Source organism: Corynebacterium tuberculostearicum, from assembly GCF_022347235.1.
GTDB classification, from domain to species: domain Bacteria; phylum Actinomycetota; class Actinomycetes; order Mycobacteriales; family Mycobacteriaceae; genus Corynebacterium; species Corynebacterium tuberculostearicum_F.
Genome location: NZ_JAKRDX010000005.1, coordinates 1 through 57,671, shown reverse-complemented (window position 1 = coordinate 57,671; position 57,671 = coordinate 1). Strand labels below are relative to the sequence as shown.

The window sequence follows — 57,671 nt, the reverse complement described above, 5'->3', positions numbered from 1 at the left end:
GCATCGGCACGGTACCGACGCCATGTTCTTTGCGGCGCTTCGCCGCGCAGCCGACTAATCGCGATAGACTGGTGGGCATGTCCGCACCGATCATTTCCCCTTCCATCCTGGCTGCCGATTTTTCTCGCTTGGGCGAGGAACTAGCGGCGATTGATACCGCAGACTGGGTCCATGTGGACATTATGGATGGGCACTTTGTGCCCAACCTGTCCTTCGGCCCAGATATCACGGCCACGGTCCATCGCAGCACCGATAAGCCACTAGATGTCCACCTCATGATCGAGGAACCCGAAAAGTGGGTGGAGACCTATGCCAAGGCGGGCGCACATACGATTATCTTCCACGTGGAGGCCGTCGCCGATGACCAGGCGGCAGTGGACTTGGCCCAGCGCATCCGCGATTTGGGCGTGCGTGCGGCCTTTTCCATCAAGCCAGGCACCGCCATCGAACCGTGGTTAGATAAGCTGCACCATTTCGATGAGGTGCTCGTGATGTCTGTGGAGCCTGGCTTCGGTGGGCAAAAGTTCATGCCGGAGATGCTGGAGAAGGTCCGTAAGTTGCGCCGCAGCATTGATGATCAGGGCCTTGATACCGTCATCGAGATCGATGGCGGTATTTCACCCGAGACCATCGGGGCAGCCGCCGAGGCGGGCTGCGACGCTTTCGTGGCAGGCTCAGCCGTATTCAAGTCGGACGATCCCGCCGGCGTCGTGAAGCAGCTGCGTGATCTGGCGGCTGGTGCCTAATGGGCGCGGGGCTACAAGACAGCAACATCTCCGCAGCGCTATTGCGCGCAATGGCCGCGGGTGCTGAGGTCCGCGGAACCACGAGCCCTAATCCACCGGTAGGCGCGGTCATCGTGTCCCCAGCCGGGGAAATTGTGGGCGTCGGCGCCACCCAGCCCGTAGGAGGTGCGCATGCCGAGGTCATGGCGTTGCGTGAGGCCGGAGATAAGGCGCGCGGGGCCACGGCCGTGGTCACCTTGGAACCCTGCGCGCACACCGGTCGCACGGGTCCCTGCGTGCAGGCGCTTATCGATGCCGGCGTGGCTCGCGTGTACTACCTCCACGCCGATCCCACCCCGCAGGCTGCGGGTGGAGCAGAAGTACTGGCGGGGGCTGAAGTGGACGTCGCCAAGCTAGAAAAGCCCCCGCACGCCGAGGATGCCTTGGTACCATGGTTATTTGCCGTGCGCACCCAACGACCCCACGTCACCTTGAAGTTCGCACAAACGCTGGACGGTTTTACGGCCGCGGCCGATGGAACCAGCCAATGGATTACGGGCGAGGAGGCGCGCGACTGGGTGCATGCCGATAGGGCGCACCGCGATGCCATCGTGGTAGGCACCGGCACGGCGCTGGCTGATAATCCCTCGCTCACCGCGCGCTTTAGCGACGGCAGCTTGCGCGCGCACCAACCACGCCGGGTGGTCATTGGCAAGCGTGATTTGGAATCGGCGGGCGATGCAGCAAGCCACCTGCGCGAGCTAGGGTACGAGCAGTACGACAGCATCGAAGAAGCTCTCTACGAGCTCTACGCCACCGGTGCCCGCGACGTCCTCGTGGAAGGAGGAGCAGGCCTAGCCAGTAGCTTCCTGAAGGCCGATTTGGTGGATGCCATCTCTGCCTATATCGCGCCACTTTTGCTGGGCGAGGGCCGCGGCGTGCTCGCGCACCCCGTGACCCAGACGCTGGCAGAAGCCACCCGTTTCCGCCGGGTGGGAATGAAGGCGCTGGGTGATGACGTTCTTATTGAATACGTGCGCTAGGCGCTGGACAAAGCAGTGAGCGAGAAAGGTTGGACGTGTTTACTGGGCTAGTACAAGAGTTGGGCACCGTGGAGGCAATGGAACCGCATGCAGACGCGCTGCGTTTGAGCATTCGTGCCCCGCGTACCGTTGCGGAGGCCGCACTGGGTGATTCCATTGCCATTAACGGCGTATGCCTTACCGTGGCGGATCTGTCGGCCGATACTTTTTGTGCGGATGTGATGCAGGAGTCCCTTGACCGCACCGCCCTGGGGCGCCTTGCCGAGGGCGATCCGGTCAATGTAGAGCCGGCGCTGCTTCCCACCACCCGGCTGGGTGGGCACATCATGCAAGGCCACGTGGACGGCACCGCTACGCTGCAGAGCCGAACTAGCTCCGAGAACTGGGATGTGCTGCGGTTTAGCTTGCCGTCCGAGCTTGCCCGGTACGTCGTGGAAAAGGGGTCCATTGCCGTGAGCGGCACCTCGCTGACCGTGAGCGCCGTGGGCCCAGACTGGTTCGAGGTATCCCTTATCCCCACCACACTGCGCGATACCATCCACGGCGCCTTGCCGGTGGGAGGAGAGGTAAACCTCGAGGTGGATGTGCTGGCCAAGTATGTAGAAAAGATGCTTCACCCCGAAGCTTAACCCCCTGAGGCTAAGGACTAGACTGCTACCTTATGAGCGCGAGTGATAATTCCATCCGTCTAGATTCCATCGACCAGGCCATCGCGGATATCGCCGCTGGTAAGCCGGTTGTTGTCATCGATGATGAGGATCGCGAAAATGAAGGCGATCTGATTTTCGCCGCGGAGCTAGCCACCCCGGAACTCGTAGCCTTCATGGTGCGCTATTCCTCTGGATATATCTGCGCACCCTTATTGCCAGACGATTGCAACCGGTTGAACCTACCACCGATGCTGGCGGTCAACCAAGATGTACGCGGCACCGCCTACACGGTGACCGTGGATGCAGCAACGGGCAGCACCGGTATTTCTGCCACCTCGCGCGCAGAAACCATCCGCCGCCTGGCAGACCCCAGCACCACTCCAGGAGAGTTCACCCGTCCAGGCCACGTGGTGCCGCTGTGTGCTCGGCCGGGCGGCGTTTTGGAGCGGGACGGTCATACGGAGGCATCCATTGATCTCGCCCGATTGGCGGGCCTGCGCCCGGCCGGTGTGCTGTGCGAGATCGTCTCCGAGGATGACCCCACGGATATGGCACGCTCGCCAGAGTTGCGCCGCTTTGCCGATACACATGGGCTCTCCATGATCTCTATCGCGCAGCTCATCGAGTGGCGCCGCCATAATGAAACCCAAGTCACCCGCCAGGTAACCACTGAGCTGCCTACCGAATACGGTCACTTCACCGCCATTGGTTACCGCCACGAGGTAGACGGGCAGGAGCACGTTGCGTTGGTCGCAGGGGATCCCGCCCACCTGCGCGGCGCGCGCGACGTCATGGTGCGCGTCCATTCCGAATGCCTAACCGGTGATGCCTTTGGCTCACGACGCTGCGATTGCGGGCCCCAACTGCATGAGTCCATGCGCCTTATCAGCCAGGAAGGCCGCGGCGTGGTCATCTACCTGCGTGGTCAGGAAGGACGCGGCATCGGGCTTTTGCATAAGTTGGAGGCCTACCGCCTGCAGGATTCGGGCATGGATACCGTCGATGCCAACTTGGAGCAGGGCCTGCCCGAGGACGCCCGCGAGTATTCCGTGGCCGGGCAGATCCTTCGCGATCTCGGCATCGAATCCGCAAACCTTTTGACCAATAACCCCCATAAGGGCGAAGGCCTAAGCGGCTTCGGCGTAGATGCAAGCCACCACACGCCGCTGGCCACCCCAGCACACGCGGATAATATTGAATACTTGCGTACTAAGCGCGACCGCATGGGACACGACCTTCCGCAGGTTGCCCAGTGGGACGCCGAACATAAATAAATCTTTGACGTGCGATTGAAAGGATAGCGATGAGTAAAGAAGGCCTGCCTGATATTGCCCAGGTAGATGGCAGTGGACTGCGCGTTGCTGTGGTTACCGCTACATGGAACGCAGAAATCTGCGATCAGCTCCATGCCCAGGCGGTGCAGACCGCCACCGATAATGGTGCCGAGGTCGACGAATACCGAGTGGTAGGTGCCTTGGAACTTGGCGTTGTGGTCCAAGCAGCAGCCCGTGCCTACGATGCCGTGGTGGCGCTAGGCTGCGTTATCCGTGGCGGCACCCCGCACTTTGATTACGTATGCGACTCTGTCACCCAGGCGCTGACTCGCATCTCGCTCGATGAATCCACCCCGGTTGCTAACGGTGTGCTGACAGTCAACGACCAGCAGCAAGCCATCGACCGTGCCGGTTTTGCAGATTCGGTAGAAAACAAGGGCGCCGAAGCTATGATTGCAGCTTTAGATACCGCGCTGCAGTTGCGTACACTAAACGCAGCACAGAAGTAACCGCTAGCAATGCGTCAGCGCCCGATGCTTGACCACTAAGGTGGCCGGCGGGGCGCGCCCCAAAGGAGTATGCACATGAACGAGGCGCAGGCCCCAAAGAATCCGCAGCACAGCCGCCAGCTTAGCGACGCCGAAGTATTGGCCTATACCAGTGCCGATCCCTTCGCCCAGACCACGTCTAAGCCATGGGAGTTTACGGCAACCTCGCCTTTCCTCCGCAAGGTGGCTATCGCCTGGGTGATCCTCGTTATGGCCATCCATATCTTCATGGGAATCACCTTGGATGTGTCCTTTACCGGTGCGCACGTGACTACCATCGACAAATTCGCCTTCCCTGGCGTTGGTGTTCTGATTTCCGTTCTGTCCTGGATCGCTCTTAACCGTCCACGCTTGCGCGCCAATGAGGATGGGGTAGAGGTCCGCAATATCGTGGGCACGCGCTTTTATCCGTGGCAGGTGGTCTACGGACTTTCCTTCCCGGTAGGCCAGCGTATGGCACGCCTTGAGCTGCCCGAATTCGAATTCGTCCCCGTCTGGGCGTTGCAATCTGGCGATAAGGACACCGTCATCGACAACGTCCGCCGCTTCCGCGACGTGGAAGCCAAGTACATGCCTCAGGATTAACCATTGGCTGACCCCACTACCTACCGCCCGGCTCCTGGAACCATTCCCACCGACCCGGGCGTCTATAAGTTCCGCGATGAAAACCGCCGCGTTATCTACGTGGGTAAAGCCAAGAACCTGCGCGCTCGGCTGTCCAACTATTTTCAGGACATCACGCAACTGCACCCGCGTACTCGCCAAATGGTGCTCACCGCCAACTCGGTGGAGTGGACGGTAGTTGCCAGCGAGGTGGAAGCCCTGCAGTTGGAGTACACGTGGATCAAGCGCTTTGATCCGCACTTCAACGTCATGTACCGCGACGATAAAACCTATCCAATGCTCGCGGTTTCGGTCGGGGAGACGGTCCCTCGCGCCTTTTTCTACCGTGGCCCGCGGCGTAAAGGAGTGCGCTATTTCGGACCCTATTCCCATGCCTGGGCCGTGCGCGAAAGCTTGGACTTGCTTACCCGCGTCTTTCCCATGCGTACCTGCTCGAAGGGCGTGTATAACCGGCATGAGCGGCTCGGACGTCCGTGCCTTTTGGGATACATCGGCAAATGCGATGCACCCTGCATTGGCAGAGTAAGCAAAGAAGACCACCGCGAGACGGTCAACGATCTCGTGTCCTTCATGAATGGCAACACCGGTTCAGTGCGCCGCAAACTCACCCAGGACATGGAGCAGGCCGCCGAGAACCTAGAGTTCGAACGCGCTGCGCGCCTGCGCGATGACTTGGGCGCGATTGACAAGATCATGGAACAGCAGGCCGTGGTCTTCACAGACGGCACGGATGCTGATCTCATTGCTTTTAACTCCGATGAGCTTGAGGCAGCGGTACAGATTTTCCACGTTCGCGATGGGCGCATTCGCGGGCAACGCGGTTGGGTAGTCGAACGCGCCGGCGATCAGGCGAGTTCAGAGCCCTTGGAAGAAGGACAACCTGATCCCGCGCTGCCCGCGTTAGTGCAGAACTTCCTTATCCAGTTCTATTCCGATGCGGTCGAGCGTGAAAAGCAAGAGGCGCGCGAAGACGCTGCGCTCGCCGCGGATGTGAAGCGGCGCGGCGTGGACCAAGAATCGCACATGAAATCCCGCCGCGTGCAGGTTATTCCCCGCCAGATATTGGTTCAGGCCCTGCCGGATGAACCCGAGCAGGTCGTCGCATTGTTGGAGGAGCTGCGCGGCGCCCAAATAGACCTGCGCGTTCCTCAGCGCGGCGATAAAAAACAGCTTATGGCCACGGTGGAGAAAAACGCCAAGGAGCAATTGCGCCAACATAAGCTCAAGCGGGTAGGAGACCTCACCGCACGCTCTGCGGCTTTGCAGGATATTCAAGAAGCCCTGGGCATGGAGCAAGCCCCATTGCGCATCGAATGTACCGATATTTCGCACATTCAAGGCACAGATGTGGTTGCTTCTCTAGTGGTCTTTGAAGATGGTTTGCCCAAGAAGTCGGACTATAGGCGCTACCGCATTAAGGAGGCGGCTGGCGATGGCCGGTCGGATGACGTCGGTTCTATCGCAGAGATCACGCGCCGTCGGTTTAAGCGCCATAAGCAAGATAAGCTCGCCCATCCCGATGAGGAAGTAGAAGAGTCTTCCTTTGCAGAGGAGAAGGTGGCGGAAGAATCTGCCGAAGCGGGTCGTCGCTTTGCGTACCCGCCGCAGCTTTTCATCGTGGATGGCGGCGCGCCCCAGGTGGCCGCGGCTCAAGAGGTATTTGATGAGTTGGGCATCGTGGATGTGACCCTGGTGGGCCTGGCCAAGCGCCTCGAGGAAATTTGGGTTCCAGGCGATGATGAGCCGGTGATTTTGCCGCGTAACTCGCAAGCGCTCTTCCTCCTGCAGCAAATTCGTGATGAAGCCCACCGCTTCGCTATTACTTACCATCGGCAGCAGCGCTCAAAGCGGATGCGTTCCTCGGTACTCGATTCCGTGCCGGGATTGGGACCGCAACGGCGCACCGATCTGGTCAAGCATTTCGGTTCGGTGAAAAAGCTCAAGGCCGCCACTGTGGATGAGATCTGTGAGGTCAACGGTTTTGGTCCAAAACTGGCCCAGACCGTGTACGAGAGTTTGCATGATTCTGCGGGCAGTTAAGTGGCATTCTCCTAGAGGCAGCGAATCTTGAAGCGCTAGACTGAAGAGCATGACGCATTTCGAAACTCCACCCATTTTGATAACCGGCATGTCCGGCGGCGGGTTGAGTTCCGCTGCCAAAGTGTTTGAGGACAAGGGCTACTACGTGGCCCACAATATTCCGCCTCGCGCCATTGTTGACCTTCTCAAGCTGTGCAACCAAGAAGAAACTCCGGTGGGCAAGGTAGCAGCCGTCACGGATGTGCGCTCGCGCATGTTCCCAGGGTCTCTGTTGGAGATTATGGATGAGCTTACGGAACTTAATATGAAGCCCACCGTGCTCTTTTTGGATGCTCGCGATGATGTACTCATCCGCCGGTTCGATTCGGTGCGGCGCACCCACCCCTTGCAGGAGGGGGACACGCTCAAAGTAGGAATCCAACGCGAGCGCCAGGCAGTGGCAGAAGTGCGTTCCCATGCGGATATCATTATCGATACGACCAACCTATCCATTCATGATCTCCGCCGTGCCATTGAGGCCGCCTTTGGTGAGATGCAAAATGCAAAGCAGCATGTCACCGTGGAATCCTTTGGATTTAAGAATGGCTCGCCCCGCGATGCTGACTTAGTAGTAGACGTGCGGTTCCTGCCCAACCCCTATTGGGTTCCAGAACTGCGCGGATACCGCGGTACGGATGAACCAGTTGCCCACTATGTGCTCTCGCAGCCAGCGGCGCAGGAATTCGTAGACAATTTCTTGCAGATGTTTTCCACCATGCTGGATGGCTACCGCCATGAGGGTAAGAACTTCATCACGCTTGGCGTCGGTTGCACGGGCGGTCACCACCGGTCCGTTGCCGTCGCAGAGGCTATTGCGGCGCGCCTGCGGGACAATGACACCTTAGACGTCAGCACCTTACATAGGGATATCGCTCGAGGTTAGAGCACAGGAGTTTTAACGCTTTTATGACCAATCCTTCACACATGGTCTGCCTTGGCGGCGGCCATGGACTTTATCAAACCCTTCTGTCCGCACGCTTTAGCGAGGCGGCCGATATTTCTGCCATTGTTACGGTCGCGGATGATGGCGGCTCCTCTGGCCGTTTGCGCCGCGAGCTGGAAATCATCCCACCGGGTGACCTGCGCATGGCGCTGGCTGCCTTGGCTAATAGTGACCCAGTGGGGGACTTGTGGGCGCGAACTTTGCAACACCGTTTCGGTGGCAATGGCGCGATGGCAGGACATGCGGTGGGCAATCTGATGATTGCGGGATTGACGGATGTGCTCGGCGATTATCAAGCTGCCCTGGATACCATCGCAGAACTTACCAATTCCCAGGGGCGGGTATTCCCAGTAGTCAACCAGGCCCTAGAGATTGAAGCGGACGTAGCCGGGCTTGACGACGACCCCCGTGTCAAGCGCCAAGTTCGCGGCCAGGTTGCCGTCGCTTCCACGCCGGGCCAGGTGCGGCGCGTGCGCATCGTGCCCGAACAGCCCAGCGCGAATCCGGATGCGCTCGATGCCATCCAGCGCGCGGATCTCATCACCATCGGTCCAGGCTCGTGGTTTAGTTCGGTATTGCCACATACTCTCGTGCCGGAGGTAGTGGATGCGATTTCTGCTTCCGATGCGCTGCGCGTTGTTGTTTTGAACCTTTCGGCCGAGCCCGGTGAGACTAATGGTTTCTCCGCGGAGCGCCACTTGCATGTGCTCGCTCAACACGCCCCCGATCTGCGGATTGACCGCATTTTGGTGGACGAGGCGGCTTTACCCACCGATAGTGAGCGCGTCTATATTCAGCGCGCCGCGCAGTCCCTAGGCGCTCGCGCTACCTTCGCGGATGTGAGCCAAGTTGATGCCAATGGTCGCAGCATCAATAAGCATGACCCTGAAAAGCTGTCTACAGCACTTCTGGACCTATATTCGGACTACCGCAGCGCTCGCGATTAGAACTGGCGCCTACTCTTCCGGCTAGCGTGCGGCCGATCGCGCTTGACCGACTGCACGTCGACTGGGCGCGCGCGGTATGATGTCAGAAATCCTTTCACCGCACTGGGCTGGGAGCGATGGCTCTGGCCGGTATGCGAACTTTGTGACTGTGAGAAAAGAAATGGGGCGAACTAGGTGACCACACCATTGACCGACCAGGTCAAAGAAGAATTGACGGCTGTCGTTGTGCCACGCCAGTCCGCTCGCGCTGCCGAACTGGCGGCGATGTTGCGATTCGCCGGCGAGCTAGATATTTCCGGCGACAGCATGTCCTATGAGTTAGAGCTAGAAAGCCACGCCATTGCACGGCGCTTCATGAACGCTCTTGATGACCTCTATGGGATCACTGCCGATAGCCATGTCGCTGGCCCGGCAGGAACCACCAAGAAGACTCGCGTAACGGTTCGTATCTCCACCGGCGCGAAAGAGCTGACCCGTCGGCTGGGCCTTATCACCCGCTCCGGTCATGCAGTAGTGGGGCTGCCGCCGCAGGTCATCTCCGGCACCGTGGCAGATAGCGAAGCAGCATGGCGCGGAGCCTTCCTTGCCCATGGCAGCCTCACGGAGCCAGGCCGCTCTTCCGCGCTGGAAGTTACCTGCCCGTGCCAAGAGGCTGCGTTGGCACTGGTGGGCTGCGCCCGCCGCCTTGGTATCTCTGCGAAGACCAAGGAGACTCGCGGCGAAGATCGCGTCGTTGTACGCGATGGAGATGCTATCGGGGCACTTCTTACCCGGATGGGCGCTCAGGAGACTCGCCTGAGCTGGGAAAAGAAGCGCGTCAAGCGGGAGGCACACGATACGTCTCGGCGCTTGGACAATTTTGATGACGCCAACCTTCGGCGCTCTGCTCGCGCTGCGGTTACCGCGGCAGCGCGCGTTGACCGCGCCATGGAGATTTTGGGTGACGATGTTCCTGAGCACTTGGCAGACGCGGGCCGCTTGCGAGTTCAGCACCGCGAGGCTTCGCTCGAAGAGCTGGGCCGGTTGGCCGAGCCTCCTATGACTAAGGACGCAGTAGCTGGGCGTATTCGCCGCTTGCTGTCGATGGCCGATAAACGAGCCGAGGAGCTTGATATCCCCGATACCAATCAAGCGATTACAGATGACCTTTTCAACGAATCCTGACCCTCGGAATCACCTACATTAAAAGAACTCCCCGCAGTGCGGATACCAAAGCGGTAGGCGCAGCTGCGGGGAGATTTTTAGTGCCTTCCCGGCTAGCAGGTGCGCAACCGGCTAGCCAGAAGCGTTAAAGAACTAGGGCACGAGGAATCCTAGGACGTTGGTCATCAGGAATACGATGACGCAGACAAACGCAAGGAAGGCCACGGAGTAGCCCACTACGTTCTTCAGGATGACTGATTCCTTGCCCTCCATATTGACGGCGGTAGCCGCAATTGCAAGGGACTGCGGGGAGATCATCTTGCCCACAACGCCGCCTGCGGTATTGGCCGCGAGCATGAGGTCAGGGTTTACGCTGATTCGCTCTGCCGCTGCTACCTGCAGGTTGGCAAAGAGGGCATTAGCAGACGTATCGGAGCCAGTAACCGCGGTACCAATCCAGCCTAGGACTGGGGCGAAGAGCGCGAAGATGCTGCCGGCAGAAGAGACGAACTCACCAATAGCAATGGTCTGGCCGGAGTAGTTCATCGTATAGGCCAAGGCCAGCACCAGGATGATGGTAAGAGCCGAGAACTTCATGCGGCTGACGACGTCCCCAAAGGCGCTTACCGGCTGTCCAAAGCTTAGGCTGTAGCGGCCATTTTCGTTGAAGAAGTGGTAGACAACCGCAACGATAATGCCCGAGAGCAACAGGAGCGTACCCGGGTTGCCAAAGACATTGAAGCTGAAGCTGGTATCCATGAGGTTGCCGTCGGCGTCGACAATCGCGTCATCAAGCAAAGGCCAGGCAAAGTGGAGCTTGAGGAATCCGAAGATGGCTGGGGCTGCGGTTGCCACGGCAAAGACAACGGTCACTACGGCGTAGGGAAGCAGCGCCATCCAGATGCGGCGTCCGTTGAGGTCGGTAGTGGACTCGGCGGCAGGCAGCTCGAGGCGCTCGCGCAGCTCCTTGACGCCCTTCGGCTTCCATACCCGGAGGAAGGCGAAAGCACAGCCCAAGGAGACGATGCAGGCGATGACGTTGGTGAGCTGGTACGCAAAGAAGGTCGCGGACAGCCACTGAGCCAACGCGAAGGAAACGCCAATCACGGCAGCGGCCGGGGCAGTTTCCTTGACACCGCGGATGCCGTCCAAGATAAAGGCGATGAGGAATGGCACGATAGCGGCGATGAGCAGCACCTGCAAGGAGATAAGTGCTGCAATGTCCTGGGTCTGCTCGGCGCTGCGACCGGCAACCTCGCCCGCAGTGGTTACCGGGATGCCAACCGCGCCAAAAGCAACCGGAGCGGTATTAGCAATCAGAACTACTGTTGCCGCGCGCAGTGGCTTCACACCAAGGGCCATGATCATGGTCGCGGTAATGGCCACGGGGGCGCCGAAGCCAGCGAGGGCCTCCAACAAACCGCCAAAACAGAAGGCGATGAGGATAGCCTGGATGCGAATATCGCCATCACCCAAAAGGTCGAAGGTCTTGCGCAAATCCTCGAAGCGCCCGGAAGCTACGGTGATTTCATAGAACCAGATTGCGGTAATGATGACCCAGACAATGGGCAGGAGCCCGAAAAGCCCGCCGCGTACGGCGGAGGACAAAGCCATATCTACCGGCATGGAGAAGCCGGCGATGGCAATAATGAGGGATACTGCCAGGGCAACGGCGCCAGAAGTATGCGCGCGTGCCTTTACGCCTAGCAGCATGATAAAGAATGCAATGAGCGGGAGAATCGCCACCAGGGCGGTAAGCCCGAGGCTGTCACCCACAGCAGAGGTATTTATTTCGAACAAGAGAAGTCCTTGATTTCTACGGTGGTCTTGCCTGTAGGAGATTACGGGCACATGAAGCATTCTCACGGTGACCAACGGTGGCGCTAGAGCAGGCAGGGTTGCCTTAAACGCTTTGTGAGCCAGTGAGTAAGGAAAGCATATCGTGCGGTGGGTGTCACGGAAACAATACGGTCGTCTTGGTAGGTGTTAGCGGCAGCATTTCTCAATGTCCGATCGGGCAGAGGCGGGCGCAACTCCTGAAGTGTAGCAGTGATATATCTCACGTTTACGGGGTAAACACAACACAAACCCACGGGTTCGGGCCTATCCAGCGGGTTTATATGTGGGAAATAAAAAGGATCGGAAAGAGTGTACGCGCTTTTGGAAAGTCTGTCATCTACTAGTTCTTAAGGCTGCTGGGAGCCTGCGCTGACAAAAAACGCTCGGTAGTATCGGCACTGTAAGGGAAAACGCTCGGGCGCTTCTCAAACACTGACTTCATTGAAGGACCCGCGCACATACCCGTACACACATTTACTCGACTCTTTGAGGAGAAATACAGTGACTATCCGCGTAGGTATCAATGGCTTTGGCCGCATCGGCCGTAACTTTTTCCGTGCAGTCGCTCAGGGTGACAACGACCTCGAAGTTGTTGCAGTAAACGACCTGACCGACAACGGCACGCTGGCTAACCTGCTGAAGTACGACTCCGTACTGGGCCGCTTCGATGGCGAAATTACTCACGACGATGAGTCCATTACCGTTAACGGCCACCGCATCGTAGTAACCGCAGAAAAGGACCCGAAGCAGCTCAAGTGGGGCGAGTACAACGTAGACCTCGTCATCGAGTCCACCGGCCGCTTCACCAACGGCAACGACGCCAAGGCTCACCTCGAAGCTGGCGCCAAGAAGGTCATTATCTCCGCTCCGGGTAAGGAAGTAGACGCAACCTTCGTCTACGGCGTCAACTCTGACACCTACGATCCGGCAAACCACAACGTTATCTCCGCGGCATCCTGCACCACCAACTGCTTGGCACCGATGGCAAAGGTTCTCAATGACGAGTTCGGCATCGAAAAGGGCCTGATGACCACCGTTCACGCTTACACCGGCGACCAGCGCATCCAGGACGCTCCGCACAAGGATCCGCGCCGCGCCCGTGCCGCTGCAGTAAACATGGTGCCTACCTCCACTGGCGCTGCTAAGGCCGTATCCCTGGTTCTGCCTGAGCTGGACGGCAAGCTGGATGGTTACGCAATGCGCGTCCCGGTTATCACCGGCTCCGCTACCGACCTGACCTTCACCGCTTCCCGCGACGTCACCGCCGAGGAAATCAACGCCGCCCTGAAGGAAGCTGCTGAGGGCGAGCTCAAGGACACCCTCGCATACACCGAGGATCCGCTGGTTTCCACCGACATTGTTACCTCCCCGCACGGCTGCATCTTCGACTCCGGCATGACCAAGGTTTCCAACGGCAACCTGGTCAAGGTTCTGGGCTGGTACGACAACGAGTGGGGCTACACCTCCCAGCTCGTTCGCCTGACCAACCTGGTGGCAGACAAGCTCTAAACTAGAGCTCTAGCAATGAGGAACCGGCCCGATGCAAGCCTTAACGGCGCTGCGTCGCGGCCGGTATTCTTATGTCTATAGCCTTTTAACCCGTCCGAATTAATTAAGGAGTAAATAATGGCTTTCCAGACACTTGACGATCTTCTCAAGGAGGGCGTCGAATCCCGCCACGTTCTCGTCCGCTCTGACTTCAATGTTCCACTCGATGAAGAGGGAAACATTACCGATCCCGGACGTATCAACGCTTCTCTTCCGACCATCAAGGCACTGGTTGAGGGCGGCGCAAAGGTTATCCTTTCCGCACACCTGGGTCGTCCAAAGGGTGAGGTAAACCCTAAGTTCTCTTTGGCTCCAGTAGCTGAAGCGCTGTCTGAGGCGCTTGACCAGTACGTTGCCCTAGCCGGCGACGTCACCGGAGAAGACGCGCATGAACGCGCAAATGGTCTCAACGATGGCGACGTGATGTTGGTAGAAAACGTCCGCTTCGACCCCCGTGAGACCTCGAAGGACGAGGCTGAGCGCGGCCAGTTCGCAGACGAGCTCGTTGCCTTGGCGGCCGATAATGGCGCTTTCGTCTCCGATGGCTTTGGCGTTGTCCACCGTGCGCAGGCATCTGTGTACGACGTCGCTAAGCGCCTGCCAGCGTACGCAGGCAAGCTGGTAGAGAAAGAACTGTCGGTTCTGTCCACCGTAGCTAAGGAGCCGGAGCACCCGTACGTGGTTGTGCTCGGCGGCGCTAAGGTTTCGGATAAGCTCGGCGTGATTGAAGCACTGGCCGGCAAGGCAGACAAGGTCATCATTGGTGGCGGCATGTGCTACACCCTGCTGGCTGCCAAGGGCTACAACGTGCAAGAGTCCCTGCTGCAGGAAGATCAGATCGAAAACTGCAAGGATCTGCTCGAGCGCTTTGGTGACAAGCTGGTGCTTCCGGTTGATCTGATTGCTGCAAGCAAGTTCGCGGCGGATGCAGAGACCCAGGTGGTCGAGCTCGATAGTATCCCTGAGGGCTGGATGTCCCTGGATATTGGACCAAAGTCCGTCGAAGAGTTCGCAGAGGTTCTTGCATCCTCCAAGACCGTCTTCTGGAATGGCCCGATGGGCGTATTCGAAATGGAGGCCTTCTCCAAGGGCACCGCTGGTGTAGCGCAGGCTATTATCGACGCCACCGCAAAGAACGGTTCCTTCTCCGTCGTCGGCGGCGGCGACTCTGCTGCCTCCGTGCGCATGCTTGGGCTAGACGAGGACGGCTTCAGCCACATCTCCACCGGTGGCGGCGCCTCCCTCGAGTACCTTGAGGGCAAGGAGCTTCCGGGCGTATCTGTCCTGGAAGCCTAAAACTGCCTGATCAACTTGCCAGAAAGAGAGGAAAAATTCATGGCACGCACCCCACTTATCGCAGGTAACTGGAAGATGAACCTCGACCACGTCGAGGCCATCGGCTCCGTTCAAAAGTTCGCCTTCTCCCTGCCAAAGGACTACTACGAGAAGGTCGATGTGGCCTACATGGTCCCGTTTACTGATATTCGCACGATCCAAACGTTGGTAGAGGGCGACAAGCTGCAGGTCACCTACGGTGCGCAGGACATCTCTAAGCACGAGTCCGGCGCATTCACTGGTGAAGTGTCTGGCAAGATGCTGAGCAAGCTCGGCTGCAGCTGGGTGGTCGTGGGACACTCGGAGCGCCGTCAGTACCACGGCGAGACCGATAAGCTCGTTGCAGAGAAGGCAGCCGCAGCATTGGACAATGGCATCAGCCCCATCGTGTGTGTAGGCGAGCCGTTGGCTGTACGCGAGGCCGGTACCCACGTGGACTACGTGGTTAACCAGACCCGCAATTCTTTGGCTGGCCTGAGCGCAGACCAGCTTGCCAAGACTGTTATCGCCTACGAGCCAGTGTGGGCTATTGGCACCGGCAAGGTTGCCTCCGCAGACGATGCCCAGGAAGTCTGCGCCGCCATCCGTGAGCTCGTAAAGGAGCTCGCAGGTGAGGAGGTTGCTGCAGGTATCCGCATTCTCTACGGTGGTTCCGTCAAGGTTGATTCCGTTGCAGAGATCGTCAGCAAGCCTGACGTCGACGGCGGCCTCATCGGTGGCGCCTCCTTGGTTGGCGAGGAGTTTGCCAAGTTGGCTGCCAACGCAGCTAATGCCCTGAGCTAACAGGAGTTATCACCTGTCACAGGTTCGCGCTAAGGTGCGGGTTGGAATGGTTCCAGCCCGCGCCATCGTGTAGAGTGGGCCGATGTGATTGCTTTGCTGTACGCGAAGTCTAAAAGTACGATTCCGCGCTAGCGGGTGGCGAGAGTTACCCACAGGGCGCACGTTAGAAATAAGGAATATCCTCATGGTCTTGGCACTGGAAATCATCTTGGTCATCGCAGCTATTTTGATGTCCATCTTCGTGCTGCTGCACAAGGGCAAAGGTGGCGGCCTGTCCAGCCTCTTCGGCGGCGGCGTGCAGTCGAACCTTTCCGGCTCGACCGTCGTGGAAAAGAACCTGGACCGTTACACCGTGATCATGGTAATTATCTGGCTTGCGTGCATCGTAGGCCTCAACCTCATCCAGGCATTCGCTTAAGCCACCAGCAGGAATAGCGAAAGCGCCGGTATCGGCTTCCAACCTCTTGGTTCCCTGTGGGAACTGGAGGTGGGGAAGCGGTACCGGCGCTTTTTGTGTGGCGCCGAGCCACAAGTTCAGCTCGGCTGCGCGTTAGGCAGCCGTGCCTAGAGCTCGGAGGCAGCGTCATCGGCAAGGAAGAGGATGGTCTCCTCCTTACCGTGCACGCCTGCAGCCGGCCATTCTTCGGCTTCAGCGCCTTCAACGACATGCTTGGCTGCTTCTGCCTTGGCCTCGCCTGCAACAAGAAGCCAAATACGAGCAGACTTGTTTACCGCGGGAAGAGTAAGGGTAATGCGCTCGCTCGGCGGCTTGGGAGAGTCATGGACGGGAACAGCTAGCTCTTCTTGTTCCCGAACCGCCTCAGAATGGGGGAACAAGGAATTGATATGGCCCTCTTCGCCCATGCCCAGCAGATGCAGGTCGAATCCGTTCGGGGCGAATTCCTTTAGCTCTGGCTCATACGCACTCGCTGCGGCTTCCATGGACACCGCGCCCAGATCAAAACCGTGAATATTCTGATCCGGAATATCTACGTGATTGAGCAGGGCACTGCGTGCTTGACCTTCATTAGAATCTGCGTCAGAGACGGGCACATTACGCTCGTCCCCGAAAAAGACGTGAACGCGCGACCAATCGATGCGATGGGCTGGAAAATTCTCGCCTTGCTGCTGTGCCGCGAAATCCAAACGAGCTAGCTCGTGAAGAACGCCAATTCCAGCGCCACCGCCGGTTAGGACAACTCGCGCGACCCCATCGTGGTGGAGCCCGCCACCGGCGGCCTGGATACGCGCTACGGTATCCACGAATTTCAGCGCGGCCTGGGAGATAAGGTCATCCACATCGCTTACGCGGTGAAGAGTTACCATGAGGTATCGCTATCCTTTGCAAAGAATCAGAGTTAAGCCGTTTTACTGCTTACTGTAGTCTACTTGCGCGAGCGCACGGAGTGCTTGCGCATAAGTCTTATCGGCATCTAGATGGCGCAATTCTTCAGAGAGAACCTCAGCTTGGGAGCGCTTGCTAAGGCTCACCAGGGAATCCGGGGAACCTGGAACGCACACACGCACCGTGCGCTCGTCGATGACATCAACGTCGACGTGGCTCGTTTCCCGATTAAACCGCAAGTGGGTCACCGGGAAGTGCGGCTCCTGAGAGTCGGTCACAGTGCGGTGGACGGGGACTGCCAAACGATCGAGGAGCCATCCGGCCGCGAAGTCTGGAGCTGGGTGGCCCGCAGGGCCCGCTACCTCGACGGACTGCACAGGCTCGTGAGGATGGCGGTCCAAGGCGGAGGCCACGACGCCGCGCCACAATGTGATGGCGGCCCAGGACATATCGGAATCGCCCGGCGTGTAGCCGGCGGATAATGTGCGCAGATCTTCGCCAGTGACGCGTCCGTCATGGGCAACGTTGGTAATGCGGCGTTGAGCCAGCTTGCCTACCGAGCTGGAAGCTGGGTCGGGCGGGCACAAGGTAGGCCACCAGGCGACCAAGGGGGTATCGGGAAGCAGCAGTGGAGTAACGACTGCCTCGTCCTGGTTCGCCAAAGCGCCGTGCAGCTTCATGATGACCATCTCAGAGGCACCTGCCTCACCACCCACGCGCAGCTGCGCGTCTAGGTGGGTATCTGCCTGCGGGTCGCCCGTCACGACGACCAGAACGCGCGACGGGTGCTCGTGGGAGGCATCGCGCACGGAGGACAGGATGTTTTCCAGATCATCGTCCTCGCGGGCAGCCACGATCAGGGTGAGTACTCGGCCGGTAGTAAGGGTGTAATGCTCCTGGGCCTCTACGAGCTTCTTGGAGATTTCACGCGTAGTGGTGTTGGGCAATGGAATAATCATTGTCTGCGTCCCTCCTATGGGCGGCGCCAGGAGTGGCCCCGGCGGCGCAACATTCTATCGGCGGATTCCGGGCCCCACGTGCCAGCGCGGTATTCCTCCGGCTGGCCTGCTTCGGCCCAGTAATCGATGATGGGATCCAAAATCGACCAGGAAAGCTCTACCTCTTCGTTGGTGGGGAAGAGCGAGGACTCATCGAGGAGGGCATCCAAAATCAATCGCTCGTATGCTTCCGGAGATTCCTCGGTAAAGGCCTCAGCATAAGCAAAGTCCATATTGACGTCGCGGACCTCCATGGTGGAGCCGGGCACCTTGGAACCAAAGCGCATGGTGACGCCCTCATCCGGCTGTACGCGGATGACTACGGCGTTTCGCCCCAGCGCATCGGTCTGGCCGTCAACGAATGGTTGATTTGGCGCTGCCTTGAATACCAGCGCAATTTCGGTCACGCGCCGGCCCAAGCGCTTGCCCGTGCGCAGGTAGAAGGGTACTCCTCCCCAGCGGCGAGAGTTTACTTCCAAGGTGCAGGCTGCATAGGTCTCCGTCGTGGACTCCGGATCGAAGCCTTCTTCTTCGCGCAAGCCCTTGACAAACTCGGAGCCTTGCCAGCCGGCGGAGTACTGGCCGCGAGCTGTAGTCTTATTGAGTGGGTGCACGGCGTGGGTAGCGCGCAGCACCTTGACCTTTTCTGCCTGCAGGGCCTCAGGCTCGAAGGAGGACGGTTCTTCCATCGCAACCAGAGCCAAAAGCTGCAGCAGGTGGTTCTGGATGACGTCGCGAGCCGCACCGATGCCGTCATAATAGCCAGCGCGGCCGCCTAGGCCAATATCTTCGGCCATGGTGATTTGGACGTGATCGATGTAGTGAGCGTTCCACATGGGCTCAAAAATTTGATTGGCAAAGCGCAAAGCCATGATGTTTTGCACCGTCTCCTTGCCCAGATAATGGTCAATGCGGAACACCGCGGACTCAGGGAAGACGGCGTTGACAATCTCATTGAGCTTGCGGGCAGACTCTTGATCGTGGCCGAAAGGCTTTTCAATGATTACTCGGCGCCACGAGTCCTCGACGGAGTTGGCCATGCCCACCCGCTCCAGCTGGTGGCAAATATTGGAGAAAAACTCCGGTGGAACCGAAAGGTAGTATGCCCAGTTGCTGCCGGTGCCGCGCTCGCGATCTAGCTCGCCCAAACGCGCCGAGAGGCGATCGAATCCAGCATCGTCGAAAGAGCCTTGGACAAATTCGATTCCCTGGGATAAATGCTGCCAGACATCTTCATTGAACTCGGTACGTGAGCCAGCGATGACGGCTGAGCGAACGTAGTCGCAGAATGCGACTTTGTCCCAGTCGCGGCGACCATAACCCACAAGGGTAAAGCCAGCGGGTAGGAGTCCACGGCTTGCTAGGTCGTAGATTGCGGGCAGTAGCTTTTTATATGCTAGGTCACCGGTAACGCCGAAGATGACCATGCCCGCGGGTCCTGCGATTCGCGGCAATCGCTTGTCGCTGGCATTGCGCAAGGGGTTAACCCAAGCGGCTGAGTCGGTCACGAAGAATCCTTCCTGAGTTTATGGGCTTTAAGCTCGCTAATATTCTAGCGGCAGAATGCCCCGCCGAATTCTCGGCGGGGCACAAGTCACACGGCGTAGTTTACGCGAGTCGCTCCTCAAGGGAAGCAAGCAGTTCCTCCCACGCGGCGACAAACTTATCTACGCCCTCGCGCTCCAGCACTGCAAAGACATCATCGAAATCAATGCCGACCTCTTCTAGCTGGGCAAAGACGCCTTCTGCGGCCTCGCGGCTATCAGACAGGGCATCGCCGTGGAGGTTGCCCTCAGAGAGAACCGCATCGATGGTCTTTTCCGGCATGGTGTTGACCGTATGCGGGCCAGCCAGCTCCGATACGTACAAAGTGGCTGGGTACTCCGGATTCTTCACGCCGGTAGATGCCCACAGTGGACGCTGGAGGTGGGCGCCCTCGGGCAAGTCGGCGTCGTTAAGCAAGGCGTCCTGGAAGAGAGCGTAGGCGCGCTGGGCATTGGCGACGCCCGCCTTGCCCCGCAGTGCCAGAGCAATCTCGCTGCCAATAGCTTCCAAGCGCTTATCCACTTCGGTATCCAAACGGGAAACAAAGAAGGATGCCACGGAATGAATGGCGGAGACGTCCTTGCCTGCCTCGGCGGCACGCTTGAGGCCGGTACGGAAAGCCTCAATGACATCGCGGTAGCGATCCACGGAGAAAATAAGAGTGACGTTGACACTGATTCCCTCTGCCAGGGCATCTTCGATGGCCGGGAGGGAGCCGGTCGTGGCCGGAATCTTGATCATGACGTTGGGACGATCAACCTTGGACCAGAGCTCACGTGCCTGCTCAAGGGTGGCTGTCGCGTCATCAGAAATGCGTGGGTCGACCTCGATGGACACGCGGCCATCTGCGCCGTTAGTAGAGGAGTAGATATCCGCAAAGAGGTCGCAGGCATTCTTTACGTCCTCGATAGCCAATGCGTACACCGCTTCATCGGCGGTGGCCTTGGTCTCCTTCAACGTGGAAAGCTCGGCGTCGTAGGCGGTGCCGTTGGTCATCGCCGCGGCGAAGATCGCCGGGTTGGTGGTAACTCCCACGATGGACTTAGTGGAAATTATCTCCTCGAGATTGCCCGATACTAGGCGCTCGCGAGAAAGGTCATCGAGCCAGGTTGAGGTTCCCAGCTGGGCAAGTTCGGAAATGTGGTTCATGATTACTCCTTATCCAGTCCTGGAGGTTTACTTCTTCGCGGCGGCGAGCGATTCCTGCGCCGCTTCAACAATCGCTGCAGGGGTGAAGCCAAATTTCTCAAAGAGCTCGCCCGCAGGAGCAGAGGCGCCGTAGTGCTCGATGGAAATGGTGCGGCCGAAAGAACCGGTGTACTTGTGCCACGGCATCGCGATGCCGGCTTCGATGGAGACGCGGGCCTGTACTTCGCTAGGCAGCACGGACTCGCGGTATGCGTCATCTTGCTCATCAAACCACTCAAGGCACGGTGCGGAGACAACGCGGGTGGCAGTTCCGGCGGCCTCCAGTTCCTTAGCGGCGGCGACGGCAAGCTGTACCTCAGAGCCGGTAGCGAGGAGGATTACGTCTGGCGTTTCCTTGGACTCTTCCACCAGAACATAAGCGCCGCGGCGCACGCCATCATGTGCCTTTTCCTTGGTACCTTCCAGTACCGGCAGTCCCTGGCGGCTCAGTGCCAGGCCCTTTGGTGCGGCCTTGTACTCGAGAGCTGCGGCCCAAGCCTGAGCGGTCTCGTTGGCATCGGCCGGGCGAATAACGGACAGGTTCGGGATAGCGCGCAGGGCAGAAAGGGTCTCTACCGGCTGGTGGGTTGGGCCATCCTCGCCCAAGCCGATGGAGTCGTGGGTCCAGACATAGTAGGTATCGGTAGACATCAACGAGCCCAAGCGGACAGCGGGGTACTGGTACTCGGAGAAAATAAGGAAGGTGCCGCCATAAACGCGGGTATTGCCGTGCAGAGCAATACCGTTCATGATCGCAGACATCGCGTGCTCGCGAATGCCGAAGTGCAGGTTGCGGCCATACGGCTGAGCCGACCACATGTCGGTGGTAATGGCTGCAGGGCCGAAGGAGTCCGCGCCCTTAATCACGGTGTTATTGGAACCGGCAAGGTCAGCAGAGCCACCCCACATCTCAGGAAGGGAAGCGGCCAAGGCTTGGATGGTGGCCTCAGAAGCCTTGCGGGTGGCCAAGGACTCACCCGGTTCCCACACCGGCAATTCAGCGTCGAAATCTTGCGGCAATTCGCGCGCCTGCATGCGGTCAAAGAGTGCCTTGTTCTCCGGATTAGCTGCAGCCCATTCGTCGAACTTCTTCTGCCACGCGGCGTGCTTCTCGGCGCCGCGCTCGCGCAGCTTGCGGGTGTGTGCGATGACCTCGTCGTCGATGTGGAAGCTGCGCTCCGGATCGAAGCCCAAGACCTCCTTGGTGGCAGCAACTTCGTCATCGCCCAGTGCAGCGCCATGAACGCCGCCGGTATTCATCTTATTCGGGGCCGGGTAGCCGATGACGGTCTTCACGCGGATGAAGGACGGGCGCTCGGTCTCTGCCTGTGCGGCCTTGACCGCCTCCTCAATGGCTACGACGTCTTCGCCGGATTCGACCGTTTGGACGTGCCAGCCGTAGGCCTCGTAGCGGGCGACCACGTTTTCGTTGAAAGCAATATTCGTATCGTCCTCAATAGAGATGCGGTTATCGTCCCAGAAGACAATCAAGTTGCCGAGCTTTTGCGTACCCGCCAGGGAAGAAGCCTCAGCGGTAACGCCCTCCTGCAGGTCACCATCGGAAGCGATGGTGTAGACGTAGTGGTCGAAAGGAGACTCGCCGGCCGGTGCCTTAGGATCGAAAAGGCCGCGCTCCTTCCGTGCCGCCATGGCCATGCCCACGGAGGAAGCAAGGCCTTGGCCAAGGGGTCCGGTGGTGATTTCCACGCCATCGGTGTGGTGCACCTCAGGGTGGCCGGGCGTGCGCGATCCCCATGTGCGCAGCTGCTTGAGATCGTCCATCTCCAAACCAAAGCCGCCCAGGTAGAGCTGGATGTACTGGGTGAGGGAGGAGTGACCAACCGAAAGAACAAAGCGGTCGCGGCCGGCCCAGTGCACATCGGCGGGATCATGGTTAATGACGCGCTGATACAAGGTGTAGGCGAGGGGAGCGAGGGACATTGCCGTACCGGGGTGGCCGGAACCGCACTTTTGTACAGCATCTGCGGCTAGAACTCGCACGGTGTCGACGGCGCGGGTGTCAAACTCCGACCAATCCTCCGGATAACGGCGCTCGACCATAGTTTGGAGTTCTGGGGACAACTTATCTTTCGACACTGGAAAGCCTCGCTTACGTCTAGGCAAAAAGTACTTAACTTTATTCAGTCTAGTAATTTTTAAACCGGCGGTGCGCAATTATAGAAAGCTAGGCATAAAAGGTATGCTGGCATGGCTAAGTGGAGTGCGCGCGGGCGCTAGAGCGCGCACTGAATCTAGCGGCCATAGGCCTGTTGTCTTTCACCCCTGCGCCGAAAACTGTGAGTGAGAGAACTGGAACTTTTTCACGGGCATGTGCGACCGCTAGGGGTGACCGCGCGCAGTAAGTGCGCGGGGCACAGTTCACCAACGTTCAGATAGTGGAGGAATCCCTTGGAGACCATCAAGGCCTATTTTGCGCTAACGAAACCGAGGATCATTGAGCTCCTCCTCGTGGCCGCAATCCCGGCGATGCTCCAAGCGCAACGCGGCGTGGAGGCCGTTTCAGACAATATCTGGCTTATCGTGTCGACCATTTTCGGCGGTTGGATGGGCGCTGCTGCCGCCCACACGTTTAATAACGTCGTGGACTACGAGCTGGATCAAAAAATGCAGCGCACCAGGGCCCGACCACTGGTAAGAGCCAAGATTTCTAAGCGAAACGCAGCAATTTTCGCCTGGGTAATGCTCATCCTTTCCGTGCTGTGGTTGGGCGTCCTAGCTCATTCCTGGCTGGCGGCCTTCTTCGTGATTTTGACGAACTTTTTCTATGTCTTCGTCTACACCAAGTTTTTGAAGATGCGCAACGCTCAAAATATCGTCTGGGGCGGCTTGGCCGGCTGCATGCCGGCGATGGTCGGCTGGGCGGTTATCCGGGATAACGCTCCTGCTGCAGAGCCTGACCGCTGGTGGCAGGCAATCGTGCTCTTCCTCATCATCTTCTTCTGGACTCCGCCACACACGTGGGCGCTGGCCATGAAGTACAAGGAAGACTACCGCAAGGCCGGCGTGCCGATGCTGCCCGTAGTGGCTGATGAGAAGGAAGTCACTCGACAGATCGTGTGGTATACCGTGGGCACGGTTATCGTGACCCTACTTATCGTCCCCGCTGCATCGTGGATTTACTTGGTCGCAGCTCTTGCCTCCGGCGCGGTATTCCTGTGGATGGCTATACGCCTGCACAAGGGAGTGAAGAACGGTGCCAAGGTTAAGCCGATGCGCCTGTTCATTTACTCCAATAACTATCTGTCGGTGCTCTTTATCGGGTTGTCCATCGACGCAGTATTGGGCTGGGAGCCACTAGGCCGGATGCTCGGCTGGTCGGCCACGTTATTTTAACTGTGCCCAAATACCTAGGATAGGAACCAGAAAGCGCGGGAAGGCAAGGCAAATGCTTTCCCGCGCTTTTGGTGTTCGTGGGTGGGTTTAGGCTTTATCGCCAGCTTGGACGCGCAGCACGATGGAACCGGTAGTCTTGCGCTCTTGGAGATCGCGGTGGGCTGCAGCGGCATCTTCCAGTGGATAAGACGCCGTGACGTTGAAGCTCAGATCGCCGTCGATAACAGCTTGGACGACCGCCTGGGCACGCATTTGGAATTCGCCTTCCTGGGCTGTCCATGCGCCGATGGAAGGCCGGGTGAGGAAGATAGACCCATGCTTGTTCAGTAGCTGCGGGTCGATAGGCTCAACTGGGCCAGAGGCGGCGCCGAAGAGCGCGACGGTGCCACGGGGGCGTACTGCTTCGAGTGACTCGTGGAAGGTCGCCTTGCCGACGCCGTCGTAAACCACGTCAACACCCCTATCACCGTTGTAGCGACGAACCTGCTCGGCGAGTCCGTCGCCATAGCGAAATACCTTATCCGCACCGGCCGCGTAGGAGAGTTCTTCCTTTTCGTCCGTGGAGACCACCGTATAGACGGTAGCGCCGAGCGACGATGCCATTTGGGTGAGGATCTGGCCTACACCGCCGGCGCCGGCGGTGATCAGGCAGGAAGCGCCTTCACCTAGTTGATAGACGCCATGCGCCAAATAGTGTGCAGTAATGCCTTGCAGCAACATGGAAGCAGCGACTTCTGGCTGGAAATCATCCGGGACTGCTACTAGTCCCTCGCGTGGGACGCAGACCTGCTCGGCGTAGGAGCCGAAAGCCTGGTTCCAGGCCACCATCGTGCCCTCGGCAACTTTCCCCTTGGGGTCGTGGACTACGCGCCCGGTGCCTTCGAAACCGGGAATGAACGGGGCGGCCGCGTTATAGATACCCTCACGATAATAAGTATCGATGTAGTTGACGCCAGCCATGATGACGTCCACCAATACCTCATCGTCATTAGGGGTGGGGGCGGGTACTTCGGTATAGCGAAGTACTTCTGGTCCGCCGGTTTCTGTGACCTGAATTGCGTGCATATAGCCAGGCTAGCGCAAAAAGCCGGCCGAGTGCAGTACTTCGGCCGGCCGTGGGCGTTATGCGTTAAGCAGTCGCGCGCTCCCGTTCGAGAGAGGCTTGGCGCGCGGCGTACTTTTCATCGCCGCTGGGAGAGCCGGTGATGAGATCTGCGGTGCCGTTGGTGCGGCGTACACCGTGCGCCCACAGCAGGGCGGTATACGCGGTGACGAAGGAGGAGAGCGCAATGTGGAAAGGGACAGTCCAGCGCGGAATGCTCATGTAGAACTGGTAAACGCCTACTGCCCACTGAATGAGGATGCATACAACGAGGACCCAGCCAGCCTTCTTGGCATCTTGTGGAGCCCGGTTCTTATAAAGCAGGAAGACGGTAACAACCGTTAGCGTCAGGTAGACGTACATGCACATGGCGTGGGTGACGGCCATGGCTTCGGTATCTACCTGCAGGCGGCCTTCCATTCCCACCCCGGAATCGCCAGAGTGAACGCCCGAACCGGTAACCATCGTGCCGGTGATGAGCACAATGCTCAGGGCAACGGTAGCGACCGCTGCAAGGAGGCGGATCGCCTGAGGGAAGCGAGCGCGCGGCGTTCCGTCATCGGGTTCCAGAATGCGGGAATAAAGCATTGCCGCCAGCCATACCAAGAGCATGGAAGGCAGGAAGTGCAGTGCCACGGACCACCAGCGAAGGTCCAGGTGGACAGAAATGCCGCCAATGACCGCCTGCAGGACGATGCCGGCGACGTTGAGCCATGCGTACACCTTGAGCTCTGCGCGGCGATGCGCCATACGCATAGCAATGACAGCGGCGACTGCCGCTGCGGATACGACGAAAGTAAGCAGGCGGTTACCAAACTCGATGGCCTGGTGAAGAGCAGGCGCAGCGCCTTCCATAGGGACAAGGGAGCCCGGTTGGCATTCCGGCCAGGTGGGACAGCCCAATCCCGAGCCGGTCACGCGGACAATGGAACCAGACACGGTGATGCCACCCTGGCACAAGAGGAGGATGAGCGCGATGAGGCGCTGCTGTTGCAGTGTAGGGGCGGCTTCCTTAAAGAAGCGCTTGATCTTCGTCCAGTAATTCACGCATTGCATCCTACTAGTCGGGAGATTTTGGGCATAAAAATTCCTCTGGTTTCGAAAGGAACCGGACAAAAGTCACATTTAGCCATCGAAGCGGAACCAACGGACCGCAGCGAACGACGCCACCGCTAGCCACGCCAACAAGGATAGGAGCTCGAGGCCGGGAAAGGTGGAATTAGAGGCGTCGGTAAGCGCGCCTGCTAGGGCGACGGTCGGCACCGCGTTGAGGATGCCATTATCGCCAAGGCCCTGGGAGTAGAGGGTCCAGCCGACTACGCCGAGGAGCAGAAACCAGATGAGGTTGGCCAGCGCGAGCACTACCTCAGAACTGAGGGTGCCGCCGAGCAACAGCCCCATGGCGGTAAAAGCCGCAACGCCAAAAAATAGCGAAAGAATCATGAGCAGCACCCCGCCCAGGCTGATGCGGAGGCCCAGAATATAGGCCGCTATACCCAGGACGAGGATTTGGAATACCACCATGGTGAGTACGCCGAGGATCTTGCCGCCAATGATGGCCCAAGCCGGCACACCGGACGCGCCGGTGCGTTTAAGGGCTCCGTAGCGGCGGTCAAAGGCAAGTGAAATGGCCTGACCGGTAAAGCCTGCGGAGGTGGCCGCTACTGCAAGCACCATGGGAAATACCTCGTGCAGGCCATGTCCGGTAAGGGACTCTAAGTGGGCCGCGCCTATGAGCAGGGCCAGCGGAATGATGACGCTCAGCAATTGCTGTTCGCCGTGGCGCAGCATGAGTTTTGCTTCCATCTTTCCTTGCGCAAGCAACATGGCGCCGGCGCTGGCCCGTTTAGGGGCCGGGGTAAAGGTTCCAGTTTTAAAGGTAGTGCTCATGTGGTGGCTTCTTTCCGCAACGCAGTTGATTGAATTCGATCTTGGCGGAGGGCGCAGCTAGCTGCGCAAATGTCGCCCGGTGAGGTCAAGGAAGACCTCCTCCAAGTTGCGGTGGGCTGCGTCTAAGCGCCGCAGCAGGACTCCTTGGCGGGCAAGTTCGGCGCTCAGCGCGGCAATCGTCTCGGGCGTGCCGGCCTGGGTCAAGCGGTAATGCAGCGGACGGGATTTGGTTGCTTGAATGCCAGCCTTGGCTAAAGCCTCCACATCAACGTCGATATCGGTGCTGAAGCTAAGGCCTGACGAGTCTGACTGCGCGGTAAGTTCCGCGGGGGTGCCGTGGGCTACGAGCTGGCCATGATCCATGATTGCCACTCGGTCCGCCAGTGACTCCGCTTCATCCATGAGGTGGGTGGTAAGAACAATCGTGACGCCATCGTGCCGCAGGGCTCGAACAAGGTCCCAGACCGCCAAACGGGATTGTGCATCCATGCCAGCGGTGGGCTCATCGAGAAAAACTAGTTCGGGCCGACCGATGATTGCTAGGGCGAGGGAAAGCCGTTGCTGCTGCCCGCCGGAGAGTCTGCGATAGGGGGTGCGGGCTACTCCTTCCAGCCCGAGCATTTCCAGTAGCCAGTGTGGGGAGAGGGGATGGGCGCTGTAGCTAGCGGAAAGTTCTAGCATTTCCAGAACACGGATGCCGGAATAGGAACCACCACCCTGCAACATGATTCCGACCTTTTCTCGCACCTTGTCCGGTGCGGAACTCGGGTCTAGCCCGAGGACGTCGATTGTGCCGCTGGTGGGGTGGATAAAACCCTCCGACATTTCGATCGTCGTGGACTTTCCAGCGCCATTGGGACCAAGGAGGCAAAAGATCTCACCTGCGGCAACGCTAAGGCTTAGACCATTAACGGCGGTGGTGGAACCATATTTTTTCACCACGTTGTCCACGGTGAGGGCTGGGCGATCGGCTGAAATGGAATTCACGTGGGATTAGTTTAGGACACGGATTCCGCTGCGCCGTACTGCAACCCACCACAGGGTGGCGATGACTGCGAAAGTGCAGGCGGCCGACACGTAGATGACGATGATGGTGCTGGGCGGCAACCCGAGGCCGCGTGGCAGCACAAAGAAGCTCATAGCTGCCGAATAAGCCACGACGCAGAAACGGAAGATCAGCCGGTTGGCCCATGCGGCCAAAGGCAGTACCGCCCACAAGATGTACCACGGATGGACGACAGGAAAGAAGATAACCAGCACTAAGGAGGCGGTGCCGAGTCCTCCCACAGGGTGGATGCGGCCGCGCAACGTTGCAAAGAGCATGCGGGCCATGAAAGCTACTGCCACCAGCACGCCAAAGGTACGGGTTACGGTGAGAATAGCTTCGGTGTGGTCACCTAGGCCCAGTAGCATTCCGATAAAGCCGGTACCCACGCCTACGGCGGTGGAGGTAGAAAGCCACGAGCGGATGGAGGCCGCCCCGCCTTGTCCTGTGATCCACCCCAGGCCAATGCCGGTCAGGGCGCTAATAAGGGCGATGGTTGCAATTAAAATGACTAGCTGCAGAGCAATGGCGTAGGCCAAGGCCTTCCAGCGAGATGCACCGTCTTTGTCTATCAGGTGGCGGGCGTACGCCATTCCCACAAAGCCCAGACCGATAAAGCCGGTAACCTTGACCATTCCGGCGCAGGACAGACAAAAGCCGGAAGCAATGAGCGCTAGGTAGGCACTGCGTGTGGACTTTTCTAGCTTGCCGACGCCCCGCAGGCCCAGCTCCATACCCACCAAGAGCAGGCCCAACATGATGGACTCATTATGGATTCCGCCCACCAGGTGCAAGATGGTCAGTGGGTTGAGAATGCCGAGCCACAGGGCAGATTCTGGAGATACCCGGCAGCGCCGCGCGAGACAGCTGATTGCCCACCCAGCAACCATGATGCCGGCGATGGATAAGAGCCGGTGGGCGATTACTCCCAAGAGGATGGAATTAGAGGTAACTGCGCTCACCACTCCAGCGAGCCCGAGTGCTACGGGGCCATAAGGGGAGGGGGAGTTGGCCCAGATAAACGGTACGGATCGGGCGAGCTCATCACCCGCGCCAAGCAATTGCACCGGTCCTGCAGAATAGGGATCCATGCCTTGCATCACGATGGAACCGTTGGCCAAGTAGGAGTAGATGTCCTGGGTAAAGAGCGGGGCGGTAAAAATCAGCGGGATGACCCAGCCGGCCCACGTGCGCCACAGTTGGTGGGTGGTCACGAGCCGGCGGGCGCGCGTTGGGGTGAGCGAACCTTCCTGGGGTTGGCGCAGCGGAGTGCCTACAAAAGGGGCCAGGAAAACCCAGGCGGCCACCAACAGGCCTACTCCCACCATGACTATGGCAGAAGAGGTCTGCAGCATGCGGGACATGAGGGAGCCAAAAGGCACGTTGTCATAAGGGTTTCCCACTACCGGGAGGGCGCCGGCTCCTAACGCGCCGAAGGCGATAAGCAGAGACCCCACTGTGCCCACCCAGCGCAGGATAAAAAATGTCCGCCACTGTGCGGTGGTGGTGCGCTTTAGGCCATCTTCTTTGGCGGGGACAAAATCAAAACGAGAATCAGGCTCCGCGGCTCCGGTGTCCTCGGCGTGTAGCCGCGCAGACCGAGAACCAGCGGTGCCCAGCTGCGGCAGCTCGGCCTTGACGCCGGAAAGAAAGCCGCGGAATTTGCCTGTCATGGGTTAAGACCTTACGCGAATCCTCCGCCCCAACCCCAGCGGGCCCGCCCTTTTAGCGCGCGCAGCGCCGCCAGTTGTGGCGATGAGGGGAGTTAGCCACCCCCGTGCCACGCCGAAGAATGGCCAATGGTGGCATTCCGGAATGAATTAAGGAACACTAGTGTTGTCTAATAAAGGAGGCGCAGTTGGACTGCGGCGCGACTCTCGGAATTACGGGAGCCGGCTGCAGGGCGGCTGTAAGTGAGCGAAGCACGAAGGGAGGTCCCGGCATGAGCACACCTCAGCGCGTAGAAACTACGCATAAGGCGGCTAAGGAATCCCGCACTACGGATGGCGATACCCGCCGGCAAGTGATGCTGTTGCTGCTGAAGGACGGGCCCGTTACCGCTTCCCACTTGGGTGAACGCCTTGGCCTTTCTGCTGCTGGAATCCGCCGGCACTTAGACAATTTGGTGGAAGAGGAACTGACGGAGGTCGTGCGCCGCCACCCAGTGACCCGCGGCTCAACGGGCAACGGGTCTGGTCGCGGCCGACCAGCCAAACACTTCCGCCTCACTGATCGTGGCCGGGCGCAATTCGGCCACGCCTACGATGATTTGGCCTCTGATGCTTTGACGGCGCTTCGCGACGTCGGCGGGTCTGAGGCTGTTAAGCGCTTTGCCAAGGTCCGCTTCGAGCGACTCGTTGCAGATGTGCGTCCCTTGATAGAAGAGGGTGAATCTGTAGAGGATGTGGCCCGTAAGCTGGCTGAGGTCTTGGACGAGCACGGGTATGCCGCCACGGTGGACCGCGCTGGTCAGGGAGTGCAAATCTGTCAGCATCATTGCCCGGTCTCCCATGTGGCGGCCGAGCATCCGGAGCTGTGTGAGGCGGAACAAGAAGTCTTTTCTGCTCTATTAGGCAAACACGTGCAGCCTTTGGCCTCCATTGCTGGCGGTCACGGGATCTGTACCACGAACATCCCCTTGACACCCGTTAATACAAATACTGAAAGGAGCGAGTCATGACCCAGGCACAATCGGCACCCGAGAACAAGATGACCGATGATGAAATCATTGATTCCATTGGTGCATATGAGTACGGCTGGCACGACTCGGACGCGGCTGGTGCTTCTGCTCGCCGCGGCTTGAATGAAGATGTAGTACGCGATATTTCCGCCAAGAAGGGCGAGCCGGAATGGATGCTTAACCAGCGCCTGAAGGCACTCAACATCTTTGATAAGAAGCCCGTTCCCACCTGGGGTGCGGATCTGTCTGGCATCGACTTCGACCAGATTAAGTACTATGTCAAGTCCACTGAGGAGCAGGCCCAGACCTGGGAAGACCTCCCGGACGACATCAAGGCCACTTACGATAAGTTGGGCATTCCAGAGGCCGAGAAGCAGCGCCTCGTTGCCGGCGTGGCAGCCCAGTACGAGTCTGAGGTTGTCTACCACCAGATCCGTGAGGATCTGGAAAGCCAGGGCGTCATCTTCGTGGATACTGATACCGCACTGCGTGACTACCCTGAGCTCTTCAAGGAGTACTTCGGCACCGTTATCCCGGCCGGTGACAACAAGTTCTCCGCGCTGAACTCTGCTGTGTGGTCCGGTGGCTCCTTTATCTACGTGCCCAAGGGCGTGCACGTAGATATTCCACTGCAGGCTTACTTCCGCATCAACACGGAAAATATGGGCCAGTTCGAGCGCACCCTCATCATCGTCGACGAGGACGCTTATGTGCACTACGTCGAGGGCTGTACCGCTCCTATCTACAAATCTGATTCCCTGCACTCCGCAGTAGTGGAGATCATCGTGAAGAAGGGCGGCCGCTGCCGCTACACCACCATTCAGAACTGGTCCAGCAACGTCTACAACTTGGTGACCAAGCGCACCAAGGTAGAAGAAGGCGGCACCATGGAATGGGTCGACGGCAACATTGGCTCCAAGGTGACCATGAAGTACCCGGCCGTATGGATGACCGGTCCTTACGCCAAGGGTGAGGTTCTCTCCGTTGCCTTTGCTGGTGAGAACCAGTTCCAGGATACGGGCGCCAAGATGACTCACATGGCTCCGCACACCTCTTCCAATATCGTGTCTAAGTCGGTTGCCCGTGCCGGCGGCCGCGCCGCGTACCGCGGCTTGGTGCAGGTTAATCAGAACGCGCACCATTCCACTTCTAACGTCGAGTGCGATGCGTTGCTGGTGGACAATATCTCGCGTTCGGACACATACCCGTATAACGACATCCGCAATGACCACGTCACGCTGGGCCATGAGGCAACCGTTTCCCAGGTTTCTGAGGAGCAGCTGTTCTACCTGATGTCCCGCGGTATTGCGGAAGAAGAAGCAATGGCGATGATCGTGCGTGGCTTCGTTGAGCCGATTGCTAAGGAGCTGCCGATGGAGTACGCCCTCGAGCTCAACCGCCTCATCGAACTGCAAATGGAAGGATCGGTCGGCTAAAGAAAATGGTCGCTTCGAACGAATTCAATCCGGATAAGATCACCAAGGGTGACGTCTTTACCTCCACCAACGTGGAGGACTTCCCGGTGCCGCACGGCCGCGATGAGGTGTGGCGCTTTGTCTCCCTGCGCAAGCTCCGTGGACTCCACAATGGCGAGTTCGCTGAGGCAGTGGCACAGGACGTCACCGTGAGCGAACATCCAGGGGTAAGCTCCGAGACCGTCGCTCGCGATGACGAGCGCTTGGGCCGCGTTGGTACCCCGTCTGACCGCGTCGCGGCACAGGCGTGGACTTCTATGCCTGAGGGCCAGGTTGTCACCATTGACGCTGAGGCTCAGGTGGAAGAGCCCGTGGTCATTACCTACACCGGCAAGGGCGAGGGCGTAACTTCCTTTGGCGCTACCTCCATCGAGGTAGGCCACCACGCGGAAGCCACCGTCATCCTGAAGTACGTCGGCTCTGGCACCCACGCAGATAACGTCGAGTTCATCGTGGGCGATGGCGCTCACCTGACCGTCGTCGTTGACGTTGATTGGGAAGACGATGCCGTACACCTGTCTAACCACGTGGCACAGCTCGGCCGCGATTCTGTGCTGCGCCACAACTCCGCCATCTTTGGCGGCGAGGTGGTACGCATCGTGCCTCGCGTGAACTTCACCGAGCAAGGCGGCGACGCAGAGCTGCTGGGCGTCTACTTCGCTGATGAAGGCCAGTACTTTGAAAACCGCATGTTGGTGGATCACTCCGTCCCTAATTGCCGCTCCCACGTCCTTTATAAGGGCGCACTGCAGGGCACCAAGGACAATGAGGCCCGCACCTGCTGGGTAGGCGATGTCCTTATCCGCTCCAATGCACAGGGCACCGATACCTACGAGACCAACAACAACCTGATCCTGACTGAGGGCGCTCGCGCGGACGCAATCCCTAACCTGGAGATTGAGACCGGTGAAATTACCGGTGCAGGCCACGCGGCCACCGTTGGTCGCTTCGATGACATCGAGTTGTTCTACCTGATGTCTCGCGGCATTCCAGAGGCTGAAGCACGCCGCCTCATCATCCGTGGCTTCTTCAATGAGGTCATCCACCGTATTCCGGTGCAGTCCCTGTCCGAGGAATTGGAAAACCGCATTTCCGAAGAACTGGAAAAGATCTCCGCCTAACTCTTTCATAGAAGGAAACCCACACACATTATGTCTACTCTGGAAATTAAGAACCTCCACGCCCAGGTGCTGCCGACGGAAGAAGGCGGCGAGCCGAAGGAAATCCTCAAGGGCGTTAACCTGACCATCAACTCCGGCGAGATCCACGCCATCATGGGCCCGAACGGTTCCGGCAAGTCCACCTTGTCCTACACCATCGCCGGCCACCCAAAGTATGAGGTCACCGAGGGCGAGGTGCTTCTCGACGGCGAAAATCTGCTGGAGATGCCCGTCGATGAGCGCGCTCGCGCCGGCCTCTTCCTGGCGATGCAGTACCCAACTGAGGTACCGGGCGTAAAGGTCTCCCAGTTCATGCGCTCCGCAGTCACCTCCATTCGCGGCGAGGCACCGAAGCTGCGCGAATGGAACAAGGAGCTTACTCAGGCCCGCGAGAACCTGAAGATTGATAAGTCCTTCATCTCCCGCTCCGTAAACGAAGGCTTCTCCGGCGGTGAGAAGAAGCGCCACGAGGTTATGCAGCTGGATATCCTGAAGCCGAAGTTCGCAGTCATGGACGAGACCGACTCCGGCCTGGACGTTGACGCTCTGCGCATCGTGTCTGAGGGCATCAATAGCTACCAGAAGGAAACCAATGGTGGCATCTTGATGATTACCCACTACAAGCGCATCCTGAACTATGTGAAGCCGGACTTCGTCCACGTCTTCGCTGATGGCCACGTCATCAAGACCGGTGGCGCTGAATTGGCGGACCAGCTCGAGTCTGACGGCTACGACCAGTTCCTCAAGTAAGGACCGACCCTCGGCCGGTCAACCGCGACTATCCAAAGAAGATTCATGTCTGGATTTGATGTAAACGCAATTAGGGAACAGTTCCCGATTCTCCAGCGCACGGTGCGTGGCGATAAGCCACTGGTGTATCTGGATTCGGGTGCTACCTCCCAGCGCCCGCTGCCGGTATGGAAGGCGGAAGAGGAGTTTGTGCTGCACACGAACGCCCCTGTTCACCGCGGTTCCTATCAATTGGCAGAAGAGGCCGATGATGCCTACGAGTCCGCGCGCCAAGCTATCGCCGCATTTGTGGGCGCGGACCGCGACGAAATCGCCTTTACCAAAAACGCCACTGAGGCCCTGAACGAAGTTGCCTATGTGCTTGGCGACGAGCGCGCGGGGGACCTCTACGTGGGCGAGGGCGATACCGTTGTCATCACCGAATTGGAGCACCACGCCAACTTGGTGCCGTGGCAGGAGCTGTGTGCTCGCACCGGCGCTACGTTGAAGTGGTATTCCATGACCGAAGACGGACGCATCGATCTTGATTCGCTCGAGCTCGATGATTCCGTCAAGGTAGTTGCGTTTACTCACCAATCCAATGTCACGGGTGCCGTGGCGGATGTGGATGAGCTGGTGCGCCGCGCCCGCGCGGTGGACGCCATGGTCGTCCTCGACGCCTGCCAGTCGGTGCCACACATGGCGGTTGATTTCCATGCTTTGGACGTGGATTTCGCGGCCTTTTCCGGCCACAAGATGTGTGGCCCCAGCGGCGTTGGTGTGCTGTACGGCAAGGATGAGCTGCTCAAGAAGCTGCCACCTTTCCTGACCGGTGGCTCCATGATTGAGATCGTCAAGATGGAAGAGACCACCTTTGCCGAGCCGCCGACGCGCTTTGAGGCGGGCACGCAGATGACCAGCCAGGTGGTTGGCCTTGGAGCCGCGGTGAAGTTCTTGGAAGAAGTGGGCATGGACAATATCCACGCGCACGAAAAGAAGCTCACCGAGCGCGCATTGCGCCAGCTCAAGGAAATCCCTGGTCTGCGCATCATCGGTCCAGACACTACCGAAAATCGCGGTGGCGCCATTTCCTTCACTGTGGAAGGCGTTCACCCGCACGACTTGGGCCAGGTCCTCGATGACCACGGTGTGTCCATTCGCGTTGGCCACCACTGTGCGTGGCCACTGCACCGTGCCTGCGGCGCACAGTCCACCGCCCGCGCTAGCTTCTACCTTTATAACACCGAGGAAGAAGTAGATAAGCTGGTGGACGCAATCAAGGCTGCCCGCGAATTCTTTGGAGTTGCCTCATGAACCTAGATTCCATGTACCAGGACGTCATCCTGGATCACTATAAGAACCCCCAACACGCCGGCCTGAGGGAGCCGTATCAGGCAGAGGTTCACCACGTGAACCCGTCCTGCGGCGATGAGCTGACCCTGCGCGTGCGCCTTTCCGATGACGGCAAGACCGTCGAGGACGTCTCCTATGACGCGGAAGGTTGCTCCATTTCGCAGGCTTCTACCTCGGTTATGGCTGAAGAGATCGTGGGGCTGCCGCTCGCGGAAGCCAATGAGAAGCTGGCCGAGTTTGAAAAGATGATTACCTCTCGCGGCCAAGAAGAGGGCGATGAAGACCTCATCGGTGACGGCGTTGCCTTCGCCGGCGTGTCCCAGTACCCAGCGCGCGTCAAGTGTGCGCTCCTCGGATGGAAGGCCTTCCAGGCTGCTTCCGCCGATGCACTAACTGAAGTGGAGAACTAGATGACCGAACCCGTAGATCCTTATCAGAACGAGAACTCTTCATTCTCCGGCAGCGGCGAGCGCCCGGAGCAGACCGAAGAGCAGATCTCTAAGGCCTTTGACGGCACCGAATTCATGCGCGATGTCATCGACCCCGAGCTCGGCATTAACGTCGTCGACCTGGGCCTGGTCTATGACCTCTGGTTTGAAGAGGACAATGGCAAGGAAATCGTCATGATCAATATGACGCTGACCTCGCCGGCCTGCCCGCTGACCGATGTCATTGCGGAGCAGGTCGAAGACATCGTCAAGGCCAATAAGCTGGCCGATGCCGTCCGCATCAACTGGGTATGGATGCCGCCATGGGGACCGCAAATGATTACTGAGGAGGGCCGCGAGCAGCTTCAGGCCCTCGGTTTCGCGGTTTAAAATCGCGTATTAATCACACGCCCCCAGCAGCGCATTTCTCGGATTCGGGAAGTGGCTGTTGGGGGCGTTAGTGCGTCTTAGCGTTGGCCGCGTCAATTGCTAGACTATTTCTTCGTGATTGTAACCAATGATTTCGAAGTCAGGGTAGGAGCGCGCACGCTTCTCGACGCCCCCGGGCAGCACCTCCGCGTGCAGCCCGGCGACCGCATTGGCCTCATCGGCCGCAACGGCGCGGGCAAGACGACGACCATGCGCATTTTGGCAGGGGAGACGGAGCCTTATGGTGGTTCTGTGACTCGCTCGGGCCCCATTGGTTATCTGCCCCAGGATTCCCGCGAGGGAAATATCGAGCAAACGGCGCGCGAGCGCGTTCTCTCCGCACGCGGCCTGGATGATCTTAAGCGCCGCATGGCGAAGCAACAAGAGCTCATGGAATCGGCCACGGACGATAAGTTCCGGGATAAGGCTATCCGTAAGTATTCCCGCTTGGAGGAGCAGTTCGAGTCGCTCGGCGGCTATGAAGCCGATTCCGAGTGTGCGCAGATTTGCGATAATTTGGGCCTGCCACAGCGTGTCCTAGACCAGAAGCTCAAGACCCTCTCAGGCGGCCAGCGTCGCCGCGTGGAGCTGGCACAGATCCTCTTTGCAGCTACTGAAGGCTCCGGCAAATCCCAGACCACGCTGCTCTTGGATGAGCCGACTAACCACTTGGATGCCGACTCTATTACGTGGCTGCGCCAATTCCTGTCCAAGCATGAGGGCGGGCTCATTATGATTTCCCACGACGTCGAACTGCTGGAGGCCGTGTGCAACAAGGTGTGGTTCCTTGACGCGGTCCGCGGCGAGGCCGACGTCTACAACATGGGTTATAAGAAGTACCTCGATGCCCGTGCTACCGATGAAGCGCGGCGTCGCCGAGAGCGTGCCAATGCGGAAAAGAAGGCGTCTGCACTGCAAAAGCAGGCTGCCAAGCTCGGTGCCAAGGCAACCAAGGCCGCCGCGGCAAAGCAGATGCTCCACCGTGCTGAACGCATGATGAGCGAGCTCGACGAGGTCCGCGTGGCCGATAAGGTGGCCAATATTAAGTTCCCCGAGCCGACGCCGTGCGGCAAGACGCCCATGAATGCCAAGGGTCTGACCAAGATGTACGGCTCGCTGGAGGTTTTCGTGGGCGTAGACCTCGCTATCGACAAAGGCTCTAGGGTGGTTGTTCTCGGCTACAACGGTGCAGGTAAGACCACCCTGTTGAAATTGCTTGCCGGCGTGGAACGCACCGATGGTGAAGGTGGCATCGTCAGCGGCCACGGCCTGCGCATCGGCTACTTCGCGCAGGAGCATGACACCATCGACCCGGATAAGTCCGTGTGGCAAAACACTATCGATGCCTGCCCAGACGCGGATCAGCAGGAGTTGCGCAGCCTGCTTGGCGCCTTCATGTTCTCCGGTGAGAAGCTGGAGCAGCCTGCGGGTACCCTCTCCGGCGGTGAGAAGACGCGCCTTGCGCTAGCCGCCTTGGTCTCCAGCCGCGCGAACGTCCTGTTGCTAGACGAGCCGACCAATAACCTGGATCCGATTTCGCGCGAGCAGGTGCTTGATGCACTGAAAACGTATACGGGCGCTGTGGTGCTGGTGACGCACGATCCGGGTGCGGTTAAGGCACTGGATCCGGAACGCGTGATCATCATGCCCGATGGTGATGAGGACCTGTGGTCCGATGACTATATGGAGATCGTGGAGCTAGCTTAGGGATTTATGAAGACACTGCTGGAGAGGATGCCCGCTTGGCGGGAGAAGTTTTGGCTCATCCCCGCCGTGGCGGTGGCCATCGCCGCGATCGGCGCGGAATTGCTCATTGCGGTTGGTAGCAATTTTGACGTGTCGGACACGCCCTTTTATGACGGCAGCGCCGATAGCGCGCAAGGGATTTTAAGCGCGGTAGCAACCTCGTCACTCTCCTTGGCCGGCACCGTCTTTTTCATCACGCTGACCGCGCTATCCGGTGTCGTCACGGTGATGGGCCCGCGCCTCCTGCACGAGTTTTTAAAGGATCGCTCCATTCAATCCACGTTGGCGATCTACCTGGCAACCTTTATTTTTGCGCTCCTATCCCTGCGCGCGGTTCGTACCGGCGGCGGTGGGGTAGAAGAATACGTTCCTTCCCTCAATGTAGCCGTCACGGTTCTGCTGGCCATCGCCTGCGTTGTCTTCCTCATCTACTTCATCGTGCACATTGCGCAATCCATCAGCATGTCCCACGTGGTGCACGTGGTTGCCCAAGACGTAGAAAGCCACATGCGCCGGCTCATCCGCCGCGGTGAGGAGGAGGAGAAAGTAAAAGCGCCGGGGCCAGAGTTCTACACGAACGCGCAAAAGCGCCGCAGTAGTGAGACTGGCTATCTCAAATTCGTGGACTATGACGCCATCGCGCAGGCTGCAGCGCAAGAGGATTGCGCGGTGCACCTCGGCGTGGCACCGGGAGACCTCGTATTGGAAGGCGAGGTCATTGCCCACGGCGTGCCACGTTTGCCGGAAGATATTGAGCGTCATATCGTGCTCACGCAACACCGCGAAAACGCCTCTGCCCACGATCCTCGGTTTACCGCTCGGCACCTTGCAGAAATTGCTGCCCGCGCTTTGAGCACCGGCGTTAATGACCCATTTACGGTAATTGACATCATTGACCGCTTTACCCAGATTCTCACCGTGATTGGGGATAAGCGGCTTCCGCAGGGCATTGTGCATGTGGACGGCGAATTTCGGCTGGATTATCAGACCTTTAGCTATGACGAGATCGTCGAGGCGATGTTTACACAGATTCGGCGCGATGCGGCCGATAATGCGGAGATCTACCTCAGCATGCTGGATAACCTCGCTAAGGTGGTTGCCCTCCTTCGCACAGCGGAACGCCGGCGCGTGCTTGACGACACCGCCCGGGCCATCTACTCCGATGCCCGCCGCCAGGTAGGCGGCGAGGTGGAGCTGAAACAGTTGGAGGCCTCCTACCAGCACTTCCAGGCCAACCTAGCTGCGTGGGCGGAATCCGATAAGCCAGGCGAGGAGCACGCCGCGGATTAGACCGCGGCGCGGTTGTCGCTGGCGCTAGTTGCGGAATCCATGCACCGGGGCGGGGATGAAGCCGCCGCGGTTTATGAACTGCGTATTGCCCACCTGATTGACCGGGATGACAGGGGCGTAGCCAAGAAGCCCGCCGAAGCTGACCTCGTCGCCTACCTGGGCGCCAGGTACCGGAATGACGCGTACTGCGGTGGTTTTATGGTTCATCACGCCAATGGCGGCCTCATCAGCGATCATGCCCGAGATCGTCGCGGCAGAGGTGTCGCCCGGCAGGGCAATCATGTCGAAACCAACCGAGCAAATAGCGGTCATGGCCTCCAGCTTGTCCATGGAAATGGAGCCGGACTTGACCGCGTCGATCATGCCTTTGTCCTCGGAAACGGGGATGAAGGAACCTGACAACCCGCCCACGCGGGAACAAGCCATCATGCCGCCCTTCTTAACGGCGTCGTTAAGCAGAGCCAAGGCCGCAGTGGTGCCGTGGGTGCCTACCTGGTCTAGGCCCATGTGCTCCAAGATGTGCGCAACCGAATCGCCCAATTCGGCGGTGGGGGCAAGCGAAAGGTCGATGATGCCGAAAGGCACTCCCAGGCGCTCCGAGGCCATGTTGCCCACCAGCTGCCCGGCGCGAGTGATCTTGAAAGCAGCCTTCTTCACCTCTTCTGCAACCTGGTCTAAGCTGGCCCCCTCGAGCGAGCCCAAGGCACGGTCGACCACACCCGGGCCGGAAACGCCCACGGAGACCACGCAATCGGGTTCCTCAATGCCGTGGAAGGCGCCGGCCATAAAGGGGTTATCTCCCACGGAGTTTGCAAAGACCACGAGCTTGGCGCACGCAATGGCGGAATCGTCTTTGGTCAGCTCGGCCGCTTCCTTGATGACCTCGCCCATCTTCTTGGCTGCATCCATGTTGATGCCCGCGCGGGAGCTGGCGATGTTTACGGAGGAACACACGACGTCCGTAGTAGCCAGCGCCTCCGGAATGGAGCTGATGAGCTTTTGCTCCGCGGTGGTAGCGCCCTTTTCTACCAAGGCGGAATAGCCGCCCACGAAGTTGACGCCTACCTCCTTGGCTGCCTTGTCCAGTGCCTTCGCCGCATCAACGGGGTTTCCCTCTACGCCGGCCACCACCAACGAGATGGGGGTGACGGAGATGCGCTTATTGACAATGGGGATACCGAGCTCGCCCTCGATGCCTTCGCACACCTCGACGAGGCGCCCTGCCTGCTGGGTGACCCGGTCATAGATGGCCTGGCAGGTGGCCTCCATGGTGGAGCGGGTGCATCCGAGGAGCGAGATGCCCATGGTCACGGTGCGGATATCGAGACGATAGTTCTCAATCATCTCGATGGTGTCCAAGATATTGGTGGTATTAAAACGCGTGCTCATATTAAATTTCGTTCATGGCGGTGAAGAGGTCTTCGGACTGAATGCGGATGGACTGGTGCTTTTCTTCCGCAACGGGGCGCATGCGCTCCTTGATGGTCTGGATGGAGACCTTGTCCGCATCGAATTCGACGCGCAGGATCATGGTGAAGTATCCGCCCATGAGCGTCTGGGAGACGTCAATGACGTTGATATCGAGTTCTGCAAGGGTAGTGGTCACCGCGGCGATGATGCCGGTGCTATCGGCACCGGTGACGGTCATAATGGCATACATGCGTGCAATTCTATCTGCTTGCCGGGCGCGCCGCGGTGGTTTGTGTGTGCCGGAGTAAGGAGGCCGTCTGCACGCTGGCCGCGCCGTTGTTACCGTGGGGAGGTATGACTGATAAGAAGAAGATTCTGTACATCGGTGGACACGGCAAGGTCGGGCTGCTGACCGCCCCTAAGCTGGTTGAGGCCGGTCATGAGGTCCACTCCCTCATCCGCAATCCGGAGCAAAAGGCCGAGATTGAAAAGCTCGGCGCGACCCCAGTTATGGCGGATATTACTGAACAATCCGTGGATCAGTGGGCAGAGCTTTTCGCCGCTTATGACGCTGTAGTCTGGGGCGCCGGCAATGGCGGCCGCGGTGGGGCAGACCTCACCTGGGCCGTCGACCGCGATGGCGCCCTGGCTACCCTCGACGCCATGGACAAGTTGCAGCAGGAGGGCAAGGATGTGCCCGCCTATGTGATGATCTCTTATGTCGGCTCCCAGGTAGCAACCACGGATCCTGCCGATGAGAAGTGGTATGCCTATGTGGAGTCCAAGAAGGAAGTAGACAACCGCCTTGTACAGGCCAGCTACCCGCACCTCATCCTCAAGCCAGCGATGCTAACCGAGGAACCAGCCAAGGGCATTGAGCAGATTGAGGATAAGATGCTGAAGGAGTCTCTGACTTCTTCCCGCGAGCTGGTTGCGGACGTCATCGTCGAGTCCCTTGGCCGTGAAAACCTGCCGGATTCCCCGCTCGCCTTCGTTGATGGCGACAATCCGGTGAGCTCCATCAAGTAAGACGCTAGACTGGCTGGCATTATGACTGCCAAGCCACCAGCTGTACTTATTGATTGCGATCCCGGCGTCGACGATTGCCTCGCCCTTATGTACCTGGCGGGGCTGCATCATGCCGGGGAGATCGAGCTGGTGGGGGTTACCACCACGGCCGGCAACGTCGAGGTCCACCGGACCGCGGATAATGCCCGCTGGATTCTGGACCTGTGCTCGCTTTCCGACGTCCCCGTAGCCCCCGGCCTACCCCAACCCCTCAAGGTAGATCTCACCACCACCCCTGAGACCCATGGCCCGACAGGGCTGGGCTACGCACACGCCCCCGCTGCCGCCGCCAAGCTACAACAGCGCGATTGGCAGCAGGTATGGGAAGGAGCATTAGCCACCCATGACGATCTGCAGCTGATCGTTACTGGACCGGTCACCAACCTTGCGGCCTTCGAAGCAACCCATAGCGAGGCTGCCGCGCGCTTCGGTGCCATCACCATCATGGGCGGCGCGGTCAATTACCGCGGAAACACCACGCCAACTGCCGAATGGAACTTTTGGGTGGATCCGCACGCCGCCGCCCAACATTTTCATTCAAACGCCCCACGCGTTCTCACCACGCTGTGTTCCCTCGAAGTAACGGAACAGTTTCTCATTACTCCGCAGCGCCTAGACGAGGCCTTGGAATTGTTGGGGGAGCACCCCACGGCACAAATCCTGCCGGACGTGCTGCGTTTTTATTTTGAATTCCACCAGGCACAAGGGGAGGGCTATCAAGCTCAGATCCACGACCTTTTGACCTGCATGATTGCCCTGGGGCGTATCCCTTATGAAGCGATAGAAACCACCGTGGACGTCGAGGCGGAATCGCCACTGCTGCGTGGCACGAGCGTTGCGGATTTGCGCAACCATTGGGGGCGCGCCCACAACGCTCGGCTGGTAACAAGAGCAGATATAGAGGCCGCACACCACGAATGCGCGCGGGGATTGACGCTATTGGCTTCGCATTAGTGGCTTTTAGCACGCAGAGCCTCTACTATTATCCGCGGCGCACGTGCCGTGCGAGCTCGCTTTCCGAGGTGACATAGGAAAGCAGCACCATCCGCGGTCGGCGTTTACTTTGCCCATTTTTCGGTATATGGATTTGGACTTTTACTGTGTCACAGCTTTCTCTCACCCCCGTCCGCAAGGCTATGGTCATCGCGGGTGCACTCATCGTCGCCGCAACCTGGATTTATCTGGTTCTTCTGCGTCCTACTGATTGGGAATCCGTTGCTGGCTCGACCGAGGCGCTCATTACCCTCGCCGGCTACCTCGTTGGCGCCGCGCTCCTTCTCACCGGCACCGTTCCGGCATTACCGGCGCGAACCATCGCCATCATCCCGGTAGCACTAGTGCTCAATATTGTTGTCGGCGAAATCATCGGTTCTATCGGTGTTCCGCTGTATATCGACTCCGTGGGAACGATCCTGGTAGCCGCGCTCGCGGGACCCATCGCCGGATTGGCTACTGGTACCTTGTCCTCCGTCGTATGGGGACTGTTGAACCCCGCCGCTTTGCCCTTCGCCGCCGTGTCCGCCGCCACGGGGTTCCTCTCCGGACTGGTAATCAAGAAGGGCGCTTTCACTAAGGTGTGGTGGGTCATTCTCAGCGGCGCCATCATTGGAATCATTTCCGGCATGCTCGCCGCACCAGTGGCTGCCTTTGTTTATGGCGGTACCGCAGGTCTTGGTACGGGCGCGGTTGTTTCGCTGTTCCGAGAACTGGGCAATTCCCTCATCGCCTCGGTTACGCTGCAGTCCTTTATTTCGGATCCCCTGGATAAGGCACTGGTCTTCCTCATTGTCTGGGCAGCGGTCAAGGCACTGCCGCAGCGCACCCGAGAATCCCTTCAGCCACGTTAATGCACGGCCTTCATCCCGCCACCGTTGTCACCATCGCGGCCTGCGGCTGGATCCTTACTTTGGCGCTGAATAACCCGGTGGCGTCGGCAAGCGTAGCGCTCATCGCCCTAGCCTGCGGTACTGCCGCTACCCGCAACGCTTCCGTGATTTTGACAACATTGGCGCTAAGCGCCCCAGCGGCCCTTTCCATGCTGGTCATTCACGCCCCCTACGGTGATGACCCAGTGCTGCCGCTGCTAACAAGCGACGGCCTGGTTCTCGCCGCCACCCTCACCCTCCGATTCTGCGCCCTCATGGCCTGCTTCATCGCGGCCATGGCAGCCCTGCGCATTGCTGATATCGCCAAGTGGCTGCAAGTGTCGCGCGCTGGCCACAAGGTCGCGTATATCGTGGGAGCCTCCCTACAAACCCTGCCCCAAGGCGCGCACGCTTGGCGTTGCGTCCGTGAAGCCAACCAGCTCGCCGGCATCACCGTGACCTGGCGCAATACCATCTCGCGCGTCATTATTCCTGTCATCGCTCGCCTCCTTACCCAAGGAACCCAACGTGGCCAGGCCCTCGCCGCCGTCGGATTCGACCAGGAAGGGCAACGCACCCTACTGCGTCCCGTTGCCGATTCCATGGTCTCCCGCGTCTTACGCTTCGTCATTCCGGTAGTTAGCCTTGTGGTGGTGATTGCTACATGGATCTAGCCCGCATTAAGCCCACCTCTGGGGCCATTTATCAAGTACTCGTCGAACCTGACACAGCCGTCGAAGACGTTGCCGTGGAACTAGCCGAGCACCTATCTACCGAAGCCATCATCGGCACGGATGCCTCAGCACAGATTAGCTTCCTGCGGGAAACCTGTATCGAAGAAGTAGTTTTAGGCCTCGAAAATGCCGGCGTGCCTGCCCCTGAAATGCAGCGGCGCGGGGAGCGAATGCTTCGCGCTGTAGGACTGTCTGACTACTGCGAACATGACCCAACGCAGCTATCCGGTGGCCAAACACGCAGGCTTGCGGCTGCCTGTGTCGCCATTCGCGATCCGGAAGTCATGATTGTGTGCGAGCCCGCAGCCGGGCTTGATGCTGATTCGCGCACGCAAGTGGTTCGCCTCTTGCAGTCGATGCCGGAGACTTGCGTCATTTCCGTTTCTAGTTCCTCCTGGCCAGAATTGGGTGGGGACATCATTGGCACAGACCCACTCGTAGCGGCCGTCGACTTACCGCGTGTTTCCCCAAGTCCCCGGACTGGTAGCATCGGTCCGCTAACGGCACGCCGGGGTGCAGCAAAGAAGAAATGGTGGCACTTTTCTCAGCCCCGTGGCACTTCCTTCAGCGTCGGACCGGTAGAAATCCCTATCACGGAATCTGCGGTTACGTGGCTGCGCGGCGATAATGGCAGTGGCAAGACCACGCTCCTGCGCGCTGCTGCTGGACTCGAAGGCGCCGGAGCTGTCCCGAATCCACCCGCTCTTGCCCTGCAATCGCCGTTTGATCAGGCAGTATTCCCAACGGTGGAGGAATTCGTCCCCAATGACACCGTGCGCAACCTGCTGGGACTAAACCCCGCAGACCATCCTCTCGATTTATCATCGTCTCGCCTGCGGCTAGCGCAAGTTGCCCACGTGATCGGACAGCAGCGACCGGTGGTCCTGCTCGACGAACCAGACACCTTGCTTTCAGCTGCCGACCGCTGGCTCATGCACCAACTCATCCACTACGCACTGCAGTCCGGCAGCGCCCTCGTAGTTACCTGCCACGATTCTAAGTTTGTGGCAGAAATAGAAACCTATGCTGAAGTAACGGAAAAAACACTGCTGGCGCCGCAGCTATAAGCGCATACAAAACTGCTCCCGGCTCTCTCCAATATCAGTTAAGAAGCAGCCGGGAGCAGGATTGGATGTACGGGGGATTACTGTGGGCTCGCCTGAGCACCGCGGATGGATTGCTCTACTAAGTCAAGAACATTTTCTAGTTCCGCGGTATCGCCCAAGGCAAGCCGATTAATGAATCCATCCATAAATACCTCAAGATAGATGGCCAAGGTATCGATTTCTACATCATCCCGAAGGCGGCCCTTATCCGCATTAGATGCCAAGCGTGCGCGAACGGCTTCATCACGAACCGACTGGTTTTCCTTCCACCGAGCGGCGAACGAGGGGTCAGTGCGTAGCAGGGAGGTGATTTCCAAGCGTGTGGCCAGCCAATCGTGGCGCTCAGGATGTTGGAGCATTTCCCGCATGACTTCTACCAAGCCATTTTGAGCCACGACTTCGGCCTGACGAGCGGCATCTTCTTGCGCCAAGGCAAGGAATAGTGACTCTTTGTCACCGAAGTGGTGAAAAATTGCGCCACGTGACTTACCCGTAGCTTGTTCGAGTAGCCGAACAGTCGCTCCCTCGTACCCGTGCTCTGCAAAGCAGCGGCGGGCACCTACGAGAATGTCGTGCCGGCGGCGGCTAAGTTCAGATTCGCTCACGATGGGCATAGTAGGGAACTCTCCTTAATGGGGGATATCTAAAGATTGTTTAATCAGTAATTTTAAATAAGAAATAAAATCGACGTGACGAAACGCGGGGCCGCATTGCCCTTCCTGAGAGAGGGCGGTGCAACCCCGCGTTGTCGACTGAACTTAGTCCTTTAACCCATCGGTTGGGCTAAAGGACTGCGCGAAGACGCTTAGTTCTTGACCATCTGACGCAGAACGTACTGCAAGATGCCGCCGTGGCGGAAGTAGTCAGCCTCACCCGGGGTGTCGATGCGGACGTCGGCATCGAACTCGACGGCCTCGCCGGACTCCTTGGTAGCGGTGACGTGGACGGTCTTCGGGATGGAGCCATCGTTGAAGGCGGAGATGCCCTCGATGTCGAAGGTTTCCGTACCATCCAGGCCCAAGGACTCGTGGGACTCGCCCTGTGGGAACTGCAGTGGGATAACGCCCATACCAATCAGGTTGGAGCGGTGGATGCGCTCGAAGGACTCAGTAATAACAGCCTTCACGCCAAGCAGGTTGGTGCCCTTGGCTGCCCAGTCACGGGAAGAGCCAGTGCCGTACTCCTTGCCGGCGATGACAACGAGCGGGATGCCGGCTTCCTTATAGTTCTGGCAAGCATCGAAGATGAAGGCCTGCGGGCCGCCTTCCTGGGTGAAGTCACGGGTGTAGCCACCGGTGACGTCGACCAACTGGTTGGCCAGGCGAATATTCGCGAAGGTACCGCGCATCATAACCTCGTGGTTACCGCGACGGGAACCCAAGGAGTTGTAGTCCTGGCGGGCAACGCCGTTTTCATCGAGGTACTGCGCGGCCGGGGTGCCCGGCTTAATAGCGGAAGCAGGGGAGATGTGGTCAGTGGTGACGGAATCGCCCAGCTTTGCCAGAACGCGTGCGCCCTTGATGTCCTCAACCGGGTTCGGCTCGGTTGGCATGCCATCGAAGTAAGGAGCCTTGCGGATGTAGGTGGAATCCTCATCCCACTTGAAGGTCTCACCCTCCGGCACGTCCAGGTTGCGCCAAGCATCGTCGCCCTTGAAGACGTCGGCGTAGTCAGCCTCGTACATCTCGCGGGAAATAGCGGACTGGATGGTGTCCTCAATCTCCTGCGGGGAAGGCCAAATGTCCTTCAGGAAGACGTCGTTGCCTTCCTTATCCTGACCCAGCGGCTGAGCATCAAAGTCAAAGTCCATGGTGCCGGCAATGGCGTAGGCGATGACCATGATTGGAGAAGCCAAGTAGTTCATCTTGACATCCGGGGAGATACGACCCTCAAAGTTGCGGTTACCGGAAAGGACCGCGGCGGCAGCGAGGTCGTTCTCGTTGATGGCTGCGGAAACCTCGTCCGGCAGTGGGCCGGAGTTACCAATACAGGTGGTGCAACCAAAGCCGGAGAGGTAGAAGCCCATGGCTTCGAGATCCTTCCACAGGTCTGCACGCTGGAAGTAGCCATCAACAACCTGGGAGCCAGGAGCACAGATGGTCTTAACCCATGGCTTGGACTGCAGACCCTTTTCTGCTGCCTTACGGGCGATAAGGCCTGCGCCCACCATAACGGATGGGTTAGAGGTGTTGGTACAGGAAGTGATGGAGGCAATGGCAACCATGCCGTGGTCCAAGGTGAACTCGCCACCGTTTTGGGACTCAACGGTAATTGGGTTGGAGTGACGGCCCTTCGCGCCAGTAGCCGAGGACTCGCCGTGACCCTCACGAGCCTTGTTCAAGCCGCCAGTGACGTCCTCCATAACTGGAGCGCCGCCTTCTGCGGACATGCGCTTTGCCTCGACAGAGGATTCGTCAACGCAAACCTCGTCGGTGGTGTAGTTAGCCAGATCCTTGCGGAACTGCTCCTTGGCCTCGGTCAGCAGGATGCGGTCCTGCGGGCGCTTCGGGCCGGCAATGGAAGGAACAACGGTGGACAGGTCCAGCTCGAGGTACTCGGAGTACTTTGCCTCTGGAGCGTCCTCTTCCAGCCACATTCCCTGTGCCTTGGCGTAGGCCTCGACGCGGTCGATCTGCTCCTGCGGGCGGCCGGTGAGCTCGAGGTACTTGGTGGTCTCCTCGTCAATCGGGAAGATCGCAGCGGTGGAACCGAACTCAGGGGACATGTTGCCGATGGTGGCGCGGTTTGCCAGCGGGACAGACTTAACGCCGTTGCCATAGAACTCAACGAACTTCTGAACAACGCCGTGCTCGCGCAGCATCTCGGTGATGGTAAGAACGACGTCGGTTGCAGTGACGCCGGTAGGAATCTCACCGGTCAGCTTGAAGCCTACGACCTTCGGGATAAGCATGGATACCGGCTGGCCGAGCATGGCAGCCTCTGCTTCGATGCCGCCGACGCCCCAGCCCAGAATGCCCAGGCCGTTTTCCATGGTGGTGTGGGAGTCAGTACCGATACAGGTATCCGGGTAAGCGAGGCCCTCGTTGTCGAATACAACGCGGGACAGGTACTCGATGTTTACCTGGTGGACGATGCCGGTTCCTGGAGGAACAACGCGGAAGTTGGAGAAGTTCTCAGCACCCCAGCGGAGGAACTGGTAGCGCTCTTCGTTGCGCTGGTACTCAATTTCAACGTTCTTTTCCAGCGCATCAGTAGAGCCGAAAGCCTCAACGATGACGGAGTGGTCAATGACCATTTCGGCCGGGTTGAGAGGGTTAACCTGATCCGGGGTGCCACCCAGTGCGGAGACGGCCTCACGCATGGTAGCGAGGTCAACAACGCAAGGAACACCAGTAAAGTCCTGCATGAGGACGCGTGCCGGGGTGAACTGGATTTCGGTGTCCGGTTCTGCTTCCGGATCCCAGTTTGCCAAGGCGTTAATGTGATCCTTGGTTACGTTCTTGCCGTCCTCGTTACGCAGCAGGTTTTCTGCCAGCACCTTGAGGGAGTAAGGCAACTTCTCCAGACCGGAGACGGTGTTGATGTCAAAGTAGTCATAAGACTTGCCGTTGACGTCAAGGGTCTTCTTGGCCTCGAAGGAGTTCAAGCTTTCAGTCACAGGGAGCTCCATTCCTTGTTAATAAACAGTGTGTTCTGTTTGGTACTCGCCGCCAGTCGTCACCGCGGGGCAGTGCTCGGCATCATTGGTCACTGGTGTGACGCGATGCGACCATGGGGCCCGCTGTGTTGAAGGCGACAAAGAACGCGATGGTTCACCTAGATATTGTAGAGGCTAAAACCTTCGGTCGCTGCCATTGTAACAGTACAAGCGTTCTGTTTTCACCTTTTCTGGAAAATTGGCGAGTTGAGGAAATGGGTTCCTGTGTTCTGACCGTATCTTGGGGGAGAAGAAGTGTAGGAGCCCTATATATAAGGAAGAGATACACATGGTTCCCGCGGGCGTAGATGTAGCTGATTTGGCAGGTCAGCTCGAAGTGGACGGCGTGGCCTACACGTCCCCGGTGCTCAGCCAAGATGCACAGCTCAACGCGGAGGTAGCTCAAGGCTTGCGAGACGGTGACGGAGTGGCCGTGGTTGATGTGATAGCTGATCATGCGCCTGACGTCCGTGACATTGCCCAAGAGCTCCAGGACGCGACAGGGTTGAATACCGTCATCGTACAAACCCCTCGCCATGTTTCTTCCGTTAGTGACACTTATAGCCGCGCTGACATTGAGTCGGTGCAGGCACAGATCCCGCCTGGGGTTGAACAAGTAGACCTTCTGTCTGAGTACTACAGGGGGCTAGACCAAATCAGCTTCCCGGTCGGCGCAGTGGTGGGGGCAGTTGCCGTAATCGCCGTGATTGTATTGGTTGGCTCTTTCCTAGCGGCCGGCCGTCGCAAGCCCTAATGGTTGAAAAGGATCTACGGAACCTGAGGGTGCGAGACGGGCTAGTAATGAAAGTCGGGCGAGAAGCGTGGAACATGGCCTTCCAGAATTCGACAAATAGTACCTGAAAATTAAGTTTGTTCGAGAAAGTATCACGTTAGAGGGTGAAACTTTTGCGGGCCTTTGATGCGCGGAAAATTCGGGCAACTGACCCGAAGGCGTGTACTGAAGGGCTCCGGGCGAATGTGGATGACGCAGTTTCGTTCACTCACGGGGTGCCGGGAGGGTCGGTTGCGGATTGGGGAGGCAGAAGTTCGGCCTGGACTTAACGTGAGCCGGATACCTAATTGGGGATCGTGGATGGGGCGGGGGAGTGGTCAAAGTAAACCCTTAGGGGTTGACATCCGGTGGGGGAGTGGTTGAGTTGTCCTGGTTATGGTCAGACTCGGGGCTAGTAGGGCGTATGGGGCTCCGGTTGTCTAGTGATTAAAGTCACAATAACGGGATGGTAACAAAATCATTGCAGGTTAGGTGCACATGTTGAGTCATGTGAATTAACTTGACTCACGTGAATTGCGGGAAAATTGTGCGAAACGGGCGTGTCGTGACGTAAGGTTCGGTTGTCGACTCAGGAGACATTTCTTGCTTCCTGGGTTCATGGGCTTAGCCTTGACTGTCACGAGAGAACTCGCACGGGTATGTGGGGAAGCACGCCTCAAGCGAAAGTTAGAACGTCGAGTGGCCGTTCTTGGAAGTCAATGAACCGGGACCTATCGATAACGATTGGGACGCAGGCAAAGAACTTGAGCGATTACAATGTTCGAAAAATTACACATCAACCCACCTTCCGTTTATGAGGTGAGACGGGTTCATTAGAACTCCACCGTGTGGAAATTTTGGTGCGAACCTTTATATGGCTAAGGCTGAAAGCCTGTTGTTACAGAAGGTGCGTACGGAGAGGTCCATAGGGATAGGGTCCGGGAACGCCGAATCACTCCACAAGGGTCAGCCTCGTGCGGCCTGTTCATGGTTTGTGGCTGCTTGCCCTCGACGGCTCGGTAGTGCTCAAAAGGTTAGACCTTTTGGACTCCAGTCGGCGCCGCGGCGAGGTCCGCCAGAACCCATAGAGCAGTTCTCACGGTGCTCAGTGCAACGAAGACGTGATCGGGGCATACGGAATCGCGGGTTGTAAAACGCACCCTGGAGCGTATGTCGCGCGCAGCGCAAGAATAGAAGTGGATTTCACAGTCGTGGGACTTTGTTTGAACAGAGGATAGTTGTAGACCATCTGTGTCCGGCTTGGCGGACTCGCGCAAGTAGACCTTTAGGCTCTCTTGCCAGGGTACGAGTTGTCCGGATGTCGCTGTTGTGGGGAAACAGTAGCGATTTGAGGCGGCCAATATTTGGCGCGAAAAGTTCACAACTTTCTCTAGTTCCAACATGAAAGCCCTAAGTCTGCTGAGCGTCCACAGAATGTGCACACCCGGAGTGAAGTCTCAGCCAATGTAGGCAGTCCAATACCAATTACCGCTCTAGTGTCTGCGGGCACCAGGGGATAGTTTCGCGTATCTATAAATAACTACTCGAGGCGAACCTCTAGGCCGCCCAATAAGGCATGCGATAACGCCTGTGTTTGTGCGAAATATACAGGCGGGGATCCCGGGCATACCTATGTCCGGAGTCTTCATGGACTCTCACTAAACGAGCAGCGTGGGCCCAAACTAGGAGTATTTCAGTGGCCACCATTCGCCTTCCGCGCATTCGACATGTTCGCGCTTTCATTGCTGCAGTAGCAGGTACCGCAGCTATTTCAACGCTTTCCACCGTAGCCCCAGCGGGCGCCGATGAAGTATCGACGCCAAACCCGGGTACGGTCCAGGATCAAAACTCAGACCACGTAGCAATTGACCGTGCGGTTGCCAATGCAGATTCACTGCAGGCCGCTGTAGAGGAGTCCCGGGCAGAGCTAGGTCGCGCGGAAGCGGATGTTTCCGGAGCGGAAGACCGTATTGCTCAGATTCGAACCCAATTGGAACAAGTGAATGGCGAGCCGGGCACTAATGAAGAGTATGTTGCCAGCTTGGAAGATGAGCTGCGCCAGGCGGGGGAGGAAAAGCGAGAAGCCGAGAGTCGGGTCGCGCAGGAGCGTCGAGAGCTGGCCCAGAATGAAGCTCGACTAAACGCTACCCAAAGGTTTGCGGAGGCCACTTTTGCCCGCCAGCAGCAGGCTGCGCCCCAAGAGGGGGCAGCAAGCGGGATACAGCTCTCGCAGCAGGATTCTCTTCCAACCTCGCCAAATCAAGTTGATAATCTTGATTCTGCAGCTTCGACTAACGCCTTTACGGTCAACTCTGAAGACTTGACTTCCGAGGACAAGTCTCAGGGCTTTACAGATGAGGTAGTAGATCGGGGCTCGCTTGAGGCTCCTGGCAGTGCGGACGTTGCCGATAATCCGGAGGCTCCATCCGTTGCTGAGCAGGAGAAGACTACTCCAGAAGCGGACTTCGGAAACGCCCTCAACAAGGGTACAACGCCGACGTTCCAGAACGTCGATTTTGGCACTGGATCCTCCGTGAACGATGCGCTCGGACTTGCGAATGATATCGCCGCAGCCGTTGATGAGGACGATGTGCGCACCCTCATGCAAGGTTCATCTGACTTGCTTGGTTTGGGCAGTCCGAACACTGCACCTGCCGCCAGTGTTGACGCTCCCGAGGTGGATGAGGTAACTGAGTCCGAGGAAACCACCACTGGTGCAGATGCGGGCCGAGACGCTCAGATCGAGGCCGTGATTTCTCGCGCCGAGTCCCAGGTTGGTGTCCCTTATGTGTGGGGTGGCGGCGATAATAATGGTCCTACTGGTGGGCTTCGCGATGGTGGCGTGGCTGACTCCTTCGGTGACTTCGGTCAGTCTGGCTTCGATTGCTCGGGGCTAGTCAAGTACGCCTACGCGGCAGCCGGCCTGGACCTTCCTCATTACACTGGTGCGCAGTACCAGCAGGGTAAGAAGGTTCCTCGTGCGAATGCACAGCGCGGTGACCTTATCTTCTACGGAGCTGGTGGAAGCCAGCACGTAGCTATCTACCTAGGCGACGGCCAAATGATTGAAGCGCCACAGTCTGGTCAGACTGTTTCAGTAGTTCCAGTTCGCTGGGGTGGCGCTACTCCCGATGTTGTGCGCCTTCTCTAATCTCCAACTTTTGGTTGGTATGGTTTAGGGCATGACTGACGCACAACAGAATGCCCAAAACTTCGACGCCCTCCTCGTTCTTTCTTTCGGTGGCCCGGAAGGAAACGAGGAGGTCGTTCCTTTTTTGGAGAACGTTACCCGAGGTCGAGGTATCCCTCGCGAGCGGCTAGAAGTGGTGGGCGAGCATTATTACCACTTCGGAGGGGTAAGTCCGCTCAATGCGCTTAACCGCGAAATCATCGATCACCTCGAAGTGGAGCTGAAAAAACGCGGACATAATCTACCTGTCTACTTTGGCAATCGAAATTGGCACCCCTTTGCCAGTGAGACTGCGGAGAAGATGTCTCAGGACGGGGTGCGCAAGGTAGCTGTCTTCGCTACCTCTGCATGGGGTGGGTACTCCGCATGCCGGCAATATGATGAGGATATTCAGCGGATGCGCGAGCATCTGGCGGAGCAGGGTCTGCCGGACATTGAATTTACTAAGATTCGCCAATTCTTCGACCATCCGAAGTTCGTGGCAGAAATGGCAGCCGCTGTCACGGAGGTCTGGGGACAGGTTCCGGAAGAAAAGAAGGAATCCACTCGCTTGCTGTTTACCGCCCATTCGGTTCCCGTCGCGCACGATAACGTGGGCGGCGCAGAAGGGGATAAAAACCTTTACTCCCGCCAGGTGGCAGAGGCGTCGCGGTTGGTGGCCGCACGGGCCGGTATTTCTGATTATGACCTTGTATGGCAGTCACGTTCGGGCAATCCACGCACTCCGTGGCTCGAGCCTGACATTATTGATCACACCACTGATATCCACCACAACGAAGGTATCGACACGGTAGTGGTGTGTCCGATTGGCTTCATCTCAGACCATATGGAGGTCATCTGGGATCTCGATTCCGAGCTGCAGAAGGCAGCCGAAGAGATGGGCGTCAAGGTCCTGCGCACTCGTACAGCGGGTCCGACTCCACGGTTTGCGGAGATGGTCGTTGATCTCATCGATGAGCTAGAGCAGGGCCGCGAGTGGGAGACCAGCGGGAGCGTCACGGTGCAAGGGTGCACAGTCAATGGTGAGCCGTGCGCGGCGGGGTGCTGCGATATCTGGTCGCGTTAACGGGCAAACTCTCCAAGCGCATAAGACACGCCCGTCATGCGGGCCTGGCGGATGTGGCGCCACAAGCGAAGCAATTGTGGATCAAGGCTGTGGTCATTGATGCGGTCAGTGACGGTTTCGATGATCGCGGCCACTCGGTCGGCACGGGCAAAGAGCTTGGCTGCTCGAGCTGGCGTTGAACGGGGAAGTCCGGGTGTGTCATAGAAGTCGCTCAGGGTTCCCACGGTGAGGCGTGGGTTGGGCAAGGCCTCGGTGCTATACCCGGTTGCGGCGATGAGATCGGCGGACTCATTGGTTGCCTGAGAGAGGAGGGCATCAGCTTCACCGGGGCTTAGCCAGGCGGGCGCGGGGAGCTGCTGCTTTTCGACGACCACTTGCCACGCTGTATGGCTGTGGCGAATGTGGGGGACGAGGACTAAGTTACGCAAGGGATCATTGGTGCGAACTATGATTGCCCCGGCAGAACTTTGTGCGGCCGCGCGATAGGACTCCGATCCTGCCGGCAATGCGGGTGGCTCGCCTGGCCCGGACAGTGCGAGGCGCACGATAGGTTCTGCACGTACACCGCGATGAGCGGTAAGCTCGGAGGTCTCCGCGCGCAGCATGGCTAACACATCGACGAAGGGGGATTCGTCCAAGCATTCTGGACGTCCGCCTAGTTCAGTAAGCGCGTCCAGCAAGTCATCGGTGGTTTCATGTCCCCACAGCCACGAGCCAAGCCAGACGGCGGTGTTTTGTAAAGGTGACCATACTTCGGCGCGCATATCCATGGCGAGCCAGTCTAGTAGATAGACTAACGGGCCATGAGTTTTGATCCTTATGGCGGAGATATTTTTGCTGGCCACTCGCGGTCGAAGCCGCGCCAGTACCCGGAAGTACCAGCCGAGCCCGGAATGGTAGTGGAAGTGCGCGGCGATGACTTTGTGGGGGCTGTTATGGGCGTGGATAAAACCGTTTTCGGTGAGGTGGTACGCCTTGAGGATCGCCATGGCGTAGAACGGGTCTTTAACCTGGTTAAAGGCGGGTTCCTAGTGGAAGGAAAGCCGGTAACGCTTACCCGGTACGTCGAAAAGCAGGCTCCCCGCAAATCCAACTCCGGCTCCCGCCGCGTAGAAAACGTGGAGGCAAAGGTTGCCGCGCCATCGCGCATTTGGGTGGAGGGCGTGCATGATGCCGCCATTGTGGAGAAAGTGTGGGGTCACGACCTGCGTGTGGAAGGCGTGGTCGTCGAATACCTCGAGGGTTTGGACAACTTGGAGGCGCGCCTCGCAGAATTTCAGCCAGGGCCGGGCCGCAGGGTCGGCGTATTGGCCGATCACTTGGTTCAAGGCTCCAAGGAAACCCGATTAACGGAAACCGTGGGAGAGCATGTCCTGGTCACTGGACACCCCTTCATCGATATCTGGGCGGCGGTAAAGCCGCAGCGCGTAGGCCTGCGCGAATGGCCAGATGTGCCCTACGGCGAGGATTGGAAAACCGGTATTTGCCGCCGCGTAGGGTGGAGCGACCCGAAAGATGGGTGGCGTCATGTCTATAACTCCGTGCATTCCTTCCGTGACCTGGACTCCAGCCTGATCGGCGCCGTGGAGCGCCTCGTGGACTTCGTTACTACACCTGAGTTGAGCAAGTCCGACTTGCTCTAGGGGTGGGCAAGGTTGGCGCGTTCAATTAGGTTGACGGCCAACTGCCACCCCGCCATCTCCGCGCTCCAGCCGGCCGCTTGGAGGCGTTGCGACATGGCTTGCTTGGAAATTCCTAGCTCTTCGGCGGCCTCATTCTGGTTGAGTCCTGCGCGGACGAGCGAGGTTGCTTCGCGCCCTTCGATGGTGCGCTTGTGCAGAACGTACCCAAGCAGGGCAAAGGTGGCTGCAATATCACTTGCCTCCGAGGCGCGCCCGCGCTTATTGAGTTTGGCGTAGACCTGCCCCATGCGGGCGGACTTCCGCAATGCGGCGGTTGCTACCTGGCGCGCGCCTTCCTCATCTTCCTGGTTGCCGGGGCTAATGCCGATGCCGATGGCCCAGTCGCCGTCGGCAAGCAGGGCCATGACCACGTCGCACACGGCAGTTGCTGAATCAACTACGGCGCAAATATCTTCCACGCCGAGCACGTGGAACTCGCCCACACCGTTGAGGGTGGATAGAGCCGTTGCAGAACGTTGGACCAAATCTGCGCGACGCACGGAGCGGCCCCGGTAGCGGGCGTGGACAGCAAGCACAGAAATCCTCCTTAAGGAACCAATTGCGAAATAGTCTACCGCTCGTACTTGACTTATGGGCGAGTGGGGAGACGTGAATCCATATACAGCCCGCCCATACCAATCGCGGCAAAAGCTACCATGGCGACAATGATGCCGGGCGACGTGTGGCCGGTGAGGGCATCGCCGAAGAAGACGCCGAGGGCAGTAGTCGGGATGGAACCGAGGAGAGTGGCCACGGTGAAGTGGCTAAGCTTCACCGGAGTTAGGGCGGCAACGTAGTTTAGGAGGCTAAAGGGGACGCCGGCCACCATTCGCAGCGAAGCGATGGCCAGCCAGCCGCGCCGCTCTAAGTGGGCATTGATTTTAAACACTGCGGGGTGGGTCAGGTGCGGACGGATCCAGTCTCCAAGGAGCGTGCGGACGATGAGGAGCGACAGGGCCGCAGACACCGTCAAGGCGCACAAGGAGAGGGCGAGGCCCTTCCATGGGCCAAAAAGTATTCCTGCGGCTACCGTCCACAACGTCCGGGGAAAGGGAAGCTGCGTAAATATGACATAACCTAGGGTGAAAAGGAGAGGAAACCACGCGCCATAGCGGGTGGAAGCGTCGCGCAGCTGGGACACGTCCGGCAGATCGAAGAAGTAAAGGAGGGTGACGCCGGTGACGATGGCGGCGAGGACGGCTACCCAACGACGCATCGACCACTGGAGAATTGACCGCCAAGCGGACCAGGCGAGCGATTTGAGGAAATGGCCGAAGCTGCGCGCCCAACTCAAAAGTGTGGTCATGGGGGAGATCGTAGTCCTTGTGGGAGTACTGAATAGAAAAATCCGGCGGCTACCTTAGTGGTAACCGCCGGTCCGGTTGTGCCCGAGGGGGTGTCTGGTTCCATGACATCGTTCCGCATGTCTTATGAGATAGTTCCGGTCTAACCAGCACTAATGTCTCATTACATCGATCCGGTAGAAAACTCTGAAGTTAAATTTGCCCGGCCGCGACAAAAAGTGATGTCTCGAGACATCGATCCTCCATGCTTTAAAAATGGAGCAGAAATCAAAACCAAGCCCAAAAATCATCATCGAAACCATGCTTGCTACCGGCATGACTCAAGCCGAAGTGAGGTTACCCTCGTTTAGTGGACACCCTATTTGTACGGATCCTGTGTCCGTAGGAGAGGATGTTCATTGTGAGTCAACAGCGCAAGAAGTACACGCCGGAGTACCGGCGTGAAGCCGCGAACTTGGTAATCGAGTCAGAGCGCCCGATCGCTCATGTGGCTAAGGAGATTGGCGTCTCCGCCGGGCTTTTAGGCCGGTGGGTCAAACTCGAGCGTGAACGCCGAGGGGCCTCGGATGGGATGAGTG

The 57,671-nt window shown here is 58.6% G+C and carries 53 protein-coding genes (1 of these 53 running past the window's edge); 35 read left to right on the top strand and 18 right to left on the bottom strand.

Features of this window, described 5'->3' with window-relative positions:
• The 11 genes from MHK09_RS04150 to whiA all read left to right on the top strand — a co-directional run.
• On the top strand, positions 1 to 58 hold the end of the coding sequence (locus tag MHK09_RS04150) for an RsmB/NOP family class I SAM-dependent RNA methyltransferase (protein ID WP_250412726.1). 1,493 nt of this gene lie to the left of the window's left edge; only the last 58 of its 1,551 coding nucleotides appear in the window; its start codon lies off the left edge, out of view; its stop codon occupies positions 56 to 58.
• A gap of 19 nt (positions 59 to 77) precedes the next feature.
• Positions 78 to 746 (top strand): ribulose-phosphate 3-epimerase, encoded by a 669-nt coding sequence (gene rpe / locus MHK09_RS04145; RefSeq protein WP_005324881.1) that lies wholly within the window; start codon positions 78 to 80, stop codon positions 744 to 746.
• Positions 746 to 1,768, top strand: coding sequence for a bifunctional diaminohydroxyphosphoribosylaminopyrimidine deaminase/5-amino-6-(5-phosphoribosylamino)uracil reductase RibD (gene ribD, locus MHK09_RS04140; RefSeq protein WP_250412725.1), 1,023 nt, complete (start codon positions 746 to 748; stop codon positions 1,766 to 1,768). The genes rpe and ribD overlap by 1 nt, the downstream gene beginning before the upstream one ends.
• Positions 1,769 to 1,803: 35 nt before the next feature.
• Positions 1,804 to 2,397: a riboflavin synthase gene (locus MHK09_RS04135; protein WP_179386540.1), complete on the top strand. Its 594-nt coding sequence runs from the start codon at positions 1,804 to 1,806 to the stop codon at positions 2,395 to 2,397.
• A gap of 32 nt (positions 2,398 to 2,429) precedes the next feature.
• The gene (locus MHK09_RS04130; RefSeq protein ID WP_250412724.1) at positions 2,430 to 3,692 is read left to right on the top strand and encodes a bifunctional 3,4-dihydroxy-2-butanone-4-phosphate synthase/GTP cyclohydrolase II; all 1,263 of its coding nucleotides are present in this window, start codon (positions 2,430 to 2,432) and stop codon (positions 3,690 to 3,692) included.
• Positions 3,693 to 3,721: 29 nt separating this feature from the next.
• A complete protein-coding gene (gene ribH, locus MHK09_RS04125) occupies positions 3,722 to 4,201 on the top strand; it encodes a 6,7-dimethyl-8-ribityllumazine synthase (RefSeq protein ID WP_179386538.1) in 480 nt (159 codons plus the stop codon).
• A gap of 75 nt (positions 4,202 to 4,276) precedes the next feature.
• Positions 4,277 to 4,825, top strand: coding sequence for a PH domain-containing protein (locus MHK09_RS04120; protein WP_005328429.1), 549 nt, complete (start codon positions 4,277 to 4,279; stop codon positions 4,823 to 4,825).
• A 3-nt stretch (positions 4,826 to 4,828) separates the two neighbouring features.
• Complete coding sequence (gene uvrC, locus MHK09_RS04115; RefSeq protein WP_250412723.1) at positions 4,829 to 6,904, top strand: excinuclease ABC subunit UvrC; 2,076 nt, start codon at positions 4,829 to 4,831, stop codon at positions 6,902 to 6,904.
• 40 nt (positions 6,905 to 6,944) lie between these two features.
• Positions 6,945 to 7,826: an RNase adapter RapZ gene (gene rapZ / locus MHK09_RS04110; RefSeq protein WP_200435698.1), complete on the top strand. Its 882-nt coding sequence runs from the start codon at positions 6,945 to 6,947 to the stop codon at positions 7,824 to 7,826.
• A gap of 23 nt (positions 7,827 to 7,849) precedes the next feature.
• Positions 7,850 to 8,833, top strand: a complete 984-nt coding sequence (locus MHK09_RS04105) for a gluconeogenesis factor YvcK family protein (RefSeq protein ID WP_250412722.1) — start codon at positions 7,850 to 7,852, stop codon at positions 8,831 to 8,833.
• A 174-nt stretch (positions 8,834 to 9,007) separates the two neighbouring features.
• A complete protein-coding gene (whiA, locus tag MHK09_RS04100; protein WP_239228818.1) occupies positions 9,008 to 9,997 on the top strand; it encodes a DNA-binding protein WhiA in 990 nt (329 codons plus the stop codon).
• 132 nt (positions 9,998 to 10,129) lie between these two features.
• On the opposite strand, the gene MHK09_RS04095 is transcribed toward whiA, so the two are convergent.
• Positions 10,130 to 11,776, bottom strand: a complete 1,647-nt coding sequence (locus MHK09_RS04095) for an L-lactate permease (RefSeq protein WP_411763090.1) — start codon at positions 11,774 to 11,776, stop codon at positions 10,130 to 10,132.
• 540 nt (positions 11,777 to 12,316) lie between these two features.
• Between MHK09_RS04095 and gap the strand changes: the two genes are divergently transcribed.
• The 4 genes from gap (at position 12,317) to secG (ending at position 15,899) form a co-directional block, all read left to right on the top strand.
• Positions 12,317 to 13,324 (top strand): type I glyceraldehyde-3-phosphate dehydrogenase, encoded by a 1,008-nt coding sequence (gap, locus tag MHK09_RS04090; protein ID WP_005324862.1) that lies wholly within the window; start codon positions 12,317 to 12,319, stop codon positions 13,322 to 13,324.
• A gap of 117 nt (positions 13,325 to 13,441) precedes the next feature.
• Complete coding sequence (locus tag MHK09_RS04085) at positions 13,442 to 14,659, top strand: phosphoglycerate kinase (protein WP_250412721.1); 1,218 nt, start codon at positions 13,442 to 13,444, stop codon at positions 14,657 to 14,659.
• Positions 14,660 to 14,698: 39 nt separating this feature from the next.
• On the top strand, positions 14,699 to 15,481 hold the full coding sequence (gene tpiA / locus MHK09_RS04080; RefSeq protein WP_005324858.1) for a triose-phosphate isomerase: 783 nt from the start codon (positions 14,699 to 14,701) through the stop codon (positions 15,479 to 15,481).
• Between the two features lie 184 nt (positions 15,482 to 15,665).
• The gene (gene secG, locus MHK09_RS04075; RefSeq protein WP_150851357.1) at positions 15,666 to 15,899 is read left to right on the top strand and encodes a preprotein translocase subunit SecG; all 234 of its coding nucleotides are present in this window, start codon (positions 15,666 to 15,668) and stop codon (positions 15,897 to 15,899) included.
• 146 nt (positions 15,900 to 16,045) lie between these two features.
• On the opposite strand, the gene pgl is transcribed toward secG, so the two are convergent.
• From pgl to tkt, 5 genes are all read right to left on the bottom strand, one after another.
• On the bottom strand, positions 16,046 to 16,807 hold the full coding sequence (pgl, locus tag MHK09_RS04070) for a 6-phosphogluconolactonase (RefSeq protein ID WP_250412720.1): 762 nt from the start codon (positions 16,805 to 16,807) through the stop codon (positions 16,046 to 16,048).
• A gap of 42 nt (positions 16,808 to 16,849) precedes the next feature.
• Positions 16,850 to 17,785: a glucose-6-phosphate dehydrogenase assembly protein OpcA gene (locus tag MHK09_RS04065; RefSeq protein ID WP_250412719.1), complete on the bottom strand. Its 936-nt coding sequence runs from the start codon at positions 17,783 to 17,785 to the stop codon at positions 16,850 to 16,852.
• A 14-nt stretch (positions 17,786 to 17,799) separates the two neighbouring features.
• Entirely contained in the window at positions 17,800 to 19,332 is a 1,533-nt protein-coding gene (gene zwf / locus MHK09_RS04060; protein ID WP_005328410.1) for a glucose-6-phosphate dehydrogenase, read from the bottom strand.
• Between the two features lie 100 nt (positions 19,333 to 19,432).
• Complete coding sequence (gene tal, locus MHK09_RS04055) at positions 19,433 to 20,518, bottom strand: transaldolase (protein WP_250412718.1); 1,086 nt, start codon at positions 20,516 to 20,518, stop codon at positions 19,433 to 19,435.
• Between the two features lie 27 nt (positions 20,519 to 20,545).
• Positions 20,546 to 22,618, bottom strand: a complete 2,073-nt coding sequence (gene tkt / locus MHK09_RS04050; RefSeq protein WP_250412717.1) for a transketolase — start codon at positions 22,616 to 22,618, stop codon at positions 20,546 to 20,548.
• Between the two features lie 348 nt (positions 22,619 to 22,966).
• Between tkt and MHK09_RS04045 the strand changes: the two genes are divergently transcribed.
• Positions 22,967 to 23,911, top strand: a complete 945-nt coding sequence (locus MHK09_RS04045; RefSeq protein ID WP_179386531.1) for a heme o synthase — start codon at positions 22,967 to 22,969, stop codon at positions 23,909 to 23,911.
• 87 nt (positions 23,912 to 23,998) lie between these two features.
• Here the strand turns inward: MHK09_RS04045 and MHK09_RS04040 are convergent, their stop codons facing one another.
• The 5 genes from MHK09_RS04040 to mptB form a co-directional block, all read right to left on the bottom strand.
• A complete protein-coding gene (locus MHK09_RS04040; RefSeq protein WP_005324846.1) occupies positions 23,999 to 24,976 on the bottom strand; it encodes a quinone oxidoreductase family protein in 978 nt (325 codons plus the stop codon).
• 64 nt (positions 24,977 to 25,040) lie between these two features.
• Positions 25,041 to 26,069: a COX15/CtaA family protein gene (locus tag MHK09_RS04035; RefSeq protein ID WP_250412716.1), complete on the bottom strand. Its 1,029-nt coding sequence runs from the start codon at positions 26,067 to 26,069 to the stop codon at positions 25,041 to 25,043.
• Between the two features lie 69 nt (positions 26,070 to 26,138).
• A complete protein-coding gene (locus MHK09_RS04030; RefSeq protein ID WP_005328404.1) occupies positions 26,139 to 26,903 on the bottom strand; it encodes an ABC transporter permease in 765 nt (254 codons plus the stop codon).
• 57 nt (positions 26,904 to 26,960) lie between these two features.
• Positions 26,961 to 27,890 (bottom strand): ABC transporter ATP-binding protein, encoded by a 930-nt coding sequence (locus MHK09_RS04025; RefSeq protein WP_250412715.1) that lies wholly within the window; start codon positions 27,888 to 27,890, stop codon positions 26,961 to 26,963.
• 6 nt (positions 27,891 to 27,896) lie between these two features.
• Positions 27,897 to 29,621, bottom strand: a complete 1,725-nt coding sequence (gene mptB, locus MHK09_RS04020) for a polyprenol phosphomannose-dependent alpha 1,6 mannosyltransferase MptB (RefSeq protein WP_200435643.1) — start codon at positions 29,619 to 29,621, stop codon at positions 27,897 to 27,899.
• A gap of 269 nt (positions 29,622 to 29,890) precedes the next feature.
• Between mptB and MHK09_RS04015 the strand changes: the two genes are divergently transcribed.
• The 9 genes from MHK09_RS04015 to MHK09_RS03975 all read left to right on the top strand — a co-directional run bounded on the left by MHK09_RS04015 (position 29,891) and on the right by MHK09_RS03975 (position 39,238).
• Positions 29,891 to 30,628 (top strand): helix-turn-helix transcriptional regulator, encoded by a 738-nt coding sequence (locus MHK09_RS04015; RefSeq protein WP_179386525.1) that lies wholly within the window; start codon positions 29,891 to 29,893, stop codon positions 30,626 to 30,628.
• Entirely contained in the window at positions 30,625 to 32,064 is a 1,440-nt protein-coding gene (gene sufB, locus MHK09_RS04010; RefSeq protein WP_005324837.1) for a Fe-S cluster assembly protein SufB, read from the top strand. Before MHK09_RS04015 ends, sufB begins: the two co-directional genes overlap by 4 nt.
• A gap of 5 nt (positions 32,065 to 32,069) precedes the next feature.
• Complete coding sequence (sufD, locus tag MHK09_RS04005; protein ID WP_005328395.1) at positions 32,070 to 33,224, top strand: Fe-S cluster assembly protein SufD; 1,155 nt, start codon at positions 32,070 to 32,072, stop codon at positions 33,222 to 33,224.
• 30 nt (positions 33,225 to 33,254) lie between these two features.
• A complete protein-coding gene (gene sufC / locus MHK09_RS04000) occupies positions 33,255 to 34,013 on the top strand; it encodes a Fe-S cluster assembly ATPase SufC (protein ID WP_005324834.1) in 759 nt (252 codons plus the stop codon).
• Positions 34,014 to 34,058: 45 nt separating this feature from the next.
• On the top strand, positions 34,059 to 35,306 hold the full coding sequence (locus MHK09_RS03995; protein ID WP_250412714.1) for a cysteine desulfurase: 1,248 nt from the start codon (positions 34,059 to 34,061) through the stop codon (positions 35,304 to 35,306).
• Positions 35,303 to 35,755 (top strand): Fe-S cluster assembly sulfur transfer protein SufU, encoded by a 453-nt coding sequence (sufU, locus tag MHK09_RS03990; RefSeq protein WP_005324831.1) that lies wholly within the window; start codon positions 35,303 to 35,305, stop codon positions 35,753 to 35,755. Before MHK09_RS03995 ends, sufU begins: the two co-directional genes overlap by 4 nt.
• Positions 35,756 to 36,163 carry a metal-sulfur cluster assembly factor gene (locus MHK09_RS03985; RefSeq protein ID WP_250412713.1) on the top strand — a complete coding sequence of 136 codons (408 nt, stop codon included), beginning with the start codon at positions 35,756 to 35,758 and terminating at the stop codon, positions 36,161 to 36,163.
• 114 nt (positions 36,164 to 36,277) lie between these two features.
• On the top strand, positions 36,278 to 37,909 hold the full coding sequence (locus MHK09_RS03980) for an ABC-F family ATP-binding cassette domain-containing protein (protein WP_250412712.1): 1,632 nt from the start codon (positions 36,278 to 36,280) through the stop codon (positions 37,907 to 37,909).
• Positions 37,910 to 37,915: 6 nt separating this feature from the next.
• Entirely contained in the window at positions 37,916 to 39,238 is a 1,323-nt protein-coding gene (locus tag MHK09_RS03975; protein ID WP_150851317.1) for a DUF2254 domain-containing protein, read from the top strand.
• A 24-nt stretch (positions 39,239 to 39,262) separates the two neighbouring features.
• Here the strand turns inward: MHK09_RS03975 and MHK09_RS03970 are convergent, their stop codons facing one another.
• Both MHK09_RS03970 and MHK09_RS03965 read right to left on the bottom strand, forming a co-directional pair.
• The gene (locus tag MHK09_RS03970) at positions 39,263 to 40,627 is read right to left on the bottom strand and encodes a PFL family protein (RefSeq protein WP_005324827.1); all 1,365 of its coding nucleotides are present in this window, start codon (positions 40,625 to 40,627) and stop codon (positions 39,263 to 39,265) included.
• A 1-nt stretch (position 40,628) separates the two neighbouring features.
• Positions 40,629 to 40,898 (bottom strand): ACT domain-containing protein, encoded by a 270-nt coding sequence (locus MHK09_RS03965; protein ID WP_179386521.1) that lies wholly within the window; start codon positions 40,896 to 40,898, stop codon positions 40,629 to 40,631.
• A gap of 104 nt (positions 40,899 to 41,002) precedes the next feature.
• Here MHK09_RS03965 and MHK09_RS03960 point away from each other — a divergent pair, with 104 nt between their 5' ends.
• The 5 genes from MHK09_RS03960 (at position 41,003) to MHK09_RS03940 (ending at position 45,382) form a co-directional block, all read left to right on the top strand.
• On the top strand, positions 41,003 to 41,677 hold the full coding sequence (locus MHK09_RS03960) for an NAD(P)H-binding protein (protein WP_250412711.1): 675 nt from the start codon (positions 41,003 to 41,005) through the stop codon (positions 41,675 to 41,677).
• 21 nt (positions 41,678 to 41,698) lie between these two features.
• Positions 41,699 to 42,670 carry a nucleoside hydrolase gene (locus MHK09_RS03955; protein WP_250412710.1) on the top strand — a complete coding sequence of 324 codons (972 nt, stop codon included), beginning with the start codon at positions 41,699 to 41,701 and terminating at the stop codon, positions 42,668 to 42,670.
• 182 nt (positions 42,671 to 42,852) lie between these two features.
• Positions 42,853 to 43,563 carry an ECF transporter S component gene (locus MHK09_RS03950; RefSeq protein ID WP_179387566.1) on the top strand — a complete coding sequence of 237 codons (711 nt, stop codon included), beginning with the start codon at positions 42,853 to 42,855 and terminating at the stop codon, positions 43,561 to 43,563.
• A complete protein-coding gene (locus MHK09_RS03945; RefSeq protein WP_250412709.1) occupies positions 43,563 to 44,255 on the top strand; it encodes an energy-coupling factor transporter transmembrane component T family protein in 693 nt (230 codons plus the stop codon). The genes MHK09_RS03950 and MHK09_RS03945 overlap by 1 nt, the downstream gene beginning before the upstream one ends.
• Positions 44,246 to 45,382 carry an ATP-binding cassette domain-containing protein gene (locus tag MHK09_RS03940; RefSeq protein ID WP_250412708.1) on the top strand — a complete coding sequence of 379 codons (1,137 nt, stop codon included), beginning with the start codon at positions 44,246 to 44,248 and terminating at the stop codon, positions 45,380 to 45,382. The genes MHK09_RS03945 and MHK09_RS03940 overlap by 10 nt, the downstream gene beginning before the upstream one ends.
• A gap of 77 nt (positions 45,383 to 45,459) precedes the next feature.
• Here the strand turns inward: MHK09_RS03940 and MHK09_RS03935 are convergent, their stop codons facing one another.
• Both MHK09_RS03935 and can read right to left on the bottom strand, forming a co-directional pair.
• On the bottom strand, positions 45,460 to 46,035 hold the full coding sequence (locus tag MHK09_RS03935) for a TetR/AcrR family transcriptional regulator (RefSeq protein WP_005324819.1): 576 nt from the start codon (positions 46,033 to 46,035) through the stop codon (positions 45,460 to 45,462).
• Positions 46,036 to 46,226: 191 nt separating this feature from the next.
• A complete protein-coding gene (can, locus tag MHK09_RS03930) occupies positions 46,227 to 49,040 on the bottom strand; it encodes an aconitate hydratase (RefSeq protein WP_250412707.1) in 2,814 nt (937 codons plus the stop codon).
• 328 nt (positions 49,041 to 49,368) lie between these two features.
• On the opposite strand from can, the gene MHK09_RS03925 reads away from it, so the two are divergent.
• The 3 genes from MHK09_RS03925 to MHK09_RS03915 all read left to right on the top strand — a co-directional run bounded on the left by MHK09_RS03925 (position 49,369) and on the right by MHK09_RS03915 (position 54,107).
• Positions 49,369 to 49,833: an Rv1476 family membrane protein gene (locus tag MHK09_RS03925; protein WP_250412706.1), complete on the top strand. Its 465-nt coding sequence runs from the start codon at positions 49,369 to 49,371 to the stop codon at positions 49,831 to 49,833.
• A 1,714-nt stretch (positions 49,834 to 51,547) separates the two neighbouring features.
• Positions 51,548 to 53,002, top strand: a complete 1,455-nt coding sequence (locus tag MHK09_RS11785; protein WP_005328380.1) for an NlpC/P60 family protein — start codon at positions 51,548 to 51,550, stop codon at positions 53,000 to 53,002.
• A gap of 31 nt (positions 53,003 to 53,033) precedes the next feature.
• The gene (locus MHK09_RS03915; RefSeq protein WP_005324811.1) at positions 53,034 to 54,107 is read left to right on the top strand and encodes a ferrochelatase; all 1,074 of its coding nucleotides are present in this window, start codon (positions 53,034 to 53,036) and stop codon (positions 54,105 to 54,107) included.
• Here MHK09_RS03915 and MHK09_RS03910 read toward each other — a convergent pair.
• Positions 54,104 to 54,877 (bottom strand): Rv1486c family protein, encoded by a 774-nt coding sequence (locus MHK09_RS03910; protein WP_005328378.1) that lies wholly within the window; start codon positions 54,875 to 54,877, stop codon positions 54,104 to 54,106. The two genes, MHK09_RS03915 and MHK09_RS03910, sit on opposite strands and share 4 nt — an antisense overlap.
• 33 nt (positions 54,878 to 54,910) lie before the next feature.
• Here MHK09_RS03910 and MHK09_RS03905 point away from each other — a divergent pair, with 33 nt between their 5' ends.
• Entirely contained in the window at positions 54,911 to 55,750 is an 840-nt protein-coding gene (locus tag MHK09_RS03905; protein ID WP_005324809.1) for a DUF3097 domain-containing protein, read from the top strand.
• On the opposite strand, the gene MHK09_RS03900 is transcribed toward MHK09_RS03905, so the two are convergent.
• Both MHK09_RS03900 and MHK09_RS03895 read right to left on the bottom strand, forming a co-directional pair.
• On the bottom strand, positions 55,747 to 56,325 hold the full coding sequence (locus MHK09_RS03900) for a hypothetical protein (protein WP_005328374.1): 579 nt from the start codon (positions 56,323 to 56,325) through the stop codon (positions 55,747 to 55,749). The genes MHK09_RS03905 and MHK09_RS03900 overlap by 4 nt on opposite strands.
• Before the next feature lie 53 nt (positions 56,326 to 56,378).
• Positions 56,379 to 57,095, bottom strand: coding sequence for a TVP38/TMEM64 family protein (locus tag MHK09_RS03895; RefSeq protein WP_005328372.1), 717 nt, complete (start codon positions 57,093 to 57,095; stop codon positions 56,379 to 56,381).
• A gap of 389 nt (positions 57,096 to 57,484) precedes the next feature.
• Here MHK09_RS03895 and MHK09_RS03890 point away from each other — a divergent pair.
• Positions 57,485 to 57,671: transposase (locus tag MHK09_RS03890; protein ID WP_157844602.1), on the top strand; the 187-nt coding region annotated here is incomplete at its 3' end.

What these genes read in the sequence shown, in the direction of transcription:
- rpe (WP_005324881.1), top strand. Translation starts at nt 78, where the DNA reads ATGTCCGCACCGATCATTTCCCCTTCCATCCTGGCTGCCGATTTTTCT.
- ribD (WP_250412725.1), top strand. Translation starts at nt 746, where the DNA reads ATGGGCGCGGGGCTACAAGACAGCAACATCTCCGCAGCGCTATTGCGC.
- MHK09_RS04130 (WP_250412724.1), top strand. Translation starts at nt 2,430, where the DNA reads ATGAGCGCGAGTGATAATTCCATCCGTCTAGATTCCATCGACCAGGCC.
- ribH (WP_179386538.1), top strand. Translation starts at nt 3,722, where the DNA reads ATGAGTAAAGAAGGCCTGCCTGATATTGCCCAGGTAGATGGCAGTGGA.
- MHK09_RS04120 (WP_005328429.1), top strand. Translation starts at nt 4,277, where the DNA reads ATGAACGAGGCGCAGGCCCCAAAGAATCCGCAGCACAGCCGCCAGCTT.
- MHK09_RS04105 (WP_250412722.1), top strand. Translation starts at nt 7,850, where the DNA reads ATGACCAATCCTTCACACATGGTCTGCCTTGGCGGCGGCCATGGACTT.
- MHK09_RS04085 (WP_250412721.1), top strand. Translation starts at nt 13,442, where the DNA reads ATGGCTTTCCAGACACTTGACGATCTTCTCAAGGAGGGCGTCGAATCC.
- tpiA (WP_005324858.1), top strand. Translation starts at nt 14,699, where the DNA reads ATGGCACGCACCCCACTTATCGCAGGTAACTGGAAGATGAACCTCGAC.
- secG (WP_150851357.1), top strand. Translation starts at nt 15,666, where the DNA reads ATGGTCTTGGCACTGGAAATCATCTTGGTCATCGCAGCTATTTTGATG.
- pgl (WP_250412720.1), bottom strand. Translation starts at nt 16,807, where the DNA reads ATGGTAACTCTTCACCGCGTAAGCGATGTGGATGACCTTATCTCCCAG.
- MHK09_RS04065 (WP_250412719.1), bottom strand. Translation starts at nt 17,785, where the DNA reads ATGATTATTCCATTGCCCAACACCACTACGCGTGAAATCTCCAAGAAG.
- tal (WP_250412718.1), bottom strand. Translation starts at nt 20,518, where the DNA reads ATGAACCACATTTCCGAACTTGCCCAGCTGGGAACCTCAACCTGGCTC.
- tkt (WP_250412717.1), bottom strand. Translation starts at nt 22,618, where the DNA reads ATGGTCGAGCGCCGTTATCCGGAGGATTGGTCGGAGTTTGACACCCGC.
- MHK09_RS04040 (WP_005324846.1), bottom strand. Translation starts at nt 24,976, where the DNA reads ATGCACGCAATTCAGGTCACAGAAACCGGCGGACCAGAAGTACTTCGC.
- MHK09_RS04035 (WP_250412716.1), bottom strand. Translation starts at nt 26,069, where the DNA reads ATGCAATGCGTGAATTACTGGACGAAGATCAAGCGCTTCTTTAAGGAA.
- MHK09_RS04030 (WP_005328404.1), bottom strand. Translation starts at nt 26,903, where the DNA reads ATGAGCACTACCTTTAAAACTGGAACCTTTACCCCGGCCCCTAAACGG.
- mptB (WP_200435643.1), bottom strand. Translation starts at nt 29,621, where the DNA reads ATGACAGGCAAATTCCGCGGCTTTCTTTCCGGCGTCAAGGCCGAGCTG.
- MHK09_RS04015 (WP_179386525.1), top strand. Translation starts at nt 29,891, where the DNA reads ATGAGCACACCTCAGCGCGTAGAAACTACGCATAAGGCGGCTAAGGAA.
- sufB (WP_005324837.1), top strand. Translation starts at nt 30,625, where the DNA reads ATGACCCAGGCACAATCGGCACCCGAGAACAAGATGACCGATGATGAA.
- sufD (WP_005328395.1), top strand. Translation starts at nt 32,070, where the DNA reads ATGGTCGCTTCGAACGAATTCAATCCGGATAAGATCACCAAGGGTGAC.
- sufC (WP_005324834.1), top strand. Translation starts at nt 33,255, where the DNA reads ATGTCTACTCTGGAAATTAAGAACCTCCACGCCCAGGTGCTGCCGACG.
- MHK09_RS03995 (WP_250412714.1), top strand. Translation starts at nt 34,059, where the DNA reads ATGTCTGGATTTGATGTAAACGCAATTAGGGAACAGTTCCCGATTCTC.
- sufU (WP_005324831.1), top strand. Translation starts at nt 35,303, where the DNA reads ATGAACCTAGATTCCATGTACCAGGACGTCATCCTGGATCACTATAAG.
- MHK09_RS03985 (WP_250412713.1), top strand. Translation starts at nt 35,756, where the DNA reads ATGACCGAACCCGTAGATCCTTATCAGAACGAGAACTCTTCATTCTCC.
- MHK09_RS03975 (WP_150851317.1), top strand. Translation starts at nt 37,916, where the DNA reads ATGAAGACACTGCTGGAGAGGATGCCCGCTTGGCGGGAGAAGTTTTGG.
- MHK09_RS03970 (WP_005324827.1), bottom strand. Translation starts at nt 40,627, where the DNA reads ATGAGCACGCGTTTTAATACCACCAATATCTTGGACACCATCGAGATG.
- MHK09_RS03965 (WP_179386521.1), bottom strand. Translation starts at nt 40,898, where the DNA reads ATGTATGCCATTATGACCGTCACCGGTGCCGATAGCACCGGCATCATC.
- MHK09_RS03960 (WP_250412711.1), top strand. Translation starts at nt 41,003, where the DNA reads ATGACTGATAAGAAGAAGATTCTGTACATCGGTGGACACGGCAAGGTC.
- MHK09_RS03955 (WP_250412710.1), top strand. Translation starts at nt 41,699, where the DNA reads ATGACTGCCAAGCCACCAGCTGTACTTATTGATTGCGATCCCGGCGTC.
- MHK09_RS03950 (WP_179387566.1), top strand. Translation starts at nt 42,853, where the DNA reads ATGGTCATCGCGGGTGCACTCATCGTCGCCGCAACCTGGATTTATCTG.
- MHK09_RS03945 (WP_250412709.1), top strand. Translation starts at nt 43,563, where the DNA reads ATGCACGGCCTTCATCCCGCCACCGTTGTCACCATCGCGGCCTGCGGC.
- MHK09_RS03940 (WP_250412708.1), top strand. Translation starts at nt 44,246, where the DNA reads ATGGATCTAGCCCGCATTAAGCCCACCTCTGGGGCCATTTATCAAGTA.
- MHK09_RS03935 (WP_005324819.1), bottom strand. Translation starts at nt 46,035, where the DNA reads ATGCCCATCGTGAGCGAATCTGAACTTAGCCGCCGCCGGCACGACATT.
- MHK09_RS03925 (WP_250412706.1), top strand. Translation starts at nt 49,369, where the DNA reads ATGGTTCCCGCGGGCGTAGATGTAGCTGATTTGGCAGGTCAGCTCGAA.
- MHK09_RS03915 (WP_005324811.1), top strand. Translation starts at nt 53,034, where the DNA reads ATGACTGACGCACAACAGAATGCCCAAAACTTCGACGCCCTCCTCGTT.
- MHK09_RS03910 (WP_005328378.1), bottom strand. Translation starts at nt 54,877, where the DNA reads ATGGATATGCGCGCCGAAGTATGGTCACCTTTACAAAACACCGCCGTC.
- MHK09_RS03905 (WP_005324809.1), top strand. Translation starts at nt 54,911, where the DNA reads ATGAGTTTTGATCCTTATGGCGGAGATATTTTTGCTGGCCACTCGCGG.
- MHK09_RS03895 (WP_005328372.1), bottom strand. Translation starts at nt 57,095, where the DNA reads ATGACCACACTTTTGAGTTGGGCGCGCAGCTTCGGCCATTTCCTCAAA.